The organism is Vibrio sp. ZF 223 (assembly GCF_003050585.1).
In the GTDB taxonomy this organism is placed as follows: domain Bacteria; phylum Pseudomonadota; class Gammaproteobacteria; order Enterobacterales; family Vibrionaceae; genus Vibrio; species Vibrio crassostreae.
Genome location: NZ_PIGB01000005.1, coordinates 114887 through 172557, shown reverse-complemented (window position 1 = coordinate 172557; position 57671 = coordinate 114887). Strand labels below are relative to the sequence as shown.

Genomic DNA, 57671 nt, shown 5'->3' with positions numbered 1-57671 from the left:
TCTAACTCCATGTTTTTCGCTAAGTTATTTTTGGTTATTTTTGTTAAAATCATGTTAAATGTACCATGATTTTTTCTTTTAGGGAGTAAAATTAGCGTTTTCTGTTATCTGTGCAGGCACGTCTGTAGCTTGCAGGGGTTACGCCCGTCCTTTTCTTAAAAATTCTTGAAAAATACGACACATCCTTGTAGCCACATTGATAAGAAATTACAGCTATTTTTGATTCGGTATCCGCCTCAATCAACTTTTTGGCTAACAGGATTCGTTTATCGCACACAAAGTCTCTAAAGCTTACTCCAAAGTGTAGATGAAACTTTTTAGAAAAGTAGGTTGCTGAACAGTGACATTTTTCAGCTATGTCCGTTTCTCTTATTTCCTTGTTAATGTTATCCATAACAAAGTTAACAACTTCAGAAGTAAACTGTTTGGTCGGCTCCTGGTTGTTGCTATTCATGTCTCTATCGAGATCGAAGTGTGCTTCAAAGATATGTTGGGTTTTATGCTTTAGTTCTTCGAATGAACTGGTCAGATGATTACTGCTTGTTTCAATAATGAAGAATACATTCTTATGATTTCGAACGTTATTAGGTATCTGACCTGTACAAATAATAACAATTCGCTTGTTCAAGTTTTCACAAATAGATAGTGCCATTGTAAGTAGTTGAAGTTCATCCGTTTTATTCAATATAAAAAATACTAACCTTACATCTAAGTGACTGATTATAGATATGTCCTGTTTATAGTTATTAATGACGAAGTAACGACTAATTTTATTGATAATAATTGAATTAAATTCGCTATCTATATCTGACAGTAAGGGGGTAATTATCTTCATTGGTATTAAACTAGTATCATAATTAAATAAAGTTCAAGGTGAACCTGTGATTGTTCGTTTATTTAATTAGATTAGAAGTACGACAAGAAAGTGCAAGTAAATGGCAAGAAAATCCTAACCTAATATATCTCTCACCTCTAGATTTAGTTTACAGGTAAACAAAGCCTGATACGTAAATCAAGGAGAGGTTCTCATGGATAAGTTTTTGAATAATTGTAAAGAATTCATGAAAGATGAAGAAGGGTTGACTGTAATCGAGTATGTAATCGGTGCAGCTTTATTGGTATTAGGTTTAACAACCGTATTTTCTGGTTTAGGGGCTACACTCGCAGCGAAACTGAACAGTATTGTTAATGATCTATGATCGGTTAGGAGTGAGACAGCAAAGAGGGCTTACTTCGGTTGCCTACATTGTCGCTGCTGCGTTACTTGTCATTGCTATAGGATTGGTTTTTTCTGGGATGGCAACAGCCTTACTTAGCAAAATCCAGAGCATTTTTTCGAGTGTATGAATTGAATATATGATTAATGAGCCTTCAGTTTTTTGGGCGTTGCTAATTGCAGTTTCGGTATACGATGTTGAGAAACATCGTATACCAAACAAAATATTGATACTGTTTTTGTTTGTGTACTTTTTATCAATGTTTAACCGCAATTACACCTTTGATGTTTTTTTAATGTCCTTAGTTGGATTCGTGGTGTTTTTTTGTTTTGGATTACTCTTATATTTTTTAAGAGCTATGTCTGCAGGAGATGTAAAGCTATTAGGTATTGTAGGGATGTATCTTGGGTGGGGACAATTACTTGATGCATCGTACTTTATCTTACTTTCTGCTGGAGTGATCGGGACTTTCTACTTGCTATATAACTTTTCCAACTCGAACAGTCTTAGTATCAAAGGCTATTTTGAAAATAAGCTAATTGTGCTTGGTGGAGTAGCACCAGTATTAAATGAAAGTACTAGTTTGCACGCTAGGTATTCAAATAAGGTGACGATGCCTTTTGCACCCTCTGTTGTCATGGGATTAGCGATGTATAGCTACTTTACTTAAACCTGTTGTTGGTTAGCTTTGTGGAGAGGAATAATATATGGATATTATAGGGCGTACTGCTCCAACAACTTTGAAGCCTCAAATTTCAGCCCCGGCCGTTCCTACATCTATTGATATGTTGGGTGTTCCTGAAGTCGTTATTGAAAACCTCGTACTCAAGCATTTGTCTGCTTACCCTAAGTCGGATGTGTTAGAACTCTCTAATTATATGTGTGTTGTCACTCATATTGTGGAAAGTGCTCTGGCCGTTTTAAGGAAGAAGTCGTTAATTGAGGTATTTCAGCCTACCTCAGATCTTTCTCTATCATCTGTATCCCATAGTCATGTCCGTTACTCCCTTTCTGAGAAAGGGCTGGAAGAAGCTGATCTTGCCTTTAAACGTGATGCTTATTTAGGCCCCGCACCTGTTTCACTTACCCAATATAGTGATGTAGTAAAGCAGCAAGACCTGAGAGCAGAGCTAGTGACTCGGCCACATGTCGAAGCAGCACTGGATGATGTATATGGTGTCGATAAAATGATTTCAGTGCTAGGGCCTGCAATCAATTCTGGACGTGCTTTGTTGTTATATGGGCACGCTGGTACTGGTAAAACATTTGTCGCGAGCCGTATTGTGAATGCTTTGCACACCTCTGTATTTATTCCTTATGCAGTCTATGCATTAGGTAACATTATCAAGGTGTTCTCGGCGCAACATCATAAACCGTTGGATAGTAACGGCAGCGATCAAAGCATTTCCCTCAAAGATCAGTACGACAAGCGTTGGCTTAATTGTGAAAGGCCAAATATCCAAGTTGGGGGTGAACTGACAATGGATATGCTTGAAGTTAATCATTCAGAAAATAGTCGAGTTTGGTTAGCACCAGTTCAAATGATGGCAAATAATGGGATTTTTGTCATTGATGATCTTGGTCGTCAGCCCATGCCGGTGGATGCGCTTCTTAACCGTTGGATTGTACCGATGGAGTACTCATTCGACTATTTGTCGCTGCCTAATGGTCAGCAGATAACGATGCCATTTGTATTAACCCTTGCCTTTTCTACCAATCTAAACCCCAAGAAAATAAGCGATCCTGCCTTTTTACGTCGTTTAGGTTACAAGATTGAATTCAAGCCACTTAATCAGCGAGATTATGAAGCTTTATGGATGAGCGTCGTTGCTGATAAAGAGGTCGAGCTTCAAGACGGATTTTTTGAGCGTTTGTCTCAAATGCACACGCTGCTTAAGGTGCCACTTTTCCCATGTTTACCGAAAGATCTCGTTGGTATAAGCAAAGATATTCTTTCGTTTGAGCAGCTACCACCTGTTATCACATTCGATATTCTTTCCATGGCATGGGAAGTTTATTTTACCTCTGATGGACACGAGGAAGAGAATAATGAATAAGAGTCAAGTTTTCCTACTGTTTTTACTGTCCGTAGTATTCGGCTTAGCGGCTGTATTTTTTGCTAAGCAGTGGATGGATGATCAAGTTCAGCCAACCGTTGAAGTTGAAACGGTCGAGCGTCACCCCGTTGTTGTCGCATCACAAGAAATTGAAGCCGGAACTATTATCGAGGAGCAGTTTTTAACCACCAGATTGATGGAGGTTGATTGGATTAATGAAAATAACTATTCGGATAAAGCAGAGCTGATTGGCAAGGTTGTTGCGAATACCGTCTATGCGGGAGAGGTGCTTCACAAGTTACGATTTACTGTACCAGGAGAAGGGTCAACGCTTGCAGCTCTTATCCCTGAAAATAAACGTGCGGTAACGATACGTGTTGATGATGTTATTGGTGTGGCGGGTTTCTTACTACCGGGTAACAAGGTTGATATTCTCAATACCGTTTCTTACGGAAAAAATTCTGCAGCGACTCAAACAGTATTAAAAGACATTAAGGTTTTGGCTGTCGACCAAACGGCTAAAACGAAAGAAAACAGTCCGATTATTGTACGAGCGGTAACACTTGAGATGACGCCGAAAGAGGCAGAGAAACTTCTCACGGCTAAAAGCAAAGGCGATATTCAGCTGACTTTGAGAAACCCACATGAAGTTGAGAAAAAAGTGGTTCGTCGATATGTGCCTAGACCAAGTGTCACCATTATCAAAGGTACAGAAACATCTAATGTGCGCGTCAAGGATTGAGGTGAAATATGAGAATATTAATTGCGTGTGTTTTGAGCCTGATTTGTATTTCGACGGCCAGTGTTGCGGCGTTACAAACGGGAAAAACAGTCACGGTTCCACATCATAAATCTACGCATGTCGTGCTGTCGGGAAAAGCGGCGAAGGTTTCTCTTGGTGATCCTGAAGTTTTAGATATTGTAATTTTAAAATCAAATGAAGTGTTTTTAATTGGTAAAAAATTAGGTGCGACAAACCTAATGGCTTGGGATTCTCGAGGTCGGTTGATTGAGTCTATTAACATTGAGGTTACTCATGATCTTAATAGCCTTAAAGCTAAATTATATGAGTTCCTTCCTGATGAAACTATCGAAGTGCACAGTGCGCAGAACCGTCTATTATTGAGCGGTCAGGTCAGCAACCAACAACAAATGAATGTGGCGATGCGAATCGCAGAAACCTATTCGTCAGGGCAGGCTGCTGACGCATCAAAAGAAAGCGGAAGTGAACAAGCTGCAGCGACAGGTGTTATTAATTTAATGTCGATCGGAGGGGCTCAGCAGGTCATGTTAGAGGTGACGGTTGCTGAGGTTCAAAGAAGCTTGGTAAGAAAGTTTGATGCGAACTTCCATTTCTTCCAAACCAGTGGGTCTGACTTTTCTTGGGGGGCGTCTTCAGTCCCTGCCGGAGTGTTAGGTGCAACCCCAATTTTCAATATTCCTACCTCTACCGATTACGGCATTTTAGGTTCTTTCATTGATAGCAATACATTGTTTACTTTCGCATTGGACGTAGCAAAACAAAATGGTGTGGCAAAAGTCTTGGCTGAACCGAACTTAACCGCGCTAAGCGGTTCAAAGGCTGAGTTTTTAGCGGGGGGAGAATTTCCCATTCCGGTGCCTGACGAAGATGGTATTACCATTGAATATAAAGAATATGGTGTGGGTTTAAAGTTCATCCCAACGGTACTGAGTGACAAAAAAATCAACCTAAACTTAGCGGTTGATGTGAGTGAGATTGCCAATAGTAGCTCGTTAACGATTGATCCTGGTACCACCAATGCGACTTACTTTATCCCTCCAATTACCCGAAGAAGTGCATCGTCGACGCTTGAGTTAGCCGACGGTCAAACCATCGGTATTGCGGGGTTGTTGAGTGAGAATGTTAGGGACATCAGTAACAAGATGCCAGGCTTTGGCGATGTGCCGATTTTAGGTCAGCTTTTCAATAGCCAAGAGTATGTATCTGGTGAAACAGAGCTCGTTATTCTTGTTACTCCTCGACTCGCTAAACCTATTGACCGAACGAAAGTAACGTTACCAACGGATGCCTTTGTTGATCCTAATGATTTGGAATATTACTTGTTAGGCCGAAGCGCTTACATCGCTGAACCGTCTGAATCTGATTCAGAACAATCTCAAGCTTCACAGGATATATCACCGACCGATGGTGGTAGCGAAGGCTCATTTGGCCATGATTTATAAGGGGATAGATATGACTAAAATAATGATGATCTTTCTCGCAATGTTATTGGTTGGCTGTGCGAACGATGCTCGTTTAGGGCATTCGGTAGCACTAGTGAAAACAGAGCAAACGTATAACCCTAATGCGACCCAAGAGAATTTACTCGAAGTACCTGATGGTACAGGGGAGCGGATGCAGACTGGTTACGACAGATATGTTGGCAGAGGTGAAAATGATCTGTCCGGAAGTAGTAGCCAGATCTTAGAAGATTTTAACTAAATCTGGAGGTACTCATATGTTGTATCGAGTATCACAAAGCCCTAAAAAACAACAAGGCTTAGTTGCGGTGATGATTACTGCTGCTTTGCTGGTTTTTCTAGCTGTCTCAGCGCTAGCTATAGACATAAATCATATGGTTGTAAATAAAACGCGCTTACAAAACGCAGTCGATTCTGCAGCGTTGGCTGCCGCAACCATATTAGACAATAGTAAAGATAAAGATGCTGTAGACGCAGAAGTGGGTACGGCACTCAATGCCATGGCGGCTTCAACTGGGAATCAAGAAATTGATTTCTCTACTGCTTCTATAAACATTGATTATTCTAATGATCCACAGGACTTTACTGGCAGTGCAACTTTTGGTGCAAATAATGATGTTTATGTGCGTGTTCGCGTAGATGCACTAGAGATGGATGAATTCTTTATTCAACTGTTTGGCCTTGAAAAAGTGGTATCGGCAAGTGCTGTTGCAGGGCCGAGTTCAGGCCTAGCTTATAATAATGTTGTACCCATTGGAGTGTGTATTGGTGATGGTACTTCTGATAATGATGTTAATGAAGATGGTTATCATGACGAAACCGGTGAAGAGATAACCAATGTGTTCGGTTATGAAGTTGGAACCGTTCACGCCTTGAAGGTTGGAGACAGTAGCCTATCTGAAATGGGTAATGGTAATTATCACCTGCTGGACTTTGGTTCTGGTGGTAACACAATCAAAGAAGGCTTAGGTGGTAGTTATGATCAGCCAGTTAAAATTGGTGAAGATATCACAACCAAACCTGGCGGCACGGTTGGTCCAACAGGCGATGGCTTAAATACTCGTTTTGGTGATTATGGCGGTGGATTATCGGCATCTGATTACCCTTCAGATTATGTGACCACAGAACCTACCAATGAAATAACGATTGATGCCAATACCGGAGAGATCACTTTCGATGATAGCTACGATTACGCTCAATATAAGTTAGATACCAATGCCTGTATAGCAAGTGGCGGTGCTGGGTGCGCATCTAATGGTGTTGCTTGGCGTCGTATTTTACCTATACCTATGGTGGACTGCTCGGGTAAAAGTGGCGGCTCTACCGACTTTACAGTGAATAAAATTGGCTGCTTTTTCTTGTTGCAAAAAGCACCAACGAACAACTCAGGTACACCCGCCGTTTTTGGTGAGTTTATACATTCTTGCAGTGTTACTGGTGGCTCTAGTAGTAATCAGTCGACAACCGAAGGGGCTTACAGGATTGTTTTGTATAAGGATCCTGATAGCGGGGAGTCGTAATTATGACACTATCTAATAAACATCAACGTGGTTTTGCTGCTGTAGAGATGGTTATTGCTACCCCTGTGCTACTGTTTTTTTTGGGGTTGGTGATTGAGCTTGGCAATATTCTGATTCACTACAATGTTATTTCTAAATCTGTACAAAATGGCGCACGATATGCTGTTAGTGAGGTTTACGATACCAAAGGTGGCACTATTGCACCAACTTTGGAGATTCAAAATGTGGTGGTTTACGGTCAGAGCAGCGTGGGGACGGCAGTACTATCTACATTGACGACATCGGATGTAACAGTAACACCACCCTCTATTGACAGCTATGTGCGAGTCAGCGTGACATATGACTATGTGCCGTTGTTTCTGTCTATTCCTTTATCCGCCACAAGTTTTTCTATTCCGTTAAGTGTCACTTCGGTGATGAGGGTATTGTGATGAAAAGGCTTAAAAGACGAATCAAAGGGCTGGCCATTATTGAGTTCACTTTAGTCTCATCGTTAATTTTTCTACTGCTCTTTCTCATTTTAGCGTTGGGTGCCTATATATTTTCGCTGCAAATGGTCAGTGAGGCGACGAGGAAAGCCGCTAGATTAGCGACGGTATGCTACGTCCTTGATAGAGATAATATTGCGGGAATGGTGGTGAATGATATTCCTCTTGTTGGGTTTACTAATGCGAATTTAGAAGTGGCTTACTTAGACGCGAGCGGGGGAGAGATTGCTTCTGATTTTGAAGCTAACTTTGGCAGCATTAAGTTTGTGCGTGCTAGGGCTACGGGCTATGGCATTCAGTTAATCAGTAACCTAAGCTTTCTAGGAAATAATGGATTTCTTGCAGCCCCTGCGTTTGAAACAATACTACCAGCAGAAAGTTTGGGAGTGGTGAGGCCTCAAACTGAAACCAGCCCTAACATATGGAATAGATGCCCATAAGCGGTTATTTAAAAGGAGATAAATGTATGGGGGAAGCGATCAAAATAACGCCAAATGAAAGCGATAAGGATATGACGCGCTTAAGAACGAATCTAAAGGTTTGGTTAGTCTACAGCACTGACGCCTTTCATTTGCATATGACTCAAGAGCTAAAAAAATGCCGAAATGTTCATGTGACGTCGTTTTCTCTTGCGGCAATGAGTGAGGAGTACTTAAAAAGTGCGGATGTTCCAGAGCTTATTTTCGTTGAAGCTCACGGGAATTGGGCGCAAAAAATGGTTGAGTTGCAAGGGTATGATTTGTCTTTAGAAGACAAGGACTTGTCTTTAGTTGTGCTCGGTGATGAAAGTGATAATGGGTCACTAAAAATCGCACTGCGTTTAGGAGCTTCAGATTTTTTGTCTCACAATGTGACCCTATCAGACCTACTGCCACTCTTGAAGAAAACGGCCTCTGAAAAGCTTGAGAACTCCAGTTACGGAGAGTTTATCTTGTTTTTGAACACCAAAGGAGGGATGGGTGCAACCACCTTAGCGTTAAATACTGCCATTGAGATGGCCACGCAACATCCTAACGAAGTACTTTTACTCGATATCGATCTTCAATTTGGCGTGATACCTGATTATTTGAACATAACCCCCACTTATAGTGTTTCGGATGCGATCAACAGTTCTAATGATTTGGATGAAATGTCTTTGGGGTCATTGGTAAATAAACACGAATCGGGTCTCCATGTTCTAAGCTTTAAGCATGAGAATAACGCAGATGATTTCGAACAGGCTCAGAAAATTGGCAGATTACTTCCAATTCTGCGTCGCTTTTACCCTTATGTGATCATTGATCTGTCTAGAGGCTTAGATCACGTGTTTGCATCAGCAATATCACCTGCGACGAAAGTACTTTTGGTTTTGCAACAGAGCTTAGTGTCAGTAAAAAACACAAGCCGACTAATTAAATCTCTGAAATTTGAGTACGGCTTACAAAGTGACTCAATAGAGGTCATTCTCAACCGTTATGAAAAGCGACATTCAATTAAGTTAAAAGATGTAGAGCAGGCGGTGGGTAATCATAATATACACCTTATGCCTAACGATTTTAAAGTTGCGCTGGAGAGTGCCAACTTGGGACAGCCCTTAGTTCAGTCGAGAAAGAAAAGCTCTATTACTCGCTCTATCATCGATTTGTCTCATGTTCTATCACCACCAGAACAAGAAGAGAAAGGGTGGCTGAAAAAGTTGTTTTCATAATGGGTTGATGAAAAGTAAACACGAGGGATTGTGATGTTCTTTAAACGAAAAAATGTAAATCCAGAGTTTGAAAAAAAAGTAGAACAGATTTCGCATGATTCAGAAGATGCCAATCCTGTTGACCGTTTATCCAATGTTGAGGCGTCTAGTCACTCTCGAAATACGGAAGCGAGCGTTGAAAAGGAGAAGGCGATTGATGAGGCTCGAAAGGTTTTAGAGCAGGAGCTCTCAATCAAACACTTCTTTCATAAGCAGCTGCTGGAGACCCTAGATTTAGGATTACTTTCTAGCTTGGAGAAAGAGCGCGCTAAGCTCGATTTACACGAAGCCATCGTACAGTTAATGGCTGAAGATGGTAGCCATGCATTGAGCGCGGAAGGGCGCAAGCGGGTTATCAAGCAGATAGAAGATGAGGTTTTTGGCCTTGGTCCGTTAGAGCCTTTATTAGCTGATCAAACCGTGTCAGATATATTGGTCAACGGCCCAAAAAGTGTTTACGTTGAGCGAAGAGGTAAACTCGAAAAAACGCCCTATACCTTTCTTGATGACCGCCATCTGAGAAACATTATCGACCGCATAGTAAGCCAAGTAGGGCGCCGCATAGATGAAGCGTCACCTATGGTAGATGCGCGCTTAGTTGATGGTTCACGTGTTAACGCAATTATCCCGCCTCTCGCACTTGATGGTCCTTCCGTTTCTATCCGTCGCTTTGCTGTTGACCGTTTGACTATGGATAACTTGATTGACTATGACTCAGTGTCTCCTCAGATGGCTAAGTTTGTCGAAGCTGCGGTTAAAGGTGAATTAAATATCTTAATCTCCGGAGGAACAGGGTCGGGGAAAACAACCACACTGAATATCTTTTCTGGCTTTATTCCTCGAGATCAACGAATTATTACCATAGAAGACTCGGCGGAATTACAACTTCAACAACCTCATGTCATTCGTTTAGAAACCCGCCCTGCCAACCTTGAAGGGAAAGGAGAAATCAGTCAGCGCGAATTGGTTAAAAATACCTTACGTATGCGACCTGATCGAATCGTGGTCGGGGAGGTACGTGGTAGCGAAGCCGTTGACATGCTAGCGGCGATGAACACGGGTCATGATGGTTCACTTGCCACCATTCACGCGAATACCCCTCGTGATGCCTTGAGTCGTGTCGAAAACATGTTCTCAATGGCTGGGTGGAACATATCAACCAAAAACTTACGAGCTCAAATAGCTTCGGCTATCCACCTTGTTGTTCAAATGGAACGCCAAGAAGATGGTAAGCGTCGCATGGTGAGTATCCAAGAGATCAACGGCATGGAAGGTGAGGTGATTACGATGTCTGAAATATTCCGTTTTCAGCGTAAAGGTATTGATGAAGATGGCAATATTATCGGTTATTTCACAGCAACGGGGGTTGTGCCTCAATACCATGATCAGTTAGTCAAACGTGGACTCGAACTGCCTTTCGAGCTCTTTAGTGAGACCAAAGGTTAAGGAGAGATTATGGACAATGTAAGCGTTTCATTAGGCCTATTGTTTATCGCAGTACTTTTTATTTCCCAAGCGTTGTTGTTACCTGCTGCAGGTAAGAAAGCGAAGCATAAAGAGCTGTCTCGTCGCTTGAAAGAGACGCAACGTAATATCGATGCAGAGAGTTTGTCATTACTCAAAGAGCACTATAACAAAGAACTCTCCCCGCTGGATCGTAAGCTCATCGTTATCTCTTTTTTCGCGGGCTTGAAAAAAATGTTGGAACTGGCAGGTATGAAAGTGGCATTAAGCCGATTCTTACTGATTATTTCTCTTTGCGCTGTATTGCTCTCATTGATATCGATAATGACCAACCAAGTGTGGTTCATAAGTGTCGCGGCATTCATTTTCGTTTGGGTTATTGCTTACTTGTTTGTGCAAAACCGAGTGACTTACCGAATGGCTCGATTTGAAGAACAACTTCCTGAGGCGTTGGATATTATTCGACGTGCCTTACAAGCAGGGCAACCGCTCGTTCAATCATTTAATGAGGTTGGCGAAGAGCTTCCTGACCCAATAGGTACCGAATTTAAGAACACCTATAACTTACTTAATTATGGTTATGATTTACGTCTAGCGATTTTACAGATGACAGAGCGAGTACCCACTGTATCAATGTTGGCTTTTTCTAGTGCCGTAATGTTGCAAAAAGAGACTGGGGGTAATTTATCTGAGAACCTGCAAAAGGTATCAGAAGTACTTAGAGCGCGTTTTAAACTGGAAAGGAAGGTAAAAACACTCTCTGCTGAAAGTCGCTTATCAGCATGGATTTTAACATTATCCCCTTTTGGTTTGTTTTTCGCATTACGGGTGGCTAGTCCCGAATATATCGAGCCACTTTATAAAGACCCACGCGGTTTATCGATGGTCAGTGTCGGTATTATTCTTTTGGCCATTGGGGCCTTGTGGATTAAAAAGATCATCAGCATAGAGATTTAACTTATGGAACTACTCAATATTGAAGTCTGGAAGCAGATGTTAGAAGAGTTTGGGATCAGCTCTCAGGTGGTTATTTATGCGATGATTTTGCTCACTACTGTCTTGTTTACATTGACTGTTGGGTTTCTGTTTTTAGGAGCTCGATCTCCTTTAGACAAGAAGCTAAGACAAATATCTGAAGAGGGAAGTGTTGGTGGCCGCAAACCCTATGATTTCTCAAATACGCTTGAATCATTAAGCCCTTTTATAAGTAAAGGTAACAAAAAGGATAATGAAACTTACTCAGAAAAGCTGATGCATGCTGGGTTCCATGAGAAGAGTTCATTATCAGTTTTCTATGCGTTGAAGGTTTTATCTAGCTTAATAGGTATCGTCGCTGCTTTTATGGTCTATTACATATCGTTGGGTGGAGACTACAATAACTTACTCATCATGACCTGTGTTTTTCTTGGAACGTTTACGCCAAATATTGTACTGAGTAAGTTACAAAAAGAGCGTCAGAAAAAAATTAGAAACGGTGTCCCTGATGCGCTTGATCTTCTTGTTGTGTGTACCGAGTCTGGGCTTGGTTTTAATGCTGCCCTTGGACGTGTCGCATCTGAGCTCTATGTCTCTCAGCCGGAGCTAGCGGATGAACTAGAGACTGTGTTTGCTAAAATCCAAGCGGGTGTCACCATGCCTGATGCGCTCAGGCAGCTTATCGAACGAACCGGTTTAGTCGAGTTGGAAGGTTTGGTTTCTTTGCTTTCTCATGCGTCGAGAATGGGGGGGAGTTTAGCGCAAACACTCCGTGATTATACAGAAGACTTTAGAGATAAACGTCAGCAAGCTGCTGAAGAAATTGCTGCAAAAATACCGACTAAGATGTTATTCCCCATGTTGATATTTATTTGGCCTTGCTTTTTCATTGTCGCACTTGGCCCAGGACTATTGATCGTAATGGACGCATTAACTGCGCCGGGAGCAAGTTTATGATGTTATACAATAAGTTTCTTCTACTACTGTTGCCTATTTTGTTACTTGGTTGTGCTTCTTCGGATGAGCCGACCAATCAATTTGATGCCGAATTGTATTCTGGTAAACCAATCGATTCTTTAACTAGTGATGATCCACCGCTAAATGAAAAAGAAGCAATTATGCGCGGTGACATTGCTCTGCGAGACAACAATATAGACTTGGCTTTATATGAATATATACGCTCTTTGTCCTTCCCTGAAAAAGAGTTTCACGATAAAACCTTGTTCACTATTGGCCAAATACATTCGTCTCGCGGTAACTATGCGTTGGCCGAGAAAGCTTACCTAGCAGCGCTAGATTTTAATCCTGCCCACACCGAAGTATTGGAGCAGTTAGGTGTTTTGTATACCAAGCAACGCCGTACCGATGAAGGTCGAAGCTATTTCTTTAAAGCGATTAATTCAGACCAGGTTCGTTTAAAAAGCAGCGAAACTATCCAAAATTACCAAGCGTTGAGTCAAAGTGAAGTGGCCAGTTTGAAGGTAGACAGCATGTCCCCAGCATTGGCTTATATGGGGATTGGTGTATTGGAAGATGTTGACGGAAAGCATCAGATCGCACAAGAGTACTTCAAAAAGTCACTGACGATAGATAAAAGCTCAGTCAAAGCTTTGTTGAATATGGGCTACTCCCACTACATGTATGGTAACTATAAGGAAGCGTATCAATACACGCGTTCAGCCTTAGAGTTAGAACCGAATAATGAAAAAGCTCAGAATAATCTAGCACTTATTTATTTAGCCTCTGGGGATATTAAAAAGGCAACCAACGTGTTCATGAGGCACATGGATGCCCCGGAAGCGTTGAATAATGTTGGCTACTTCCTCATCTTACAAGGAAAACCTGATCAGGCGGTTCCATATCTACAGCAAGCTATCGATAAAAAATCATCTTACTACAAAGTAGCAAATGAAAACTTAAACAGAGCACTAGCGGAAGTGAGAGAGATGGAACAATAGTGAATTGATTTTGGCTTAATGAAAAGGATATTCATATTGCCTAAAAGTGAGAGTTTTAACAAAGACATCATAGCTATTTCTGTAATTTGGCTCGTATGTGCCATTTTTATATTTATTTATAAGTGGGAGAGCATTTCAATACTCAACCTGAATGACAATGACGATTATATGCGTTTTGTTCAGTTTCAGGAGTGGATGAGGAATGGTCATTGGTACCTAGAGCCAATGAGTAACTTTAATGCCGATGACGGTATTATTATTCATTGGTCTCGATTTCCTGATCTAATGCTCTCTTCAGTCGCTTTCCCATTGATATTTATGGTTGATGATAGCCTTGCTTATACTATCTCGATTTCTATTGTCCCTTTGCTTTATTTATTGTTCTTCGCATTATCGTGCTTTTACCTATGCGAACGTTTCTTAGGCGCTAAGTACCGCTTTATCAGCACGATGTTTGCTATTTTTTCTCCTGCGATAATACACTTCTTACCTGGTTCTATTGACCATCATAATATTCAACTTATTTTGGCAACGCTCTTCTTATCAGTAACACCGACTTCTATCAACAACCTAAGGCAATCATGGCGAGTGTATGCTCAGGCCGTTTTCGTGTCTCTATCTCTATGGACTGGGATGGATAATGTTTTGTTGTTTATGATTTTCTTAATTATTTATACTGTGTATTACTGCTTCGTTCGTGACGAGTGGTTTAGTTATGTCTCTAAGTTATACGTAACTTGTTCGATTTTTGGAGCTTGTGCTGTTTTATTAAATAGGCCTTATGATGAGTTCTTTGCTTTTAAATATGATGAAATCTCATTTATTATCATCATTCTTTTTTTTAGTGGTTGGGTGTTTGTCAATGCTTACAACAGATTGAATAATAATAGAAAAAACTTAACTCAAAGATTTTTATTATTTGTTTTTCTTGGTTTGTTGTGTTTACTTCCGGTTGTTATTCTTTACCCCTCACTGACTAGTGCTTTGTTTATTGATTACCCACCGATACTAAAGCTGTATTGGCTTGATCAAGTTGCCGAAGCTAAATCTGTCGCAACATACATAGCAATGAATGGCTTTTTTTCAGTGGATAATTATTTGTTGCTATTAGTTCCCGCAATGTTGTATCCATTCTTTCGAAATAAAAACCCCCACTGTGCAATCTTGTATCTCATTTTTATGTTTAATTTAGCCCTTGCGATGTTTTGGCAGATTAGAGTGATGAGGTTGTGTTTTGTTTTGGCGGCACCTTTTCAAGCATATTTTGTAATTAAAGTGTCTGAATACGTTAGGTATTCACTACTGAAAGTGCTGATTATTTTCTCAGGTACTCCATTGGCGTTAGCGTTTGTCATTCTCGCTTTATCTCCAGCAGAGGAAGTGACTACCAAACTTGATAAGACCGATAAGTTACCAGTCATCTTTAAGGTGCTGAAAGATAACGGTATCAACTCTCATACAATTCTTTCAGGAATAGAAACAGGTGCACCTGTATTGGCCAAAACGAACAACACTATAATCGCCGCGCCTTATCATAGAAATATTGTGGGTAACCAATTTTTAATCGAAGTGATGTTAGAAGAGGACATGCTTCTAGCAAGAAACAAAATAGTCGAGAAAAAGGTTGATTATATATTGATCGGTAATGACCCTCATTTAACTCTCCTAAAGGACTCTGGAAGCGAGGACTCTTTAGTTAGGAGACTTCATGGGGATAATATTCCGGCTTGGTTAGACGTTACATATGATGGAATTGAGGATGGTTATCGAGTTTTTAAAGTAAGGAGTGAGCATGAATAAACAGAAAGTCGCAGTATTACTCCCATGTTATAACGAAGCCGGAGCCATTGGTGAAACGGTCACGTCTTTTCAACAAGCCTTACCTGATGCATCCATTTATGTTTATGACAATAATTCAACCGACAACACGGTCAACGAGGCGTTACAAGCAGGGGCGATTGTGCGACATGAGCCGCGCCAAGGTAAAGGGGAGGTTGTGAGGCGGATGTTTTCTGATATCGACGCCGATATCTATGTGATGGCTGATGGTGATGATACCTATGACGCCTCAATATGCCCCGAGCTGATCGACCAACTAAATAATGAAAAGCTCGATATGATCATTGGCAGTCGCGAGCGAACTTCAATGGCTTATCCCAAGGGACATATCCTTGGGAACAAGATGTTTTCATCTCTGATTAACTTAGCATTCAATGCGCAATTGAATGATGTGTTTTCTGGCTATCGAATTATGAGCCATAGATTTGTCAAAACCGCACCTATCTTCAGCGATGGTTTCCAGATAGAAACAGAACTTACCGTGCATGCGTTACACCATAATATGTCAATCAAAGAAGTCTCGACTCAATACCAATCTAGACCTGAAGGGACTACCAGCAAACTGAACACCTTGAGCGATGGTCTCAAGATTCTAAATTTTATCTTGTTCTTATTGAGAGATGTAAAGCCGATGTTTTTCTTTGGCTCTCTCTCGATATTGCTAGGTTTTATTTCATTGATCTTGGGTATCCCCGTCATTGTTGATTTTGTTGATACAGGATTGGTTGAGAGGCTACCTACAGCTGTTTTGTCTAGCTCAATAGCTTTGATCGCGGTGATGTCTTTTTTCTGCGGTTTGATACTCGATAACGTATCACGAGGTAGGCGAGAGATGAGAATTCTCTCTATTTTAAGATTTAAGGACGATGAATGACTTAGCTGAGATATTTGGCTAAGAGATCAATCCTCGAGAGCATGAGCTTTGAGATGGAATTACCCATTATATAGCGGGTGATAGGTAGATTAAATTATGAAAGACGAAAGTAAGAAGCAACCGGTTCGCTTACTTCTTACCTTAAACCTATTAGACCGCCAGTCCTGTCATTGCGCCAAAGACAATGAACAACCCTACTAACCCAACAATAGGTAACTTCACGGTTTTCAATAACCACACACCAACAATGATCAGAGCGAAGTCTATGCCGCTGCTTACTGCGCTTGTGAAGATCGGTTGATATAGCGCTGCCAACAATAAACCGACAACCGCCGCATTCACACCAGTAAGAGCGCCTGCCACTAAAGGTTTGCTTGCAATCGCCTGCCAGTTCTTCAGTACACCCAGTAGTAATAAGAAGCCCGGTAAGAACACAGCAATCGTTGCGAGTAGTGCGCCAGTGATCGGTGCCGATGGCATCAATACATAACCTAAGTAAGTAGCAAGTGTAAACATAGGCCCTGGTACTGCCTGTGCTGCTGCATAACCTGTTAGGAAGGCATCTTGAGACAGTTGATCACCAATACCATTTTGTAGCAACGGAAGTACCACGTGGCCGCCACCGAATACTAAGCTACCTGCTTGGTAAAACAGGCCAAACACTTCAATACCTTGAGAGTAAGCACTGAATAGAGGCAGACCAACCAGCAAAGCAACAAAAATCACCAGAGGCGTTACCGATATTTTTTGCGTTGAAGGTATCGTTTTGAGCTCTTGTGAGGTTAAGAACTTACTGCCAACGATCGCTGCAAATAGAAGCACTAAAACTTGAGGCCAAATCCCAGGAATCAGTAGCAGAACAATTGCGGTAATCACGCATAAGGCGGTCGCGATCTTCGATTGGCAAAAGTTTTTGTACATGCCGAAAGTGGCATCAGCCACAACCACAACGGCGAGTAACTTAAGCCCGTGGATGACAGAGATGAACAGCGGAGCTTCCAACAATTGGTTACTCACTAACGCCAAAATCAGCATCAGAATGACAGATGGAGAAGTGAAGCCGACAAATGCAGCAATCGCACCTGTTAAGCCTCCTTTCTTGTAGCCAACCGCAAAGCCAACCTGACTTGAACCTGGGCCCGGAAGAAATTGACTGAGGGCGACAATTTGCCCGTACTCTTCGTCGGACAACCAATTCAGTTTTTCAACAAAGGTTTTACGGAAGTAGCCAATGTGTGCTGCTGGTCCACCGAAGCTAATCCAGCCAAGCCAGAAAAAGGTTTTAAAAATTGAAAGCATGATCGATTCCAGATAAATGTTTAGCGTAATTTAGGTGGAGTTGAACTATGATTCAAATTAATTGTTTTAATTATAACTATGAATGAAATGGGTTGTTTGGCATGGCTGATTTTAATTGGAAAGGGATCGACCTTAACTTGTTGATTGCACTGCAGGCTTTGTATAAAACGAATAGCGTGAGTAAGGCTGCTGAGCGTTGTTATGTCAGCCAATCTGCGATGAGCCATAGCTTACAAAGGCTACGAAAGTTGTTTGATGACCCTTTGTTTGAGCGTGTAGGTAGCAAAATGGAGGCGACCGACCGAGCCATTGAACTATCAAGTACCGTGGATGCGCTACTGAATACCATCCAGTCTGAGGTGCTGTTGTCAAAATCGTTTGATGCAGAAACTTATAAAGGGACTTGGAAGATTGGTCTCACAGATTATGCCGAGCAGATGTTCGCTCCAATATTGTTTGACCTGATTAAGCAATCCTCTCCTTACTCCCAAGTAGCGTTGTTCAATGTAAACCGGAGTAACTACCAGCAAGTCTTTGAAGATGCCAAGCTTGATATGACGATAGGCAGCTTTGGTGAGGTACCAAAGCAATATCGAACAAAGCATTTGTACACGGAGCAACATGTTTGTTTACTTGACCAATCGGTTCTATCTATTGAGGAGCCGATATCGCTAGAACAATTTGTTGCTGTCGAGCACGCACTCGTTTCCCCGGCAGGGGCTTTAAAGACGGGAGTGGACACTCGTTTAGGTGAACTCGGTTTAAGCCGGAAAGTCGCGATATCTTCCAGTAACTTTTTAACTGTTAAACGACTCATTCGTGGCAGAGAACTATTGTGTATTGTCCCCAAGCTAGTCGCGCGCAAGGATATGGATAGTGAAGAAACCTTACTAGCTGTGAAACCACCAATTGATGTTCCAGATTTTGATATCCAGCTTGTTTATAGAAAGGCAAAGCATTTAGATGATAAAAATAAACGACTTAGAAAGCTGATTACTAATGCGATCTCATCTGTGATTTCCGAATAGTTTATTGTGTCGGTTAATCGTCAAATTCATATGAATTAATTTTAGAAAAATCCGGTTTATTATAAGAACCCGACTATACTTAATTTACGACTCAAAGCAGTCGTAAAGAATAGGCTTTTTGATTTACCTAAGTAAAAAAATTGGTTATATCTTCATGATATAGCTTAAAAATCTACCAGGCTAAACGGACTTAGTTGGTCTTAAAAGCGCTAGCTCCCCCTAGCGCTTTTTTCTTTTGGTCGAGATAAATTTAGACGTATCAACAACAACCTAAAAAGAGAATCGAGTCCATTTCTTCGCTCGCCAGCGATAGGCCATGATGATTCCACGGAACCACTCGTCCATCGCTATTGCCATCCAAGCCCCTAATACGCCATAACCCCACTGCACGCCAAGCAAGTAGCTCATGGCAACCCCAATGCCCCACATGCTGAGAATACCCATTTTGATCGGGAATTTAATGTCGCCAGCGGCCTTTAGACAAGAGATAAAGATCAGGTTAAATACTCGGCCAGCTTCAAGAATGATGGAACCTGCAATCAGCGCGGCAGTTAGCGCAACGATCTCTGGATCTTGCGTGAACAGATCGAGAATTTCGAAACGGAACACATAAACCATGCAGGTAATCGCAGTTGAGGCGATAAAACCAACCACAAAGTAACGTTGCACGCGCTTGGTGATCTCGTCGATCCAACCCTTGCCAATGTAATAGCCTGTTTGGATTTGGCTGCCTTGACCAATCGCCAGTGCAAACGCAAAAGAGAGGCGAGCGATGTTTTGTGCGTAAGTAAACGCAGCCAGTGAAGAGGTGCCCATCTGCACTACAAAGAAGGTAATGCTGATCTGAGCCATGTTATAAGAGAGCACTTCTCCTGCGTTCATCGAGCCGATCTTAATGATTTTTTGATAGATGGCTTTCGGCACAGATTTAAACTGCTTCACTGGTAGATCTATCCGTTTGCTTCTGACCACACCAATTAAGATCAACATCCCGATCACTTGGCTGATTACAGTCGCGGTCGCAACCCCTTGCACGCCGTATACAGGCAAACCAAAAGGTTGATATAAGGCACAATAGTTGCCGAATACGTTGATGACGCCAGCAATCATGTTGATCACCATTGGTGACTTTGAATAGCCATGACTGCGCAGAATAGTAGTGAGAACCACACCAATGGTTACATTGAAGGTGAGAGCACCACTGATGAATAGGTATTCTTGTGCGTATTGCTCGACTTGAGGTTCGAGTTGATAGAGCGGGATAAAATATTCAGCAACAAGAACAGCAATAACACTCAGTAGCACACCGGCAATAATGGCCAGAATGATGCTCGCTACGCCCACGTGAGCGCTATCTTGAGTGCGGGAGGCACCGTTGTACTGCGCGATTAAAATACCCGTACCACTGCTGACCATAGTCGAGACAATGATCAGGAAAAAGGATATCTGAGAAATAACACCAACGGCAGACACAGCTTTGTCCGAGTATCCCGATAACATGAATACATCACTGGTGTTGAGTGCGGTTCTTAAAAGAACTTCGATAAAAATTGGCCAGGTGAGCGCAACGATTCCCATACGTTTGTTTAGGGTGGAATCAGCATTAGGCATTTAGGTTTTCTCAAAAAAGGGGTAGGCGACACTATAGTTTAGCGATTATTTAGTAAACGACTATCAAATTAATGTCCGGAAGACTAATAAGGATAAATAAAATTCGAATAAGTCTTCAGAACCCAGTGTTTCAGTGAGAGTGATGAAACTTTTGAGCGGGATTTCATAGCATGAGCACTCTTTGTTTTTTGTGAGTAAAAGCTTGCGAGTGTTAGCGGACTACAGCAAAAGGATCATGGTAGGCCAAATAGTCTAAATGCTTGTTCGCTTATTTGGCTTCAGGTGTAAAAAAGGCACTCAGCGAGATACTGAGTGCCAAAGTCTGAAATTTATGAGTTTATCTTTTCATTGAATTCCAGAAGACAGGTATAGGTTTGACTTACTCTGCGTCAGTAAAGAAATCGTTGTAAAGCATGTACAGGTGAGCTGCACTCCAAGAGAAGTTTGGTGCGCCTTGCTGTTCACCGTTCAATGGGTTGTAGTTCTCACGGATAGGACCGTCTTGAACTAATCCATCGGCGTGGTCAAAGAACGCGCCTGCCATTTCAATTGCGTCATCACGGTAGCCGTAGCTGTCCATGCCTTTTAGACCGAAGTAGAATTGGTCTACCCAAACGCGTCCACGCCAGTAAATATCTGGGCCGAATGCTGGGCTAGAAAGCGCTGCTGTACCTAGTGGAACGTAGGTGTTGAACTCTTCAGTGTCTTTCATCACAGAGACAACCGCATCTGCGTGACCTTGCGTTGCTGCGCCATTGAACAGTGGTGACCACCCTTCAGGGCCTTTACCACGTTCTACAATCGGTTTACCTGCACAGCCATTGGCTAGTGGTTTGTCTTCAATGCGAATGTCGTAGAAGAAGTTAGTGCCTTCGTCGAACATACAAGTGTTGATGTAGTTCGATAGGTGTTCTGCTTTTTCACGGAACTCTTTTGCTTCTGCGTCTTTACCTAGAATGTCAGCCATTTCTGCTAGGTACTTGTTATCGCTGTACATGTAGCTTGCTTGGTCGACAGATTCTTGCAGTAGCGAGTAGCCTAGCAGTGTGCCGTCTTCAGCGCGGTTTTGAGCGAACTCAACATCCCAATCACTACGTTTACCGCCGTTGGCAACGTAGGCGTCTAGCTGGTCTTTATCGATGAAACCAAAGGCGGCCGCATCGTCACGACCTGACTCCCAAGATGCGGCAGTTTGTGCGGGGCTCTCGATGTAATCGTAGTTGCCTTCTGCTACCACTTTATCCAGTGCTGCTTGTCCTACGACTGTTTCGTGCTTATCGCCACGAACCACGGTGAAGTACATTTCACCTTCAGGTGTGTTGTGTGCTTTGTCGCGAGCAGCGCCATACTCTGGAACGCCATTGCCGTTGTTGTCACGGTTGCGTAGCCACCAGTCGTGGTATGCCACTAACTTTGGATACATCTCTTCTAGCCAAGCTTCATCGCTGGTGGTCTTATAAACTTCCATTACCGCCCATGCTGCTAAGCTCGGTTTGGTGTTACGCTCATTCCAGTTACCGCCGTCGCCGCCACGTTCTGGGCTTAGGTTGTAAGCGAGTAGATCTGGCACGTAGCCCTCATCCCAAGGGCGAACGGCATCGTCGGCTTGGATTTGGTAAGCGAACATTGCACGGATGTTATCTTTCGCTACGTCTGGGTTGAAGTGAGCCATTGCGTAGGCTTGTTTCCATGTGTCCCACGGCCAAGTTTGGTTGCCCGAGAACCAACGCGCCGTTACTGATGGTGTTACAGAGTCAAACTCCATCGCACCTGCAGCGCCGCGCCAGTTACCGTTTAGGGTTTCCATCGCCTTAACCGCAACACGCTCTTGTTCTGGTGTTGCGTTCGGGTTGGTTAAACCCATCTCAAGATAGCCTTCCCAACGCTCTGCTGATGCAGCTAAGAAATCGGTAGGGTTTACCATGATCTTTTTGATTTCTGGCTGTTCTGCTTGCGCTTCTTCTGCCGTTAGAACATGTGAGTATGTGGTGTAGATAGTTGTCGATACTTCAATGTTTGCCGTTGAAGTAAACGTTAGGCCATCCACTTTAGTTTGCGTTGGAATCGATTTGTGAACTTGGTATTCAGATTCACCAGAAGTCAGTAGATCCCATGTCGAGCGCACCTTGCCAAAGGTTACTTTTAGGCCATCGTCAGTTGCGACGATTTGACGGTCATACTCAGGGTAAGTATCAGCGATTGTTTTGTCGGTTTGTGCCACGCCTTCTTTGGCGTGCGTCTTTTCTAGTAGTTCACCATCCCACACCAATTCAACCGGTGAGTCGGTAGTGATTTTGGTTTCTAGCAGAGAGGTGCGGTTTGAAGCAAAACGCAGCGTCATTTCTACTGTCACATCGTCAGATTTTAGCGTCTGAACCAATGCGCCCGGTAGGCTGTATGCTTCCATCGTGAACGCGACTTTTTTGCAGTCTTTGAACACGCTTAGGCGATCAAAGTTATCCGCCATGAAGTTGATGTACTCTTCGGTAAGCAGCGCTGTACCCGGGAAGCCGCCCATGCCTTCAGCCGTGTCTGGCAACAAGTGACCGTGCCATGCACCTAGGTCGAAGAATGGGTTGAAACGCTGGTGGTCATCGAAGTCGTAGTCACGCATGTATTCTGGTGAACCAGTGCGGTCGATAACGTTCTTAAATTGGTTCGCTTGAAGCTCTTCAGAGCCTGTATTTGTAGCGCAACCAGTAACAACAAGTGCTGCACCGATAGCGAGAGCTGCGAATGATTTATTCAGTTTCATGATCAATTCCTGTCATTACCAGTAGAAGTATTGCATTGCGAACACCTGAGCGTCACCGATTTCAGTATCGCTGCCTACGCCAAAGCGGCTATCGAAAGCAGTCGCAAATGTGCCATTTCCGTATTCGTACCAAACGCCCGCGTTGATGTAAGAGGTGATTTCTTTGTCGCCGTTGTCACCATCAAAGTTTGCGTAGTTGTAGGCTGCCGAAAGGTAAACGCCCTGAGCCGCTTCGTACCAAGCACTGGTTTGAATACCGGATTCACTGCCAAATGATTCTTGGTTGCCTTTATCTGTGTCGTGCCAAATACGAGTCGCAAAGTTTTTGTATTCAGCACCCAATAGCAATAGTTCACCGCCATCGTTGTTACGAACTTCACCACCACCCATTAGAGTTAAGTCGTCAGTCAGATCGTATTGGAGGTAACCGTTGACCATGGCGTTCTTATCTTTCCATTGGTCTGCGAAGTTGTCGTATTTACCGAAATGAACCAGAGCATCGTCTTCAGAGAAGTCAGATTCTGGCGCGAAAGAAACGCTGTAGCGTAGCTTGCCTTCTAGGTTTTGGATCTTCACACCAACATGTACGTCACGCGTGTTTGAGATCGCGTAGCCGTACTCGACGGTAGGGTCACCCCACCACTGAACGTCATCCAGAGACGAGTCCATACGACCGACAATAAATTCTGTTTTAGCATTGGTGCGGTAGCCAGCGTAAAAGCGGTTAAAACCACCTTCAAAGCCGCCCCAGCCGTGGCCAGTTGCCCAAGCATTGCCTTCGTCGTCAGCTTGTACTGTCCAGCCTTCCATGTAAGCAAGACCGAACCAATTACCGTGCTCGATAGCCAAGCCTGCTTCGATGTAAGTACCGTCTGCATAACGGCCTTTGTCGTCGCCTTCTAGTGCAACGTGACCACCAAGGCCAAGCTCACCATAAAAGTTAAATAGGGTTTCTGTTTCTGTTTTCGGAGGCTGAGTATCACTGTGGTTTGCTGCGGATTCTTCCGCATGGGCCGTGGTACTTAGGGCAGCAAGAATACAGCTTGTAATAAGAGTGGTTTTAGTAAAACTACTATTCATTTTAATCACTTCTGTGTCGGGGTTATAAATGAAGGTTCGTAAGCAGTTCTGACTTCTAATATGGGGTGCTCTTCAAGGCGTATTGGTCAGGTTACTTACGATCGCAAAACCGATATTAATGATAATTTTGATGTTTAAAATTAATTCAGTTTAAAAGTGTGATCTATTTTTAGTAAATATTTACTATGCTTTTATTTTGACTTTAAGTTGAATGTGTAGAGGCATGGTTAGGGTGGTAGCTATTCAGTCAGCGAATCACTTTGTAGGCGGTTAGATTGTTGAATCGAATGTCTTATTTCTTGAATAGCTTTGATGAAATCTAGGTGTTGAGTAGAAGTGTTCCAACAAATAAAAAGGCACTCACCAAATGCGAGTGCCTGAAGTTTAAATGTGAGTGCCTTAAGTTTTCAATCAGAGTGTAGGGTAAAACTAAGCGTTCGCTGGTTCAGGTTTCGCTTCTAGTTTTTTCTCTTCTGGAGATAAGCTTTTCTCGTATTGACCGTACTTCCACCATGCGTAGCCAAGGAAGATCACAATACCACCCACGTTGTAGAAGATGATGGTCATGATGTCTGCGCCTGTTGGGAATGTAGAAGCGAAGAAACCAACGGTGAAGATAGCGATAAGGATCGATACTGCTGTAATACCGACCGTACGAGAACCCATGCGGAAATCACGTGGTAGGTGGTCCAGTTTCACGCGCAGGTGCAGGTAAGCAATCATGATGAACAGTGGCGGTAGCATAGAAGCTGCTGCGGTCATGTTGATGATGGTGCTCATCAAGTCTTGAACGGTGTCAGACGCCAACGTTGGGATGAACATCAGTGGAATCACGATGAAGAACTGAACCCAAGCTGCACGCTCTGGTACACCTTGTTTGTTAAGCGCGACAGTCTTCTCGCCAAAGATGCCTTTAGGGATTTCAGAGAAGAAGATCTTAACCGGTGTCGCCGTCCACATAAGTAGAGAGCCCAACATCGCAGTGAATGAAACCACACCAACGAAACGGTTCATCAGGATTTCCGACAGTCCAAAGTGTCTTGCTAGTCCTTCAAATACCTGAACTGAGCCGCCAGTGAATTTAAGTTCTTCACGAGCAACAAATACGTTCGCTAACACAGATCCTACCGAGTAAAGCGCACCGATGAAGATACCCGCGATGATGATCACTTTAACGAAAGACTTGTGACCGCCTTTGATGTCGTTAACGTAAACCGCGACCGATTCCGCACCGCCCGCCGCCATGAAAATCCAAGTGATTACGCCAAGGAATGCCCAGTTGAAGCTTGGTGTCATTGCTTCGATGGTGATTGGATCAGCTGGCTCGATACCGCCTACCAAAGCTCCGCCAGATAACAAGATGTAAGACATCGTTAGCAGCAGCATTAGCGATGATGTTAGTGAGGTAATAGGGCCCAGTAATTTCGCGCCGTTGTTAGAGATATGAGTCGCGACCGCAAATAAAATGGTACTCAGAATTGCGGTGGTCATTGGCGTGAAGATGTACTCGAAACCTAAGAACGCATAAGACGCGTAAGCGATGATTCTAGGCAGCAGAGAGGTGAAGAAGAACAGGTTAACAAACCAGTAGGTGTAAGCTGAAATAAACGCCCAGCGGCCGCCTAGAGAGCTTTTAACCCAAGAATAAACACCCGCTTCAGAGTCTTTATTCAGTGACACAAACTCTGCAACGATCAAACAAAATGGCACAAAGTAAAAGATGGTTGCTAGAAAGAACATCGGAGCCGAAGAAAGGCCGATCTCGATGTTGTTATTAATGATGTTATTGAAGCTGTATACCGCCGCGAAGGTCATAGACAGTAGGGCAAATTTGCCTATCGTACTGCGTTTATTTTCGGACATGATGTTCTCCGGTGAATCACGTTGATGATCGTTATAACTTGGTCCTAGAGAGGGAAGCTCTAGGCCGCACTTTTATTGTTATGTTGGTTTGGCAAACACCCGCTTTGTTTTGTCAGGGTTGGCTCATTGTTGTTTTTATAGATTTACGATCGGACTTCTTTGGGCTTTTTCTCTCTGGTATTTCAGTAAAGTTATTACCAAAACAAAGAGTTAAAGATTAAGAAGTTCATTGAAGAGATTGCTGGTTTCATGAGCGACGATTTATAAGGCTTGTAGGGGCTTTTTGTCGCTTTTTTTATATGAATCAGTTTGTCTCTTCAGCAAGAAGATTAAAGATTAAGCGGCGGGAAGTTAATCGAAATTGATCAAATATGTGACCTTGAGTAAATAAATTTAGTTAATGTTTTACCTTGGTTTTTATTCGAGTTTTATTACCTATTAATTGGTGTTTTTCGTGAACTGAAACCTTGACGGAACGCCGTTTTTATTTTTTTGATTTGTCGTTTAATTGTCTGATTTAAAAAAAAAAAAAGCGCCTTGGTAGGCGCTTTTAAAGTTGGGGGGTAATGCAGAGAGCTACGATTGCTTAGCTGTTTCTAGCTTTGCGTCTTTACCTGCCTGCTTTTTTTCAAAGCGAGAGATCCACCACCAAGCAAGACCAGAGAATACCGCTGTCATGAAGACGTTGATGAAGAAGGCTTGAACAAGGTCAACACCTGTCGGGAATGCCGATGCTGTCATGCTCACAACGAAGATACCAATCAGTACCGAAACCACTGCCATACCTTGAACTCGAGTACCCATGCGGAAATCACGTGGTGTGTCGTCATGCTTCAAACGGAATACAAAGTACGCCACCATGATGAAGATAGGCGGAAGCATTGCGGTACCAGCGGTTAGGTTGATTGCTGTGTTCATCATGTCTTGTACTGATTCAGAGCCGAAGCCGTTAACCACAAGCATCACGAATACAAACGCGAACTGCCACCAAGCTGCACGTACTGGCACGCCGTGTTCGTTAAGCTCTGTTGTTTTCTCGCCGTAAACACCTTTAGGAATTTCAGAGAAGTGAATTTTTACTGGAGCTGCTGTCCACATCATCATCGAACCGAACATGGCAACGAATAGGATAATACCGACGAAGCGACCCGTTAGAGATTGTGAGATGTCGAAGTAGTTTGCCATACCTGTGAAGATTTCAACCATGCCGCCAGCGTAGGTCAGTTCATCACGAGCAACGAATACGTTTACTAGAAGAGAGCCAACTGCGTACATTGCGCCGATTGCGATACCTGCACCAATGATAACCTTGATGAAAGACTTGTGACCGCCCTTAACATCGTTTAGGTAAGCGGCTGCGGTTTCAGCACCACCGGCTGCTTGGAAGATCCAACACATGATACCTAGCGTTGCCCAGTTGATGGTCGGTGTCATTGCTTCAAGCGTGATTGGTTCTACTGGTTCATGGTTGCCGCCCAGTGCCATTAGTGCGCCGATAACGTAGATTGCAAACAGAGCGAATACGCCGTAGGCCACGATCTCGGCAATCTTACCTAGCCAGCTCGCGCCTTTGGTTGAGATGTGTGTCGCTGCTGCAAACAGAGCAATCGAGATAGCCGATGTAACGACTGGCGAGAAGGCGTATTCATAGCCCAACATCGCGTAAGACGCATAAGCGATTACGTTTGGTAGCAGAGATACAAACCAGAAAAGGTTTACGAACCAGTATAGGAACGAACCTAGGTAGGCTGCTTTTGAGCCTAGCGGTTTTTTAAGCCAGTCGTACATGCCTGACTCAGAATTTTTATTTGCAGATACGAATTCAGCAATGATGAACACGAATGGAATGAAGTAAATAAGGGTAGCGAGCAAAAAGATAGGGGCTGAACTCAATCCCAATTCGATGTTGTTGTTTACGATGTTGCGAACGTTAAATACCGCTGCAAATGTCATGGAGAGTAGGGCAAATTTGCCTAACTTACCGCGTACAGATTCAGACATAGTGTCCTCCAGGGAATCACATAATTATAGTCGTTATTTCCCTATGCTTCTTTGTAGGGAAGAAGCACAGAGGTTTTGTTCAGTCTATTTGAGCCTTGAACGGCAAGGCTCAAACGCGCTGTGAGTTAATAGGGTTATTGCTTACTTATTAAGGAAGTAACCGTCTTCAATGGTCACTTTCAGCACCACCTTGCGAACTCGGTTATCACCGTGGAAGCGGTAAGCTTTGCTGTTATCAAAGATCGCCACTTGGCCTTCAGATAACTCACGAGTTTCACCGTTACCCAGTAGGTGTTCACGGTCGGTTTCATCGCTGTAAGCTTGGGTCTGTTCAAGTTGAGACTTATCAGCAAACTCAACCGTTTCACGACCTTCCAAGTAGTAGTGCACATCAAAGTAACGACGGTTGCCGGTGAAGTTTTCTGTGTTACGAGCCACACCGTCTTCAATCATGTAAGCCAGTGAGTCACCAATCGAATACATCACGCCATCTTTGATGTTGCCGATGTTTTCAATCGCTTCTACACAGCGTTGCCATTTACGACCGTCGCGGTAAACGACTTTAAATTGCTCTAGGTTGTCTAAAACGATCATCGCTTATGCCTCGTTCTGTTGTGGTTGAGTTGTTGGCGTATTCGCCGTGAAGAACTCATCACCAAAGTTGTGATTGATTAGGTGTTGTGCGTCGCAATCGCCTGCTTGGAATGGAATCAGAGTTAAGCCGTAGCGGAACTCATCCATGTACACGCGGTAAGAATCCAATACTTCGCTGCCCCAAGAGTTTGAACCTAGGCCCATCACTTGGTGGTCTAGATTTAGGGTGATGTAACCGCTCTTCTCTAGTTCAATCGTATGCTGTGCTTGATGCAGGTTTTGGTTGGTGTAGAACCATGCGCTGAAGTTGATTTCTTGCTGTGGTTTCACCGCAATACCATTGCCAGCACGGCTTGAAAGCGCAGCCCAACGAACGTGTTGGCGGTTGCCGTTGTTTTGTGGGAACGGGTAGTTCTCGAACATGTCAGCCACGGTTGATTGGTAAACATCAATCATGTTGGCTTGCTTGCTGTCTTGGTAGTTCTCTTCAGGGCCGCGGCCGTAGTATTGAACTTGGTCGAAATCGCCGTTGATGCCCATATCTAAACCAATGACTGGAATCACGTGAGGGTAATCACCGTAACGCTCGCCGCTCAGTTCAACGTTCAGTTGGCCTTCGGCACTGATTTGGTAGCGATATTCACAACGCATGCCGAAATCGAATACCGGTGGAGCAACGATACTGGTGGTGGTGATCTCAATCTTGCCGTTGTTCTCTTCCACGTTTAGCGTGCGGAAGTGCTCTTGCATGATCTGCAGGTGTGCAGGTTCCCAGTAACCATCGTGCTCTTGCTTATGGTTATCGATCATTGGCTTGAAGAAGTTCAGTTTAGGCTCCGACTTAATCAGTTCTTCGCCATTGACTAACCAGGACGTCAGCTTGCCGTTCACTTTTGAGAAATTCAGAGCAAAGTTGTGGCCTTTGATTAGGTAAGCTAAGCGAGACTCTTCAACATTCAGTGCAGTTGCATTGTTGTTCGTGAAGGCTTCAAGTTGTGCTGTGTTCTCTTTCACTTGGAACTGATAAACCGCGATGTCGTGGTTCGCCTCGCTGTATGAAGTACGAGAATCCTTACGAACCGTAAAGTTCACAAACACTTCGCGCGCATCAAGCTGTGGCAAGTTAAGCGTTAGTTCACGGCTAGAGTTCTCAGCCAGTTCTTCAACCTTGATGTGTTGTACGGCAATGGTTTCACCCTCAGCGCGGATTTCCGCAGTGATGGTGTAGTCATCGATGTTTGAGAACCAAAGCTTGTTGTCTACCGTAAAGGTGCCCGTTTGTGCATCGAAATCGCGAAGCTTCACAGGGGCAATCACTTGCTTGTACTCTTTCAAGCCTGGGCCTGGCGTTTGATCCGGGTAGATCAAACCGTCCATGCAGAAGTTGTAGTTGTTCGGGTAGTCACCGTAGTCACCGCCGTATTTGTAGAACTCTGTGCCTGCTTCATCACGCGCTAGAATGCCGTGGTCACACCATTCCCAAACATAGTGACCTTGAATGGCATCATGCTTGTAGAATACGTTCTGGTACTCGGTTAAACCGCCCGGGCCGTTACCCATTGCGTGTGCGTATTCACAGATGATGCGTGGCTTTTCGTGCGGGAATTCACCGAAGGCATTCATCAGTTGAGCTCGTGAGTACATGGTTGAAATGATGTCGACCACTTCAGCATCACGGTCTTCTTCGTAATGAACCAGACGCGTGTCATCAATGGCTTTTGCTGCATCGTACATAGAACGGATGTTGCAGCCGTAACCAGACTCGTTACCCAGTGACCACATGATGATAGAAGGGTGGTTCTTTTGAGCGTGAATATGACGCTCGATACGCTCAACAAACACCGCTTCCCATGCTGCATCGTTAGTGATGCGGCTTAAGTCGCCAACGTTAGCAAAACCGTGTGTTTCAACATCGGTTTCGCCCATCACGAACAGACCGTAGATATCACACAGTTCGTAGAAACGTGGGTCGTTCGGGTAGTGCGCTGTACGTACTGAGTTGATGTTGTGTTGCTTCATCAACACTAAGTCTTTCTCTACGCGATCCATCCCAACAGCACGACCTTTTAGGTGGTCGTTGTCGTGGCGGTTCACGCCGTGAAGCATCACGTATTTGTTGTTGATGTAGAACAGACCATCGCGAACTTTAATGTCGCGGAAACCAACGCGTTGTGGGATCACTTCTAACACTTTGCCGTCAGCGTCTTTCAGCGTCAGCAGCAGTTGGTAAAGGTATGGGTTTTCAGCGTTCCATTGAACAGGGTTCACTACATCGATAGAGAATTGAGTATCGGCATTGCCGCCAGTCTGTTGGTTAGGAACAGTTAGGTTATCTACTGAGCCTTGCGAGATAACTTGGCTGCCATCAAGCAATGCGTACTCAAGGGTTGCGTTTGCCGCTGCTGCTAGGTTTTCTAGTTCCACTTTGCACGACAGGGTAGCGCTTTGGTAAGCGTCGTCGAAATCAGTGCGAACGGTAACGTCTTGAATGTGCAGCTGTTCTTTACCTACGAGGTAAACGTCACGGAAGATACCGCCCGTCCACCACATGTCTTGGTCTTCAATGTAGGTTGAATCGGCCCACTGCATCACACGAATAGAAAGTAGGTTGTTGCCTGCTGTTACCTGGCTAGAGATATCGAACTCAGCGGTTAGGCGGCTACCTTTGCTGAAACCTACATATTCGCCGTTTACGTAAACTTCGAAGTAAGTTTCAACGCCATCAAATTTGATGATGGTTTGTTTTTCGTCCCAGCTTTCGCCAAGGAAGAAAGAGCGTTGGTATGCGCCGGTTGGGTTGTCTGATGGTACGAAAGGCACGTCAATTGGGAATGGGAAACCTTCATCTGTGTATTGAAGATCGCCGTGGCCTTCCATTTGCCACATGTTTGGAACCGTGATGTTGCCCCAGTCGCTCATTTCCTGAGAATAAAACTCTTCAGGAACCAATAGCGGATTGGTGAAGTAGCTGAAATTCCATTGGCCACTCAATAGTTGGAAGTGGCTGCTCAGTTCACGCTGAAACGTTTTTGCATTTGTTTCTGATGCGTATGAGAAGAAGTATGCACGCGGTGCCATACGGTTCTCATGTAAGTTCAGGAAGTTTTCCCAGTTGTTCACGTTGCCTCTCTCTCGGTCTAAATGCAGTTTGCTGACCGACGTTCTTATGCGTAATTGGGTCGTAGTGAATACGAGTATTTTTGGACTGAGGTAATTATTAGTAAAAGTTTTACTAAATGAAATTGGTGAAAACGTTTTACTTTAACTTCATCACGTTTTTTATGGTCTTTTTACGGTGCTGTGTGATCCACTTAAAAGAATGCTATTGGCTGTTTTATGCAGCAGGTTAAAGAGGGGGACATGTGTCGATTGATGTATGTGACGGGCACAAAAAAGGCCACCTTCAACAAAGGTAGCCTTAATTTATCTATTTGATATATTTAATTATTTTGTTGTATCGCGTAGCTTGAGTTTGCTTGGTACATAGACGCGTAATGGGATGGTTCGGCCGTCGCGTACTTTCTCAATCAGCAGGTTAACGCCTTGAATTCCCATCAGTTCAGAGTGAATACGAACAGTCGATAAAGATGGGAAGGTAAATTTAGCTGTTGGGATGTCGTTTACACTGATCAGCGCAATATCTTCAGGAATGTTTAATCCGTGCTCATGAACTGCTCGTAAAACGCCAATTGCGATGGAATCTGACGCAATAAACATGGCTTTAGGGTAGTCGCCCGTCGCGAGCATCTGTTTTGCAAGCTTGTAACCTGATGAGCTAGAGAAGTCACCACGGTAGATGTCTTGCTCACTGACAACATTTTTTAGGCCACCATATTCAGCAAAAGCGACTTCACGAATATCAGGGGTGTTGACGTCGTCTTGGCCACCAATAAAGCCGATGCGCTCATAGCCTTGGTTGATAAAGAAGTTGGTGATCTCTTTGCTGATCAAAGCCAGGTCGATATCGACAGAGTCATAAGGTTCTGAGTGATCGGTAAAATCGACATAACAAATATTATCGCTCAGCTTTTTAGCTTGCTCGATAACCTCTGGTGTCATTCGACCCACCAATAAAACACCTGTTATCGGCGCTGAGTTGATTTGTATTTTACTTTCATAACAGTTGGTTAGCTTGATTTCCATCTTTTCGCATTGGGTTTCAATCCCATGGCGAATCGATAGGTAGTAAGGGTCGTTAACCTCAGCTTCTTGCTTGTAGTTATACAGGGCTAGGAAGTGATGGTTTTGTTTTTTACTACTAACGGTTTTTCGTGAGCTGCTGGTTTTGTATTCCAACTTCTCTGCAATTTCAAAGATACGCCTTTTGGTCTCTTCCTTGACGCTTAATGTTGGATCTTCATTGAGAACCCTTGAAACTGTAGCCAATGATACATTCGCTTCAGTCGCGATATCTTTTAACGTTGCCATACTCACTTCCTGTTATTGGAACATTGCGCTGCTTTGAAATTGGTATTTAGTAAAAAAGCAATGCACCTCTTTATTCTACAGACCTATTGTAATCAAACTGGAAGTCATTGCATTAACTTTTAGTAAAATAAATGCTCAACTCATCTGTGATGTCTCAAATCTGACTATCTATAATTATCTTATTAAAATTCAATGAATTAGAAGTTAACAGCTATACGTTATCTCTATGCCATGTTCAGTACCAATGATGAAAGTTAGTGTAAACGTTTACACTTCGTGGTTTTGATCACAGAATTATAGTCAAAATGGCTGCTACTATTTCTGGTATACGGTGCTTCTGAGCTGAATGCCAGTTCGAGTTAGCCCATGAATGACGACAAAGAGAGGTTGATTGTGAAAGTACTGGTTACGGGCGGCATGGGTTACATCGGAAGTCATACATGCATTCAAATGATACAGGCAGGTATGGAGCCAATCATTGTTGATAACCTTTGCAACAGCAAAGAGCTAGTGCTGGAACGAATCGAATCGTTAACTGGCAAGCGACCAACGTTTTATCTTGGCGACATTCGTGACCAATCTTTTCTAGATAGCGTGTTTTCAGAAAACGATATCCAAGCCGTGATTCACTTTGCTGGCCTGAAAGCGGTAGGGGAGTCGGTGGCTAAGCCTTTGGAATACTACGATAACAACGTCAATGGTTCATTGGTGTTAGCTCGAAGTATGAAGAAAGCGGGCGTGAAAAGCATCGTATTTAGTTCTTCGGCTACCGTTTACGGTGACCCTGAAGTAGTGCCGATTACTGAAACTTCACCAACAGGCGCGACAACTAACCCTTATGGTCGCAGCAAATATATGGTTGAAGAGTGCTTAAGCGATCTGTTCAACGCGGAGAACGATTGGAGCGTGACTTTGCTACGTTACTTCAATCCAGTCGGCGCACATCCATCGGGCACTATGGGTGAAGACCCACAAGGTATCCCAAATAATTTAATGCCGTTCATAGCTCAAGTAGCCGTAGGTCGCCGTGAAAAACTGGCTGTTTTTGGAAACGATTACCCAACAGTCGATGGCACAGGCGTTCGTGACTATATTCATGTAATGGATTTAGCGGATGGCCATGTCGCCGCACTAAAAGTGGTTGGCGAGAAAGCGGGCTTACACATTTACAACCTAGGTACTGGCAAAGGCTCAAGTGTACTTGAGATGGTTGAAGCCTTCGCACAAGCATCAGGCAAACCGGTTCCTTATGAACTTTGCCCACGTCGCGCAGGTGACATTGCCGAATGTTGGGCAAGCACAGAAAAAGCGGAGCGCGAACTTGGTTGGAAGGCGACGCGTAGCGTGATGGAGATGACGGCGGATACATGGAATTGGCAGTCGAATAACCCGAACGGCTACTAGCCTGTGTAATTGAAGCTGCTTAGCTGCGACTCCAATTTCTTTGGGGAAGGCAAAGACAAGATATGGGAAAAGAGAGATTCCAGATATCTCGTACCTCGATTCTGGAATGACGAATTTTAAAACTACGATTTCTGAACGTCATTCCCTACAGCGAGGAACGAGCGTGATAGGGAATCTCCTTGTAGAAGAATTATTCATCTTGGTGAATTGACCAAGACACAAAATTTGAGAGCAATCTAAACATGTCAAAAGTTGAATTTAACCCAGTAGACCATCCGCATCGTCGTTATAACCCATTAACGGGTCAGTGGATCTTAGTATCACCGCACCGCGCAAAGCGTCCTTGGAGTGGCCAAGATGAAAAGCCATCGACCGAGCAACTTCCTGAATACGAGAAAGAGTGTTTCTTGTGCCCAACCAATACGCGTATCTCGGGCGATGAAAACCCAAATTACGACGACACTTATGTATTCAGTAATGATTTCGCTGCCTTGATGCCTGATTCGCCTGACGCTCCAGAGTCTGATAACCCTCTATTCAAGACTCAAGGTGTACGTGGGTTGAGCCGCGTGATCTGTTTCTCTCCTGACCACAGCAAAACGCTGCCAGAGTTACCAGTAAACAAGATTCGCGGTGTGATTGATACATGGAATGAACAGATTGAAGAGCTAGGTAAAGACTACCTATGGGTTCAAGCGTTTGAAAACAAAGGCGAGACCATGGGTTGTTCTCAGCCTCACCCACACGGTCAAATTTGGGCGAACAGCTTTCTGCCAAACGAGATTGAACGTAAAGAAAAGCTTCTAAAAGAATACTTTGAGCAACAAGGTTCAAACCTATTAGTGGATTACGTTGAAGCTGAAATGAAAGACGGCTCTCGCACTGTGGTTGAAACCGAACATTGGATTGCTGTGGTTCCTTACTGGGCGGCGTGGCCATTTGAAACCATGTTGCTACCAAAAACACACATTCGCCGTATGAGTGAACTGACTGACGAGCAACGTGATGACTTAGCACTTGCGATAAAGAAGCTGACGAGTCGCTACGACAACTTGTTCCAGTGTTCATTCCCATACTCGATGGGTTGGCACTATGCGCCATTCTTCGAAGAAGGTACGGACATCGATCATTGGCAGTTGCATGCCTTGTTCTACCCGCCACTGTTACGCAGTGCTTCGGTTCGTAAGTTCATGGTTGGCTATGAAATGCTGGCAGAATCTCAGCGTGATTTAACCGCAGAACAAGCAGCGCAACGTCTTCGTGATTTGAGTGACGTTCACTATAAAGAGCAGTAATACGTTGCTTCGTAGATAACGAGCGAGATTCCTGATATCTCGTCCCTCGATTCTGGAATGACGGCAGGTGAGAAGCTGATGTTGTCATTCCCTACCGTGAGAGACGAACGAGGTAGGGAATCTAAAAGAATTAAAGTGGTGCCGTGAAGGGGCCATAACCAATTGAACAAAGAGTTTAACCAGAGAGTTTACTTATGTCTGACCTAATCCAAAACGTGAAAGCATCTTTTGAGCAAGTCCTTGGTTACCAAGCGACTCATATTATCCAAGCACCAGGTCGTGTGAACCTGATCGGCGAGCACACTGACTACAACGATGGTTTTGTTCTACCGTGTGCCATTAACTACCAGACGGTAGTCGCAGCGGCTAAACGTGACGACAACATCGTGCGCGTAGTATCAGTGGACTACGGCAATGCAGTGGATAAATTCGACCTAACTCAAGAGATCACATTTCAACAAGACAAGATGTGGGCTAATTACATTCGTGGTGTGGTGAAGTGCTTAAAAGGTCGCGGTTTTGAATTTACAGGTGCAGATATATCTGTAACGGGCAACGTGCCTCAAGGTGCTGGCTTAAGTTCTTCTGCGGCACTGGAAGTGGTGATTGGTCAAACATTCAAGGTGCTTTACAACCTAGAGATCAGCCAAGCCGAAGTGGCGCTTAATGGTCAGCAAGCTGAAAACGAATTTGTAGGCTGTAACTGCGGCATTATGGATCAAATGATCTCTGCAGAAGGTCGAGCAAACCACGCGATGCTTTTGGATTGTCGTAGCCTAGAAACAACGGCAGTTTCAATGCCAGAAGATATGGCTGTGGTTATCATCAACTCAAACAAGAAACGCGGCTTAGTCGACAGCGAATACAACACGCGTCGTGAACAATGTGAAGAAGCGGCGCGCATCTTTGGTGTTCCGGCACTTCGTGATGTGACCATTGAACAGTTCAAAGCGAAAGAATCTGAGTTGGACGAGATGGTTGCTAAGCGTGCTCGTCACGTGATTACTGAAAATGACCGTACCGTTGAAGCGGCTCAAGCTCTGCGTACTCACGACATGAAGCGTATGGGTGAACTGATGGCAGAATCGCATGCATCAATGCGTGATGACTTTGAAATCACAGTGAAAGAGATTGATACGCTGGTAGATATGGTCAAAGAAGTGATCGGTGAGCAAGGCGGTGTGCGTATGACGGGCGGTGGTTTCGGTGGTTGTATTGTGGCTTTGGTTCCACCTGCATTGGTTGATGAAATTAAAACAACTGTGGAGCAGAAATATCAAGCGGCGACGGGTCTAAAAGAATCTATTTATGTGTGCCAAGCGAAAGACGGCGCCAGCCTAATTGAAGTAATCTAACTGCTTCGAGACTTAATATAGAGCTTACCAAGTAAAAAGATCATGGTAGGCCAAATACTAAAGCCTTTACCTCAAACGTAGAGGCTTTTTACTGGCAGTAGAAGGAATTTAGAATGACACAAGCGCAGAACCTGCATCAATCCATGACAGAAACTGCAGCCTATGATGGCCAACCTGCTCAGCTTGTCACGCTGTCGAATGTACACGGCATGGAAGTGACATTCATGGATATTGGCGCAACGTGGTTGAGCTGTATCTTGCCAGTAAAAGGAAATAGAAGAGAAGTGCTATTGGGTGTTAACTCAATGGATAATTTCGAGAAGCAAGCCAGCTATATGGGCACAACCGTTGGCCGTTATGCTAACCGCATTGCCAATGGTCGCTTTAAAATTGATGGTCAGAACTACAAGCTGGAAACCAACCAAGCGGGCAATACCTTGCATGGTGGTCCGAACGGTTTTGATAAACGTCGTTGGAATATTACCGAGAAAACCGAAACGTCAGTGGTGTTTACTCTTGAGTCTGCTGATGGCGACCAAGGATTTCCGGGGAATTTGAATGTGTCGGTGCGTTATGACATCACCGAAGACAATCGAGTTTCCATTAATTACTCTGCAACCACCGATAAGCCAACCGTGGTTAATCTAACGAATCATGCTTACTTCAATCTACTTGGCGCAGAAGCCGGACACGATTGTTTGTCACACATTGTCAGCATCAACGCCAATCAATTCTTACCGACCAATTCGGTGGGTATTCCATTAGGTAACCTTAAATCGGTGAAATCGACCAGCTTCGACTTCAATCAGCCTATGATGATCTCAGAGCGTTTGTTGGGTGATGAACAGCAGAAAGCAGCAAAGGGTTACGACCACTCTTTCTTATTGGCTGACGGCTGCAAGCGCACTCAATGTGCCGCTACCGTAACCTCACCAGATGCGCTCGTCACACTAAAAGTATTTTCAACCAAACCTGCGATGCAGCTATACACCGGAAACTGGCTTGGTGGCACACCAAACCGAAGTGGTGGTAGCTATGAAGACTACGCTGGTTTGGCGCTAGAAACTCAGTTCTTACCTGACTCTCCTAACCACCCAGAGTGGAAGCAGGACAGTTGTATTCTCAAGCCTGAACAAGAATATAACTACAGTACCTGTTACCAGTTTGAATTTTCGGGGGATTCTTCAAACTAGTACGCTCTAGCTCAAAACGGTTACGCCAATGTCTTTTGCTTGTGAATAGGACGATGTGAATTATCGCGTTGTTCTTGGGGGATGAGCAAAAGTGGCGCTCAACAAGAGTGCGGTTTATTAAGCGCGATTGTTGAGTATCCGAGTAAGGTAGGAAAGCCCTAACAGAAGCGATTCTGTTAGGGCTTTTTTTTGTTTATTGCTTGGTGAGTAGACTAGAGCTTAGACTTTCTCTACCGAATTACGGCGTACCAAAGTCGGAGAGAACATCATTGGCTCAGTTGAGGTGTTTTCACCTTTGGCTAGGTGCAACGCGAGTCGTGTCGCTTTCTCTGCCATCATCTGAATTGGGTAGCGAATGGTGGTTAGCTTTGGATGAACATAGCGGGCAATCAAGCCATCATCGAAGCCGATGATCGACATTTCGTCCGGCGCTTGAATACCGTTTTCATCAAGGACAGATAAAGCACCTGCTGCCATGTAATCGTTGTATGCCACAATACCGGTGATTGGCAGTGATTTAGTCAAAAGGTTAGTCATGGCGTATTCGCCACCGTCACTGGTGGGTGCTGAGTATTCAATATAGCTGTCAGAGAGCGCAATTTTGTAATCTGAGAGTGCCGCTAAGTAACCTTGGATACGTTCATCGGCATCTTCAATGCTATGCGATGAGGCGATACAGGCAATATTCTGATGACCATGGCGGATCAGATATTCAGTCGCAAGATACGCGCCTTTTTTGTTGTCCAAGAAAATACAACGGTTGGCAATCTCTGCAATATAACGGTTGATCAGCACTAAGCCTTTGACTTCTTTTGCATAGGCAATCAGTTCTTCGTCTGTCAGGCCTTTTGAGTGGATCACCAAAGCATCGCAACGGCTGTTAATCAGTAACTCAATCGCTTGTCTCTCTTCTTCACGATCGTGTGAGCCATTACCGACAAGGATATGTTTTCCGTTCTCACGAGCGACATTATCGACAGCCTTAACTAGCGTGCCAAAAAAGGGATCGGAGATGTCACCGACCAATACACCAACAGTGTTTGTGCTTTGGCTTACCAGAGCGCGAGCATTGGCATTCGGGCGATAGCCGAGTTTAGACATCGCTTTAGTTACAGACTCTACCGAGCTTGCACTCGCCTTGGGAGACTTGTTGATCACTCGAGATACGGTTGCAACAGAAACACCAGCTTCCTTTGCTACATCTTTAATTGTTGCCATTTTTAACCTCTATACATTGCTGCATCTATTTAACACCGACAATGATAGTAAGGCAACGAAACTCTCATTTTACTTCCAGTAATGAGATCTTTACCGCTTGTAATTATTAGGCTTAATGCTAGTGTAAACATTTACATTTTACTTAATTTTAGTAAATGATTTAATGGGTGAAAATAAATCAATATAGGAAGTGAGAAATGGATACTGTCTCTTATGGTGACTTTGCTAAGTTAGAAATGCGTGTCGGTAAGATCATCGAGGTTGTGCGTCATGAAAATGCGGACAAGCTTTACATCGTGCAAGTGGATGTGGGTGACAAAACGCTACAAACGGTGACCAGTTTAGTACCTTATTACACAGAAGAAGAGTTAATGGGCAAGCAGGTTGTTGTTTTGTGCAATCTAGCGAAGGCGAAGATGAGAGGCCACACTTCTGAGTGCATGTTGTTATGTGCCGAAACGGAAGATGAATCTGAAAGTGTATTACTGACACCTGAACGTGCGATGCCAGCAGGTATTCGTGTCGTTTAAGCTCTCTCTAGGTTGGTGATCTAATGTGTTCACCAACCTAAATTAACTCGCTATGTATATTCATTAACAAGGTACATAAGCTAGCTTCGTACAGTCAGTATCAAGCCATCAATTACACTGTGGTGGTGATCGGAAACCCCAGCAAGATTGCCGTATTTAGGCTGGTGGCGATCATTTTCTAATGGGTGATGCCAACCTTGTGTGTGTTTAACAAAGTGCGCCGCAAAGCTTTCAGACACCTCTAAACATCCTGCCAATACCGTGTCGACATAGGTTTGAACGATAGGGCTGTTTTCGCAAGGAGCCTCAATCTCGTCTTTGATGTAAACCCAGATCGATTGATCCTGTTTGAACTCATTTTGGCTTTCTATCTGAGAGGCCTTTAATTCGATTCGATGATAACCTCGCTCACGGCGATCAAACTCAGCCAGTGCAATATCATCCACCTCAAGCAACACACCATTCACCTGTCCCTTGCCGAGATTGACGATCAAAGGTGATAAAACATAACTGTCATCGATCTTGCTCCAATGGCGAATTAAGCCATGAACAATCGCAGGGATCGCTTGCCCAGTCTGACCGGTAAGCTGGCGTGAAGATGAGTTGATTAAGCTACCATAACCAAAAATATACATCGCATTCCTTGTCTGAGTTGTTCCATTTAAGTCTAGTCTTACTATATGTGTCGTTTCATCAAAAGTCAGCCGTTTATATTTTTATACACTTGCGAGTTAAATTGACTCTTTTGATTGTGTTTAATTGACTCGTTTTTGACTTGAAAAAGTGCGTTGATTGTTGTTTTTAAAAGGTTTCTCTGTTTGGCGCGTTTCGTGCATTGTTGAAAGTAATATGGCAGTAGAAATTACTGCATCACGAATTTGACTATTAAATAGCAATTCCCAGAAGCCACACTTGGCTTGTTATCTGAAATGAGGAACGAGTTTGTTAAATATCACAGATAAAAGTGTAGAAGATGCAATTCCTGCTTATCTTCGTTTGGGGTTTAGACCTTTCTTCTTTTTAGGCAGTCTCTATGCTGTGATCGCGATTGTGGCTTGGGTCATCATGTTCCAAAACGGTCAGCCAGAAATGCTAAAAGTACCGGCGCTTTGGTGGCACGTACACGAAATGCTGTTTGGTTTCTCAATGGCGATAGTGGTCGGTTTTGTGTTAACGGCGGTACAAACGTGGACGGGTGTCAACGGAACCAAGCACTATCGGTTAGCTGCCCTTGTTGGCTTATGGATCGCACCTCGCATTCTGTTTTGGACACCTGCTCCGTTATGGTTGATCTCGTCGGTTGAGGCGTTGTTCTTAATCTTCGCCGCCTACGAAATTGGTTTTCGTGTCGTGAAGTCGAAAGGCTGGAAGAACCTGTTCTTTGTACCACTGTTTATATTGGCTATCGTGGCGAACTTTGCTAGTTACGCGACCATTAAGGGGATGCCTCCATTTCCTTCATCAGCGGTATGGCAAGCGATGTTGTGGTGGTTTACGTTGTTGCTGTCTGTAATGGGTGGGCGAGTTATTCCATTCTTCACGGCGCGTCGTTTTGATTTTGAAAAAGCTCAACCCTTAGTTTGGTTGGAATGGCTAGCGAATCTACCTTTGGTTGGTTTATTTGTGTTGAGTTTCTTCCCATTGACCTTTGCTCAAGTCGGCAATGAGTTGATGGTATTTGCAGGTGTAACCCAATTGGTACGCTTTATCCGCTGGAAGCCTTGGACAACTTTGTCTGAGCCTTTGGTGTGGTCGCTGCATGCGGCTTACCTATGTATCCCTCTAAGCTTGCTGCTACGTGGTCTGTTAGACAACCCGTTCGCGAGCCACAATATGCTGCACTTGTTTGCGATTGGTGGTCTGAGTGGGTTAATTCTTGCGATGATTACACGCGTGACGATGGGGCACACCGGTCGTGCTATCTATAAAGGGCCAAGTATGGCTTTGGCGTTCTCGGCTATTTTTATCGCGGCGCTAGTACGTAGTCTAGGTGTGACCTTTTTCCCGGCGTACTTATTTGAGATGGTCAACATCAGTGCGGGTTTATGGACGTTAGCATTTGGGCTATTTATCTGGAAGTTCGGCATGATGCTATTAACACCAAGAGTGGATGGTCACCCGGGCTAAGCTAATTGGTTATCTACCCATGCTGAAAGGGAAGCTCTGAGCTTCCCTTTTTGATCTTCATAACTCATTAAGTATTTGCAACAAGGTATTGGCGTACCTGTGTAATGAGATCTTCTTTGGCGTGAGGCGAGATGAAACTGGCTTCGATGGCATTAATACTGAATTGCGCTAATTCGTTTTTCGTCACTGGGTGAGCATTGGCGACGGCGAGGAAGTTATCATTCATATAGCCGCCGAAGTAAGCGGGATCATCGGAATTGATGGTGACGCACAGCCCTTTTCTCAACAGCTCGACGATGTTGTGCTCTTGCATGGTGTCGAAGACCTTGAGCTTAGTATTCGAGAGTGGGCAGACCGTCAGCGGTGTGCGTTTGGCTATTAGCTGCTCCATCAGCTCTTCATCTTCTATACAGCGAACGCCATGATCAATTCGGGTAATGCTTAGCAAGCTCAGAGCGTCGATAATATTTTGCGCAGGGCCTTCTTCTCCGGCGTGCGCGACGGTTAGAAAACCTTGATTGATGGCTTCTTGGAAGACATGTTTAAACTTCTCTGGCGGGTTGCCTTGTTCTGATGAATCTAGCCCAACCGCAATGATTTTGTCTTTGTAAGGTAAGACCTGTTTGAGTGTCTCGAACGCGCTGCCTTCATCGAGATGACGCAGAAAACACATGATAAGTTGGCTGCTGATCCCGAGTTCCTGTGTGGCTTGCTCTAGTGCTTGGGTAATGCCGCCTACAATCGTGTCAAAGGAGATGCCACGTTCAGTGTGGGTTTGAGGGTCGAAGAATATCTCAGTGTGAACCACATTATCTTGCTGGCACTTCAACAGATAAGCCCACGTCAGATCGTAGAAGTCTTGCTCATGAATCAGTACGTTAGCACCTTGATAGTAGATATCGAGAAAGGATTGAAGATTGTGGAACTGGTACGCCTCTCGTATTTGGTCAGGGGTCTCAAAGGGAATCGACACGTTATTACGCTTGGCGAGCTCGAACATTAGCTCTGGTTCTAATGTACCTTCTATGTGTAAGTGCAGCTCAACCTTCGGTAAATGTTTGATGAAGCTATCCATAGCAACTCCTTAGCTATTTTAATTATGGGCGGAGTAGGTGAGGCAGTAGAGTCTATAAACCTGAGCAAGCAGGTATCTCTTTCATTTATCTCTGTTTGAGCATAGTTCATTTCATTGTTGTCGATAAAACAGGGCAGAAATTGATGATGAATTGGAAGTTATGAACTAACAGAAATCAAGCGCAAACGATTTGCAGCATTGGAGTGTGATCCGCTGCAAATATTTGCAGCAATATTCATTGATTTGTGCTCTAATACCGCGCTTACCAAGGGATGGTGTTAAAAGATGCTCACTTAGATGGAGTTATCAAAGTTGACCGATCCCTTAATGATCTCCCTTAGGAAAAAATAGAACATGTCTAAGAACAAAAAATTTGATATCCGCCTTACAGAAAAACGCAACGGTTGGTGTGCAGAGATTACTCGTCAAGTAACGTCTCGCAGCACTACAGTATCTAAGCGTGAGTCTGGTTTCGAAACTGAAGCTCTAGCACAAGAGTGGGCAGAGAAAGAGCTAGCATCTTTCATCGCTAACCAAGCTGAACGTAACGAGCGTAAATCAGAGCAGCGTAAAGAGCGTGACGAACTACGTCACACTAAAGAGCTTAAAGCTGAGCAAGCACGTGAAGCGCGCGCTAAAGCTCGTGCAGAAGAGCAAGAAGACGCTGAGTAATTCAGTGCATGATTAATTTATAGATCCCTTAATTTTAAGATAAGGGATTTGTAAAAAAAGCCCCGATATAACTTTTCTCTTTCTAGTTAAAAGTATATTGGGGCTTTTTAGTTTGTGGAGTTCTGTTTTATTGTGTTTAAGAGCACGGTTTGGCTTCTCGCTTTTAACGTCGAGCTCTTAAACTTTTAAGCATTGCCTGATTAGTTATTCAGCGCAGTTAGCCAATCGTCTTCTGCTACTTCTTCAATGTAGCTTTCTACTGATTGTCCTACTTCTTCATCGTCTTGCTTAAAGTAAGCAATATGGAACACAGCATCACCTTCGTTTACCAAAGGTAGAGTTTGTTGACCAATCACGATACCGCCTTTGGTTGTGATCACTTGGCCCTCTTGGTGACCTAATGGAGAACTGATGTAAGCAAGGGTTTGTCCTGCTTCAACTTGTTCGCCAAGTCTTACCATGTTACGCAAAATACCGTCTGATTCCGCGCGGATCCAGCTGGTGGATTTACTCAACACAGGCTCTGGCAACTTTTTGCGGTTAGGGCGCAGCATGCCGATTTCTTTCATCACTTGATGCACACCAAGATAACCCGCACGAATCGCTAGATGATCAAAACGCAGCGCTTCACCACCTTCGTAAGTTAATACAGGAATCCCCAGTTTTTCTGCTTCGCTACGCAGTGAACCGTCACGCAGTGGTGAATCGATGATCACTGGTGTTGCGAATGCTTTCGCGATGCGCATTGTTTCTGGATTTGATAGGTTTGCACGAATCTGAGGCAGGTTGGTGCGGTGAATCGCGCCCGTGTGTAGATCCAAGATGTAATCACAGTGCTTTGCCACGTTCTCGAAGAAAGTGTAAGCGATACGTGATGTTAGCGATCCTTTCTCACTACCTGGGAAGCAACGGTTTAGGTCGCGACGGTCTGGTAGGTAACGAGACTTATGGATAAAGCCGAACACGTTAACGATAGGCACAACAATCAAGGTACCTTTCAGTTTTTTTGGATCGATAGCATTCGTCAGTTGTCGAGCAATCTCAACACCGTTTAGCTCATCGCCGTGGATCGCCGCATTTACCATCAGTGTTGGGCCTGCTTGGCGACCGTGAATAATTTCAATCGGGATCGAAAGTGGAGAGTGCGTGTAAAGCTGAGCCGCTTGCAGTTCAATCTCCATTCGTTGTCCTGGCTGAACAGTATAACCAAGTAATTCGAATGGTTGATTAGGTTTTAGTCTTGCCATTTAGGTTGTTCTCAACATGGTGATAATTCGTTAACACGGAATGTATCAATCGTTGATTTTTAGTACGAATCAATCGCTTTACGGTGACGACAAAAGTTTTTTATGAAGGGGCTTATGAATTGGTTTCAGTTTTTTATTTGGTTAATTGAAGGGTGTTTCAAATTGTGAATTTTCTGACAATACATTGATTTAGCGCTGATATTTGTCATTTGGTTCGTTGGTATTATCCACCGCCATTTTTTGGCGGCCAAATTCAAATATCGAGATCAAAATGAAAAAAACAATTTCAAAAGTTGTAGCACTAGCAGTGGTATCTGTTGCTTTGTCTGGCTGTGTTGGTAGCAACGCAGTAACGGGTTACCTAATGAAGTTCAACCTTAAAGCGGTTGATAACCGTTACGCACGTGGCGGTTTGAACTTACTGTTGGCACCTGCGTACGGTCTAACGGTTGCAGCGGATTACCTAGTATTCAACTCACTAGAGTTCTGGACAGGTAGCAACCCACTAACGGGTGCTCCGCACATCTTTGATACTAAGGTTGATACTTACCTTGATATTAACCATCAGCTAGATCCGTCTCTAACAGAAGCACCGGTAGGCCCAATCACTAATGTAAATATGATCGAAAAAGGTCAGATGCAGCAGATTGATGAAAATACAATCCAAATGGATATCACTTACCAATCTGGTGAGCGAGCGACACTAATCGGTGTTCGTGATGGTGAGATGGTAACGTACTTCATCGATGGCGAAGTGGTTGCACAAACTTCAATTGATGAGCTAGAGAACTACGCAGCTTCACGCGCTTAATTTTTTTGCTTATTACAAAAATTAGATACAAAAACAGGTACTCAATGAGTACCTGTTTTATTTTGTCTCGAATAAACGGCATTTACTGAAAAGTACTATTTATTGAAAAGCACGGTTCATTGAACAAACATAGCTTATCGAATTATGCTTTTTCTGGGATTGCTTCAAGCAGTGCAACCATTTGGTTCCAGAATAGCTCAACGGTGTCGATCTTCACTTTCTCATCAGGAGAGTGCGGGAACTTGATCGTTGGGCCGAAAGAAACCATATCCATATTCGGGTAAGGTTCTTTGAATAGACCACACTCAAGACCAGCATGGATAACCATGATGTTTGGCTTGTGACCGTAGATACCTTCGTACATGTCGCGGAAGATGTGCATGATTTCTGAATCTGCGTCTGGCTTCCAACCTGGGTAAGCGCCAGAAAACTCGATGCTCGCGCCTGCTAGTTCAGCAACAGAATTCAGCATGCTTTCAACTTGGCTACGGCCAGAATCGATCAAAGAGCGAATCAGGCAAAGTACAGTGATTGAGTTCTCTTCTGTTGTGATAACGCCAACGTTTAGAGATGTTTCAACAACACCTTCAATCTCGTCGCTCATACGAATCACGCCGTTTGGCGCAGCGTTTAGTGCAGCGATAAAGCGAGCTTGGTCAGCTGCTGCAAGAGCGCCCATTTCAACCGAAGCTTCTTCGTTGAAAGTAACAATGCTGTCTTCTACTTTACCTAGCTCAGTTGAAAGAAGCTCTGTGTAGTAGTTGTATAGAGAAGCCAGTTTCTCTTGGTTTGCAGCAGGTACTGCAACCGTTACGAAACCTTCACGAGGGATCGCATTACGTAGGCTACCGCCTTTGAATTCGACGATGCGTAGGTCTAGCTCTTTCGCGTGACCCGCTAGGAAGCGAGCGAGCAGTTTGTTTGCGTTTGCACGGCCTGTGTGGATATCACAACCAGAGTGACCGCCTTTAAGGCCTTTCAACGTTAGCTTGCGTGTTACGAAATCAGCAGGAATTGCATTACGTGCAACTTCAAATGTCATTGCGCCGTCGATACCGCCAGCACAACCCATGTACACTTCGCCTTCTTGCTCTGAATCGGTGTTAAGAAGGATATCGCCTTCTAACCAACCCGCTTCAAGACCGAAAGCACCAGTCATGCCTGCTTCTTCATCTACTGTTAGTAGAACTTCGATAGGGCCGTGCTGGATTTCGTTTGAAGCAAGAACCGCTAGGCAAGAAGCCATGCCCATGCCGTTATCAGCGCCAAGCGTTGTCCCTTTTGCTGTAACCCACTCACCATCGATGTATGGTTGGATTGGATCTTTAGCGAAGTCATGAACGGTGTCTTCGTTCTTTTGTGGAACCATATCGATGTGAGCTTGTAGCACCACACCTTTTTTGTTTTCCATACCCGGCGTTGCTGGCTTCTTGATGAATACGTTGCCCGTTGGGTCACGACGTACATCTAGGCCTTGCTCTGTTGCCCAAGCAATAATGTATTGAGCAAGCTCTTCTTCATGCTTTGAAGGGTGTGGGATTGAGCAAATCTTATCGAAGAACTGCCAAATAGGGGCAGGGGATAATTTACTGATCTCAGAATGGAATTCAGACACGGATGACTCCTTTTTTATTTGATAACCATATATTTAGGGTTTTTATAGGTGAAAACTTAGAACAAAAATCTAAAATATGGGTCTGTTTTGATGGCAACAGCATACCACTAGAGTGTTTTGACGAGTAGCGGTTCTAAACCTCAAATAGCTCAAATTTTGAAAGCGATCTTGTCCATCTGATCATGATTAAGCGCTTTGATGCTTATAAATGACATGGGCAAACGTTTGTTTAATTCTTTTTTGTAATTTAATTACGAAAATAAGTTTTCAAAATAACCATAAGTAGCCAAAAGTGTGATGTATAGCAAAAAATACTTGTAATCTTTTTTCTTTGGGGTATATTAATAACCAACTTCTGAGACGAAGAGTAAATGCTCAAAGGATGAGTCCGTTTTATCGCCTCCAAGGAACCGAGAAATCAAATTTGTTTTTTATTGATTTATTAAGGTGATAGTTATGAAAGGTTTACCATCTGCAATGTTCTGGCTTAACAGCTCTGTTTACACTAGCAACTTTGCATACCCTACAAGCTTTGGTTACTAATACCGTAAGCATGTAACTCGAACAGTTTTGTTCACCCCTATATATTGGAATTCTTTTACAGCCCTTTTGGTTGACAGATTCTACCGCCACTCAGTTTTGAGTGGCGTTTTTTTTGCCTGCTACTTTTCCAAACCGCTTTATCTCGTCTCTTTTCCTGCTGCTCTGCGTGGTTGTTTTTTAAACGCCAAAATATCAATTTGCGCCTTATTACTGATCCTGTTGAAAAATACACAACTCTTGTGGGTTTGAATTCAGAATTTAATGGTTAGATTCTTTATCAAAATAACAGATGGTCGAAAAAGTAACCAAGATTTTTCATTGTGCTTAATGGGCTTAATTAACTGTTTATTATGATTATTTCTTGGTGATTACTGCGTTTTTAATCGCTTTGTTTCATACGGCATTCTGATAAATATCGATTAGAGCCTTAATTCTATCTGGAATTTGTTATTTGATAACTTTATAATCCACAGCCAATCGATTACGCAACCGTTTACTTTTTACCCTTATAGGATTCGATAATGTTCGAAAAGCTATTCAAACTCAGTGAAAATGGCACCAATGTGCGCACTGAAATCATCGCAGGTCTAACAACCTTCCTAACAATGGCTTACATCATTTTTGTAAACCCAATGATTCTAGCTGATGCTGGTATGGACCATGGCGCTGTATTTGTAGCAACCTGTTTAGCGGCTGCTATTGGCTGTTTCATCATGGGCTTTGTTGCTAACTACCCAATCGCTCAAGCACCAGGTATGGGTTTGAACGCCTTCTTTACCTACGCAGTTGTTATGGGTATGGGTTATACGTGGCAAGTTGCTCTGGCAGCGGTTTTCGTATCAGGTGTAATCTTCATTTTCTTAAGTATCTTTAAGATCCGTGAATGGATTATCAACTCGATCCCTATGTCTCTGCGTGTTGGTATCTCTGCAGGTATCGGTCTTTTCCTAGCGTTTATTGCTCTTAGCAATGCAGGCATCGTTGTTTCTAACCCAGCAACTAAAGTTTCACTGGGCGACATTACTGCGATTGCTCCTATCCTTGGTTCATTAGGCTTCTTCCTTACGATTGCTCTTGTTCACCGTGGTGTGAAAGGCGCAGTAATGATTGCAATCCTAGCAATCACGGCTCTTGGTATTATTATTGGTGACGTTCAATACGGCGGCATCATGTCTACACCACCAAGCCTTGCTCCTACATTCATGCAGCTTGATTTCTCTGCTGTATTTGAAATCGGTATGATTTCAGTGGTATTCGCATTCTTGTTCGTCGATTTGTTCGATACAGCTGGTACTCTGGTTGGTGTTGCAACGAAAGCAAACCTAATCAAAGAAGACGGCAAACTACCTCGCTTGAACAAAGCACTGCTTGCTGACTCTACAGCAACATCTATTGGTGCACTGCTAGGTACATCAAATACTACTTCTTATGTTGAGAGTGTTGCGGGTGTCGCTGAAGGCGGCCGTACAGGTCTAACAGCGGTTGTTGTTGGTATCTTATTCCTACTGGCTCTTTTCTTCTCGCCACTTGCAGGTATGATTCCGGCTTACGCAACATCAGGTGCACTTTTCTATGTAGCAATTCTGATGATGTCTGGCCTAGTTGGCATTGATTGGCGTGATCTTACGGAAGCAGCACCAGTCGTGGTAACATGTCTGCTTATGCCGCTGACGTACTCTATCGCTGAGGGTATCTCACTAGGTTTCATCGCTTACGCTGCAATTAAGCTGCTAAGTGGTAAAGGTCGCGACGTTTCACCTGCTGTGTGGGTAATGTCGGCTATCTTTATTCTTAAATACATTTTCGCTTAATCGTCTAGATTTCTGCTTAATCGCTGAAGAGGCTATGTTTGAGATAGCCTCTAATAACATGACAAAATTATTAGGTTTTATACTATGAGCAACAAATTCGTTATCACTTGGGACAACATGCAGACTTACTGCCGTCAACTTGCTGAAAAGCAAATGCCAGCAGAGCAGTGGAAAGGCATCTGGGCAGTAAGCCGTGGTGGTTTGGTTCCTGGTGCAATCTTGGCTCGTGAACTAGGTATTCGTCACGTAGATACGATTTGTATTTCTAGCTACGACCACGATCACCAACGTGATATGACAGTAGTTAAAGCACCTGAAGGTGACGGCGAAGGCTTCCTAATCGTTGAAGACTTGGTTGATAGTGGTGACACTGCACGTAAGCTTCGCGAAATGTACCCTAAAGCGAAACTGATCGCTGTATGTGCAAAACCATCTGGCGCTGATTTGCTAGACGAGTACATTGTTGATATCGCTCAAGACACATGGATTGAGCAACCTTGGGATACTAGCCTAAGCTACGTTGAGCCAGTAAATCGCAAGTCAAAATAAGCGTAAACTTAGTTTTTTGAGAAATGACCCTTTATAGGGTCATTTTTTTTTATATGATTAGTGACAACCATTTCTTATTAAGTATCCCAATGTCTGAACCAGAAGAAACGAGCTCGAACCTTTCGGAAACTTTGTTTGTAAAGCACAAGCAGGCGAAAGAGACCTCAATGTTGACACAATACATGCCAAGCTCTGAAGAGTTATTGGATGAGAAGCGTGAACAGCAAAACTCATCATGGTACCGAAACCTAAGACGTCTTCAGTGGGTATGGCAAGGCGTTAATCCAATAGAGCAAGAAGCGGTATTGGCTCGCATCGCGTCATCAGATAACTCTCGTACAACCGATGAGTGGCTTGATACGGTTATGGGTTACCGAAGTGGTAATTGGGCATACGAATGGACCAAGCTGGGTATGCAACATCAGAATCGTTCTAATGAAAAGAACGGTGAAGAGATGGCTGAAGAGCTGTTTTCAGCATCGTTGTGTTTCAGTATTGCGGGTTACCCACATCTCAAGAACGACAATTTGGCAGCTCAGGCTCAAGTGTTGGCCAACGCAGCCTATTCTGAAGCGATTAAGCACACCAAGTTGATCGTCAAGCAGATTGATATTCCGTACCAAAACAAGAAGATCAAAGCGAACTTGCATCTAACTAAAACAGACAAACCACAACCAGTTGTGATTGTCAGCGCGGGTCTCGATAGCTTACAAACTGATATGTGGCGCTTGTTTAGGGATTATTTAGCACCTAAGAACATTGCTATGTTAACGGTAGACATGCCATCGATAGGGCACAGTGCGCATTGGCCTTTGACAGAAGACTCGTCTTGTCTTCACCAAGCTGTGCTGAATGAGCTACCTAACATTCCATGGGTGGATCACCACAAAGTGGGTTTATTTGGCTTCCGCTTTGGCGGCAATGCGATGGTCAGATTATCTTTCCTTGAGCAACATAAGATAAAAGCATGTATCTCTTTAGGCGCGCCAATTCACGATATCTTTGTTCATGCCGACAAACTTAAGCAGATGCCTAAGATGCATTTGGATGTGTTGGCTTCGCGTCTTGGTAAAGGGGCGGTCGATATCAATAGTCTTTCTGGGCAATTGATGGCGTGGTCACTGAAGGTGCAAGGTTTGCTGTCAAACAGTAAAACCAGTGTTCCTATCTTGGCATTGGCCTTAGAGGGTGATCCTGTATCACCACCGATGGATAATCAACTGGTTGCTATTTACAGTGATTACGGAAAAGCGAAGAAAATCAAAGCTAAGTCAATTACACAAGGTTATGAGCAATCCCTCGAATTGGCGATAAAGTGGCTTGAGGATGAATTATTTAGATGACATTTCTCCTAAATTAGTTAAGCATGAAAAGTGTACAAACTAAGTACCTGATACTCAGTAATAATTTATAAAATCCAATTGCGTAGTTTCTACGTATAACAGTCTGAGTAACGTCATTCTTAACATTGAAAATGGAGATTCAATATGTCAGAAGTGACACAACAACCTACGCATTACCGCTTGTTGAATGTTTTAAAGGCGATCGGGCCTTACTTGAGGGAACCGCAATCAGAAGAAGGTCACTATATCTTTGATTGCTTGTCTGTATGTGTGAACGATAAAAAATCACCAGAAGAACGCGAGTTTTGGGGCTGGTGGCTGGAATTAGATAAGTCGGAAGAGGGATATTCGGCGAAGTACAATATCGGTAAATACAACATCGATGGTAACTGGGATTCTTTGCCGTTACCTAAAAAGGCGGTCGCTGAGGTCTCTCGAACTCAAGAAGCCTTCCACAAAAAACTGGTTGATGAACTTCAAAGTAAGTTTGAAATCAGTATCCAATTAGACGAAGAGTCTGTCGAATTCGTCTAATTTTAAAGGTTACTCTTCTATATAAAGCAAAAAGGTGCGATTTCGCACCTTTTCTGCTTGTGAATTCCCCTTTTGATTGCTAAAACATCACCTCTTATTTGTTTTATCCATAAAAGACTTCATGACAACAAATCATCAAAGCGGGACAACAACACAGCGTAAAACTGTCGTTGTTAAACTGGGTACCAGTGTCTTAACTGGTGGAACATTGGCATTAGATCGTGCTCACATGGTTGAGCTAGTTCGTCAATGTGCAGAATTAAAAAAACAAGGCCACTCTGTGGTTATGGTTTCGTCTGGCGCAATTGCAGCAGGACGTGAGCACCTTGGTTACCCCGCACTTCCCAACTCAATGGCGAGCAAACAGTTGCTTGCGGCAGTTGGGCAAAGCCAGTTGATTCAAGTTTGGGAGTCTTTGTTTGCTATCTATGGCCTTAAGATTGGTCAGATGCTACTGACTCGTGCTGATCTCGATGATCGCGAGCGTTTTCTGAATGCACGTGACACGATCAACGCACTTGTTGAACACGATATTATTCCGGTAGTAAACGAAAACGATGCAGTAGCAACCAACGAAATTAAAGTGGGCGACAATGATAACTTGTCGGCATTAGTGGGTATTTTGTGCGGTGCTGATAAGCTTTTGCTACTAACAGACCAAAAAGGCTTGTTTACGGCTGACCCTCGTAAAGATCCAAATGCTGAGCTCATCAAAGAAGTGAAAACCATTGATGACACACTGCGTAAGATCGCAGGCGGCAGCGGTACGACGTTAGGTACTGGCGGCATGGCGACAAAACTGCAGGCTGCGGATATTGCTCGTCGCGCTGGCATCGAAGTGATTATTGCTGCGGGCAGTGCTGAAAATGTGGTGTTTGACTCACTGAGTGACAACCCACAAGGCACACGTTTCTTGCCGTTAGCCGAAGCGCTTGAAAACCGTAAACGCTGGATTTTAGCGGGTCCTGCTTCAGCTGGTGACATTGTGGTCGACGACGGTGCAGTAAACGCAGTCAACACCAAAGGCAGTAGCTTGTTGGCTAAAGGGGTTGTTCGAGTTAAAGGCGAGTTCTCTCGTGGTGAAGTTACCCAAGTCACAGACAGCAAAGGCAAAGTAGTAGCGCGTGGTATCGCTAGCTACTCAAGCCAAGACCTAGCAAAAATAGCAGGCAAGCACAGTAAAGATATTGGCGACATCCTTGGTTACGATTACGGGTCAGAAGTCATTCACCGTGACGACCTAGTCGTGATTCAAGAGTAGCTCGTGATGATAAGGCGATGAGCCGCGAGTTTAGACATCGCGAATCGCCTTTTTACATCCAAAGACAGACAGAATTTAGGGAGAGTTAAACGTGGATTTAACTAACATGGGTATCGCAGCAAAAGACGCTGCTTTCCACCTAGCGACCGCATCTACGGCGCAAAAGAATAAAGCATTGGCGATCATCGCTGATGAGCTAGAAGCAAACGCAGCAACGATTTTAGAAGCGAATGCGAAAGATATCGAACTAGGTCGCGAAGCCGGTTTAACTGATGCACTGCTTGACCGTCTACTTCTTAACGAAGAGCGCTTAACAGGCATTGCTAACGATGTTCGTAACGTGATTAGCCTGAATGACCCAGTAGGCAGCGAAATTGACAGCAAGGTACTGGAAAACGGCATGTCATTGTCTCGCCGTCGCGTACCGCTTGGTGTGGTTGGCGTTATCTATGAAGCGCGTCCGAACGTAACGATTGATATTGCGGCATTGTGTCTGAAGACTGGTAACGCAAGTATCCTACGTGGCGGTAAAGAGACGTTTTTCTCGAACATGGAACTGGTTAAAGTTATCCAGTCTGCATTAGAGAAAGCGGAACTTCCTGCGGCTTCTGTTCAGTACATCGAAAAACCGGATCGTGAACTCGTATCTCAACTGCTTAAGCTAGATGACTATGTTGACATGATCATTCCTCGTGGTGGCGCTGGCTTGCACAAGATGTGTAAAGAGAAGAGCACCATTCCAGTGATCATCGGTGGTTTCGGTATCAGCCATATCTTTGTTGATGAAAGCGCTGATCTTGAGAAGTCTGTCGATGTGGTTGAAAACTCGAAAGTTCAACGTCCATCTGCATGTAACTCATTGGATACACTGCTAGTGCATGAAGCCGTTGCTGAAGCTTTCCTTACTAAGCTGAAACAGCGTTTAGCGGGCAAGGTAACCTTGGTTGCTGATGCGAGTGCAAAATCACTGCTAACTGGCTTTGAAGACCAACGTGATGCGGTTGAAGGTGACTTTGACACTGAATGGCTAAGCTACACGTTAGGCGTAAAAGTGGTTGCTGACGTTGCAGAAGCGATTGACCACATGCGCGTACACAACGCGAGTCACTCTGATGCGATCATGACTAACAGCCTAGAAAGCTCAGAGCGCTTTATTAACTCGGTAGGTTCTGCGGCGGTATATGTAAATGCATCAACTCGCTTCACTGATGGTGCGCAGTTTGGTTTGGGCGCTGAAGTAGCAGTCTCTACCCAGAAATTACATGCTCGCGGCCCTATGGGCTTAGAAGAGCTAACAAGTTACAAATGGGTAGGTAAAGCGAACTATTTAGTTCGCGGTTAACGCTGGTCGTTAATTTTACTCCTCAGCTCATTTTTGAAATGGCGATCGAGTAGCAATAATCAATGAATCACCACACAAAAGGGCCTTAATTGGCCCTTTTTCTTTCCTAACGTTTGGCAATTCCGTTACACTGATATTCAATTATTTGGAGGTGATATGCATTGTCCTTTTTGTTCAGAGAACGACACTAAAGTAATCGATTCAAGACTGGTTGCCGATGGACATCAGGTTCGTCGTCGCCGTCAATGCCTTGCATGTAGCGAGCGTTTTACTACGTTCGAATCGGCAGAACTTGTGATGCCTAAAGTAATTAAGTCGAATGGAAACCGCGAACCATTTAACGAAGATAAAATGGTCGGTGGTGTTCAGCGCGCCCTCGAAAAACGCCCAGTGAGTGCTGATGCAATTGAACTTGCGATCAGTACGATTAAGTCACAACTCCGTGCAACTGGTGAGCGTGAAGTACCAAGCGAGATGATTGGTAACCTTGTGATGGGCCAATTGAAAGAATTGGACAAAGTGGCGTACATCCGTTTTGCCTCTGTTTACCGTAGTTTTGAAGACATCCGAGAGTTTGGCGAAGAAATCGCTAAATTAGAGGATTAACTCCTCAATCATGTCAAACTTTACTCCCCTAGATTTTCAAATGATGTCGCGTGCTATTCAGTTAGCAAAACGCGGCATTTACACTACTGCACCAAACCCGAATGTGGGCTGTGTCATCGTACAAACCGATGGTCAGATCGTCGGTGAAGGTTTTCATGCTAAAGCGGGCGAACCTCATGCCGAAGTGCATGCCATGAGAATGGCAGGCGATAAGGCCAAAGGCGCGACAGCTTATGTCACACTTGAACCTTGTTCGCATTATGGTCGAACGCCGCCTTGTGCCGAAGGTTTGATTAAGGCTCAAGTTGCAAAAGTAATTTGCGCTATGCAGGACCCAAACCCAAAAGTCGCAGGTCGTGGTATAAAAATGCTACGCGACGCGGGTATTGAGGTTGAAATTGGTTTGTTAGAGCAAGATGCTCTTGATTTGAACCCTGCATTTATCAAGCGTATGCAAACTGGCATGCCATTTGTTCAGTTGAAGATGGCGGCTAGCCTTGATGGTCAAACTGCATTGGAAAATGGCCAAAGCCAGTGGATCACATCGCCAGAAGCGCGTCGTGATGTTCAGAATTACCGAGCAAAAGCGGGCGCAGTGTTATCCACAAGCCAAACGGTGATTGAAGATAACGCCTCGTTGAATGTTCGCTGGGCAGAGTTGCCAAGCAGTATTAAAGCTCATTACGCTGAATATGAACTTCGTCAGCCAATTCGCGTGATTCTTGATCGTCAAAATCAACTGCGTCCTGAGCTCAAGTTATATCAGTCGCCAACACCAGTGTTAAGAGTGGCTGAAGCGTCTGCGGATATTGAAGTAGGAACCACAGATGCAGGTCAGCTCGATTTGCACGATCTGATGCGTCAATTACCTGCCAATCATATCGACCATATTTGGGTCGAAGCGGGCGCAACATTGGCAAAAAGCTTGATTGAAGAACAGCTGGTGGATGAGCTAATCCTCTATTTAGCACCTAAACTTATGGGCAGTGACGGACGAGGTTTGATGGGCGCATTAGGGCTCACTTCAATGTCTGACGTTATTGACCTAGAAATTAAAGATGTTCGACAGGTTGGTGTGGATATTCGCATTGTGGCGAAACCAATTGTGGCTAAACCAATAGCAGCGAAACCACTCTCGAAATAGTTACTCCAACTGCATACGTGTCGTTGACAACAAAAAGAGTTTTAAAATGTTTACAGGAATTGTAGAAGCCGTAGGTACATTGAGTGCAATCACTCCCCGCGGAGAAGACATCACCGTAACGGTCAACGTTGGCAAGCTTGATATGGCTGACGTTCAGTTAGGCGACAGTATCGCAACCAATGGTGTGTGTTTGACAGTCGTTGAATTCAACGACCACAGCTACAGTGCAGACCTTTCGCTTGAGACCCTGAAAAAAACGGGTTTTGTCGATTACCAAGCGGGCGATAAAGTTAACCTTGAGAAAGCAATGTTACCAACCACGCGTTTCGGTGGACACATTGTGTCTGGTCACGTTGATGGCGTGGGTGAGATTGTTGAACGCAACCAAGTTGGCCGTGCAATTGAGTTTTGGGTAGAAATGCCAGCAGAGATCTCAAAATACGTCGCTCAAAAAGGCTCAATAACGGTCGATGGCATCAGTCTGACTGTGAACGATTTACGCAAGAACGCATTCAAGCTGACTATCGTTCCTCACACCTCTTCAGAAACCACCATCGACCAATTTAATGTAGGTCGTAAAGTCAATTTAGAAGTCGATGTATTAGCGCGTTACATGGAGCGTTTACTGCAAGGTCAGCAACAAGAATCTGAGCCTGAATCTCGATTAACGATGGAATTCTTACAGCAGAATGGTTTTGCCTAACTTTTGATACAAAGTAATTAAGCGAGACTTTGTAAAGCGAAGCAATATCATCAGGTTTAAATAGTGTCGGTTCTAGGAAGCAGAACCATTTCAAAGGATATAGAACAATGCCAATTAGTACTCCTCAAGAAATTATTGAAGACATTCGCCTAGGAAAAATGGTTATCCTGATGGATGATGAAGATCGCGAGAATGAAGGCGATCTGATCATGGCAGCAGAACATGTTACGCCAGAAGCAATTAACTTCATGGCAATGTACGGCCGCGGTTTGATCTGTCTAACGCTGACTAAA

Annotated in this window: 50 protein-coding genes (1 of these 50 cut by a window edge); 35 read left to right on the top strand and 15 right to left on the bottom strand. The window is 43.9% G+C overall.

Translation table 11 applies throughout. The annotated features are described in order from the left end of the window. Positions 1-91: 91 nt before the first annotated feature. A complete protein-coding gene (locus CWO13_RS12375; protein WP_102432819.1) occupies positions 92-835 on the bottom strand; it encodes a helix-turn-helix domain-containing protein in 744 nt (247 codons plus the stop codon). A 193-nt stretch (positions 836-1028) separates the two neighbouring features. Between CWO13_RS12375 and CWO13_RS12370 the strand changes: the two genes are divergently transcribed. From CWO13_RS12370 to CWO13_RS12295, 16 genes are all read left to right on the top strand, one after another. After that, on the top strand, positions 1029-1199 hold the full coding sequence (locus tag CWO13_RS12370; protein ID WP_108083032.1) for a Flp family type IVb pilin: 171 nt from the start codon (positions 1029-1031) through the stop codon (positions 1197-1199). A gap of 157 nt (positions 1200-1356) precedes the next feature. Then, positions 1357-1887: an A24 family peptidase gene (locus CWO13_RS12365; RefSeq protein ID WP_107898699.1), complete on the top strand. Its 531-nt coding sequence runs from the start codon at positions 1357-1359 to the stop codon at positions 1885-1887. Between the two features lie 37 nt (positions 1888-1924). Continuing rightward, the gene (locus CWO13_RS12360; RefSeq protein WP_048658135.1) at positions 1925-3274 is read left to right on the top strand and encodes an ATPase AAA; all 1350 of its coding nucleotides are present in this window, start codon (positions 1925-1927) and stop codon (positions 3272-3274) included. Continuing rightward, positions 3267-4016: a Flp pilus assembly protein CpaB gene (cpaB, locus tag CWO13_RS12355; RefSeq protein WP_048658134.1), complete on the top strand. Its 750-nt coding sequence runs from the start codon at positions 3267-3269 to the stop codon at positions 4014-4016. The genes CWO13_RS12360 and cpaB overlap by 8 nt, the downstream gene beginning before the upstream one ends. An 8-nt stretch (positions 4017-4024) precedes the next feature. Continuing rightward, positions 4025-5479 carry a type II and III secretion system protein family protein gene (locus CWO13_RS12350; RefSeq protein WP_048605622.1) on the top strand — a complete coding sequence of 485 codons (1455 nt, stop codon included), beginning with the start codon at positions 4025-4027 and terminating at the stop codon, positions 5477-5479. Then, on the top strand, positions 5442-5738 hold the full coding sequence (locus CWO13_RS12345; RefSeq protein ID WP_170960817.1) for a hypothetical protein: 297 nt from the start codon (positions 5442-5444) through the stop codon (positions 5736-5738). Before CWO13_RS12350 ends, CWO13_RS12345 begins: the two co-directional genes overlap by 38 nt. A 16-nt stretch (positions 5739-5754) precedes the next feature. Then, positions 5755-7017, top strand: a complete 1263-nt coding sequence (locus CWO13_RS12340) for a pilus assembly protein TadG-related protein (RefSeq protein WP_107898698.1) — start codon at positions 5755-5757, stop codon at positions 7015-7017. Between the two features lie 2 nt (positions 7018-7019). Then, complete coding sequence (locus tag CWO13_RS12335; RefSeq protein WP_019824856.1) at positions 7020-7448, top strand: TadE/TadG family type IV pilus assembly protein; 429 nt, start codon at positions 7020-7022, stop codon at positions 7446-7448. Next, positions 7448-7945: a TadE/TadG family type IV pilus assembly protein gene (locus CWO13_RS12330; RefSeq protein ID WP_170960818.1), complete on the top strand. Its 498-nt coding sequence runs from the start codon at positions 7448-7450 to the stop codon at positions 7943-7945. Before CWO13_RS12335 ends, CWO13_RS12330 begins: the two co-directional genes overlap by 1 nt. Before the next feature lie 26 nt (positions 7946-7971). Continuing rightward, positions 7972-9192: an AAA family ATPase gene (locus tag CWO13_RS12325; protein ID WP_102432814.1), complete on the top strand. Its 1221-nt coding sequence runs from the start codon at positions 7972-7974 to the stop codon at positions 9190-9192. Between the two features lie 33 nt (positions 9193-9225). Further along, complete coding sequence (locus CWO13_RS12320) at positions 9226-10677, top strand: CpaF family protein (RefSeq protein WP_048658130.1); 1452 nt, start codon at positions 9226-9228, stop codon at positions 10675-10677. 9 nt (positions 10678-10686) lie between these two features. Beyond that, the gene (locus tag CWO13_RS12315) at positions 10687-11652 is read left to right on the top strand and encodes a type II secretion system F family protein (protein ID WP_019824860.1); all 966 of its coding nucleotides are present in this window, start codon (positions 10687-10689) and stop codon (positions 11650-11652) included. Between the two features lie 3 nt (positions 11653-11655). Next, positions 11656-12627: a type II secretion system F family protein gene (locus CWO13_RS12310; protein WP_019824861.1), complete on the top strand. Its 972-nt coding sequence runs from the start codon at positions 11656-11658 to the stop codon at positions 12625-12627. Further along, positions 12624-13628, top strand: coding sequence for a tetratricopeptide repeat protein (locus CWO13_RS12305; protein WP_019824863.1), 1005 nt, complete (start codon positions 12624-12626; stop codon positions 13626-13628). The genes CWO13_RS12310 and CWO13_RS12305 overlap by 4 nt, the downstream gene beginning before the upstream one ends. Positions 13629-13646: 18 nt before the next feature. Continuing rightward, entirely contained in the window at positions 13647-15428 is a 1782-nt protein-coding gene (locus CWO13_RS12300) for a hypothetical protein (RefSeq protein WP_108083031.1), read from the top strand. Then, the gene (locus tag CWO13_RS12295; protein WP_048658128.1) at positions 15421-16341 is read left to right on the top strand and encodes a glycosyltransferase family 2 protein; all 921 of its coding nucleotides are present in this window, start codon (positions 15421-15423) and stop codon (positions 16339-16341) included. The genes CWO13_RS12300 and CWO13_RS12295 overlap by 8 nt, the downstream gene beginning before the upstream one ends. Positions 16342-16491: 150 nt before the next feature. Here CWO13_RS12295 and chrA read toward each other — a convergent pair whose 3' ends face one another. Continuing rightward, positions 16492-17640, bottom strand: coding sequence for a chromate efflux transporter (gene chrA / locus CWO13_RS12290; RefSeq protein WP_108083030.1), 1149 nt, complete (start codon positions 17638-17640; stop codon positions 16492-16494). 101 nt (positions 17641-17741) lie between these two features. Here chrA and CWO13_RS12285 point away from each other — a divergent pair, with 101 nt between their 5' ends. After that, on the top strand, positions 17742-18668 hold the full coding sequence (locus CWO13_RS12285; protein WP_108083029.1) for a LysR family transcriptional regulator: 927 nt from the start codon (positions 17742-17744) through the stop codon (positions 18666-18668). Positions 18669-18938: 270 nt separating this feature from the next. Here the strand turns inward: CWO13_RS12285 and CWO13_RS12280 are convergent, their stop codons facing one another. The 8 genes from CWO13_RS12280 to ebgR all read right to left on the bottom strand — a co-directional run bounded on the left by CWO13_RS12280 (position 18939) and on the right by ebgR (position 33000). Next, positions 18939-20279: an MATE family efflux transporter gene (locus CWO13_RS12280; protein WP_108083028.1), complete on the bottom strand. Its 1341-nt coding sequence runs from the start codon at positions 20277-20279 to the stop codon at positions 18939-18941. A gap of 379 nt (positions 20280-20658) precedes the next feature. After that, positions 20659-23034: an alpha-glucosidase gene (gene ygjK / locus CWO13_RS12275; RefSeq protein WP_108083027.1), complete on the bottom strand. Its 2376-nt coding sequence runs from the start codon at positions 23032-23034 to the stop codon at positions 20659-20661. Positions 23035-23049: 15 nt separating this feature from the next. After that, positions 23050-24114 carry a protein YgjJ gene (ygjJ, locus tag CWO13_RS12270; RefSeq protein ID WP_108083026.1) on the bottom strand — a complete coding sequence of 355 codons (1065 nt, stop codon included), beginning with the start codon at positions 24112-24114 and terminating at the stop codon, positions 23050-23052. A 429-nt stretch (positions 24115-24543) separates the two neighbouring features. Continuing rightward, on the bottom strand, positions 24544-25977 hold the full coding sequence (locus CWO13_RS12265; RefSeq protein ID WP_048668902.1) for an amino acid permease: 1434 nt from the start codon (positions 25975-25977) through the stop codon (positions 24544-24546). A 576-nt stretch (positions 25978-26553) separates the two neighbouring features. Further along, positions 26554-27978, bottom strand: a complete 1425-nt coding sequence (locus CWO13_RS12260; RefSeq protein WP_048605567.1) for an amino acid permease — start codon at positions 27976-27978, stop codon at positions 26554-26556. Positions 27979-28119: 141 nt separating this feature from the next. Beyond that, positions 28120-28572: a beta-galactosidase subunit beta gene (locus CWO13_RS12255; RefSeq protein ID WP_065677566.1), complete on the bottom strand. Its 453-nt coding sequence runs from the start codon at positions 28570-28572 to the stop codon at positions 28120-28122. A gap of 3 nt (positions 28573-28575) precedes the next feature. Next, entirely contained in the window at positions 28576-31692 is a 3117-nt protein-coding gene (ebgA, locus tag CWO13_RS12250) for a beta-galactosidase subunit alpha (protein ID WP_108083025.1), read from the bottom strand. A 324-nt stretch (positions 31693-32016) separates the two neighbouring features. Next, entirely contained in the window at positions 32017-33000 is a 984-nt protein-coding gene (gene ebgR, locus CWO13_RS12245) for a transcriptional regulator EbgR (protein WP_017066024.1), read from the bottom strand. A gap of 393 nt (positions 33001-33393) precedes the next feature. On the opposite strand from ebgR, the gene galE reads away from it, so the two are divergent. The 4 genes from galE to galM all read left to right on the top strand — a co-directional run bounded on the left by galE (position 33394) and on the right by galM (position 38247). Then, the gene (gene galE / locus CWO13_RS12240) at positions 33394-34404 is read left to right on the top strand and encodes a UDP-glucose 4-epimerase GalE (protein WP_050645766.1); all 1011 of its coding nucleotides are present in this window, start codon (positions 33394-33396) and stop codon (positions 34402-34404) included. A 242-nt stretch (positions 34405-34646) separates the two neighbouring features. Further along, complete coding sequence (locus CWO13_RS12235) at positions 34647-35699, top strand: UDP-glucose--hexose-1-phosphate uridylyltransferase (protein ID WP_108083024.1); 1053 nt, start codon at positions 34647-34649, stop codon at positions 35697-35699. 194 nt (positions 35700-35893) lie between these two features. After that, positions 35894-37054 (top strand): galactokinase, encoded by a 1161-nt coding sequence (galK, locus tag CWO13_RS12230; protein WP_108083023.1) that lies wholly within the window; start codon positions 35894-35896, stop codon positions 37052-37054. Between the two features lie 113 nt (positions 37055-37167). Then, on the top strand, positions 37168-38247 hold the full coding sequence (gene galM, locus CWO13_RS12225; protein WP_048658115.1) for a galactose-1-epimerase: 1080 nt from the start codon (positions 37168-37170) through the stop codon (positions 38245-38247). 219 nt (positions 38248-38466) lie between these two features. Here galM and CWO13_RS12220 read toward each other — a convergent pair whose 3' ends face one another. Continuing rightward, positions 38467-39465: a substrate-binding domain-containing protein gene (locus tag CWO13_RS12220; RefSeq protein WP_048658114.1), complete on the bottom strand. Its 999-nt coding sequence runs from the start codon at positions 39463-39465 to the stop codon at positions 38467-38469. A 197-nt stretch (positions 39466-39662) separates the two neighbouring features. Here CWO13_RS12220 and CWO13_RS12215 point away from each other — a divergent pair, with 197 nt between their 5' ends. Beyond that, positions 39663-39995 carry a tRNA-binding protein gene (locus tag CWO13_RS12215; protein WP_017060796.1) on the top strand — a complete coding sequence of 111 codons (333 nt, stop codon included), beginning with the start codon at positions 39663-39665 and terminating at the stop codon, positions 39993-39995. An 80-nt stretch (positions 39996-40075) separates the two neighbouring features. On the opposite strand, the gene CWO13_RS12210 is transcribed toward CWO13_RS12215, so the two are convergent. Beyond that, positions 40076-40630, bottom strand: a complete 555-nt coding sequence (locus CWO13_RS12210) for a gamma-glutamylcyclotransferase family protein (protein ID WP_048668908.1) — start codon at positions 40628-40630, stop codon at positions 40076-40078. A 307-nt stretch (positions 40631-40937) separates the two neighbouring features. On the opposite strand from CWO13_RS12210, the gene CWO13_RS12205 reads away from it, so the two are divergent. Next, positions 40938-42122, top strand: a complete 1185-nt coding sequence (locus CWO13_RS12205; protein ID WP_017063328.1) for an NnrS family protein — start codon at positions 40938-40940, stop codon at positions 42120-42122. 67 nt (positions 42123-42189) lie between these two features. Here the strand turns inward: CWO13_RS12205 and CWO13_RS12200 are convergent, their stop codons facing one another. Further along, a complete protein-coding gene (locus tag CWO13_RS12200) occupies positions 42190-43197 on the bottom strand; it encodes an adenosine deaminase (protein WP_048658112.1) in 1008 nt (335 codons plus the stop codon). A gap of 354 nt (positions 43198-43551) precedes the next feature. Between CWO13_RS12200 and CWO13_RS12195 the strand changes: the two genes are divergently transcribed. Beyond that, positions 43552-43869, top strand: coding sequence for a DUF3622 domain-containing protein (locus CWO13_RS12195; RefSeq protein ID WP_017056240.1), 318 nt, complete (start codon positions 43552-43554; stop codon positions 43867-43869). Between the two features lie 200 nt (positions 43870-44069). On the opposite strand, the gene CWO13_RS12190 is transcribed toward CWO13_RS12195, so the two are convergent. Beyond that, positions 44070-45116 (bottom strand): succinylglutamate desuccinylase/aspartoacylase family protein, encoded by a 1047-nt coding sequence (locus CWO13_RS12190; protein ID WP_048658111.1) that lies wholly within the window; start codon positions 45114-45116, stop codon positions 44070-44072. Between the two features lie 271 nt (positions 45117-45387). Between CWO13_RS12190 and CWO13_RS12185 the strand changes: the two genes are divergently transcribed. Beyond that, complete coding sequence (locus tag CWO13_RS12185; protein WP_048664552.1) at positions 45388-45927, top strand: DUF3332 family protein; 540 nt, start codon at positions 45388-45390, stop codon at positions 45925-45927. Between the two features lie 142 nt (positions 45928-46069). On the opposite strand, the gene CWO13_RS12180 is transcribed toward CWO13_RS12185, so the two are convergent. After that, the gene (locus CWO13_RS12180) at positions 46070-47542 is read right to left on the bottom strand and encodes an aminoacyl-histidine dipeptidase (RefSeq protein ID WP_107898686.1); all 1473 of its coding nucleotides are present in this window, start codon (positions 47540-47542) and stop codon (positions 46070-46072) included. A gap of 1064 nt (positions 47543-48606) precedes the next feature. Here CWO13_RS12180 and CWO13_RS12175 point away from each other — a divergent pair. The 10 genes from CWO13_RS12175 to ribBA all read left to right on the top strand — a co-directional run. Continuing rightward, positions 48607-49896, top strand: a complete 1290-nt coding sequence (locus CWO13_RS12175; protein ID WP_017633422.1) for an NCS2 family permease — start codon at positions 48607-48609, stop codon at positions 49894-49896. 84 nt (positions 49897-49980) lie between these two features. Then, positions 49981-50445, top strand: coding sequence for an oxytetracycline resistance phosphoribosyltransferase domain-containing protein Tet(34) (gene tet(34), locus CWO13_RS12170; protein ID WP_009847475.1), 465 nt, complete (start codon positions 49981-49983; stop codon positions 50443-50445). Between the two features lie 89 nt (positions 50446-50534). Continuing rightward, positions 50535-51788: an esterase FrsA gene (gene frsA / locus CWO13_RS12165; RefSeq protein ID WP_102432647.1), complete on the top strand. Its 1254-nt coding sequence runs from the start codon at positions 50535-50537 to the stop codon at positions 51786-51788. A gap of 144 nt (positions 51789-51932) precedes the next feature. Beyond that, positions 51933-52322 carry a sigma factor-binding protein Crl gene (crl, locus tag CWO13_RS12160; RefSeq protein ID WP_017060787.1) on the top strand — a complete coding sequence of 130 codons (390 nt, stop codon included), beginning with the start codon at positions 51933-51935 and terminating at the stop codon, positions 52320-52322. A gap of 76 nt (positions 52323-52398) precedes the next feature. Continuing rightward, positions 52399-53583, top strand: a complete 1185-nt coding sequence (gene proB / locus CWO13_RS12155; RefSeq protein WP_170960819.1) for a glutamate 5-kinase — start codon at positions 52399-52401, stop codon at positions 53581-53583. A gap of 91 nt (positions 53584-53674) precedes the next feature. Further along, complete coding sequence (locus tag CWO13_RS12150) at positions 53675-54925, top strand: glutamate-5-semialdehyde dehydrogenase (protein ID WP_108083022.1); 1251 nt, start codon at positions 53675-53677, stop codon at positions 54923-54925. Positions 54926-55081: 156 nt separating this feature from the next. Beyond that, complete coding sequence (nrdR, locus tag CWO13_RS12145) at positions 55082-55531, top strand: transcriptional regulator NrdR (RefSeq protein ID WP_004734394.1); 450 nt, start codon at positions 55082-55084, stop codon at positions 55529-55531. 40 nt (positions 55532-55571) lie between these two features. Further along, the gene (ribD, locus tag CWO13_RS12140) at positions 55572-56675 is read left to right on the top strand and encodes a bifunctional diaminohydroxyphosphoribosylaminopyrimidine deaminase/5-amino-6-(5-phosphoribosylamino)uracil reductase RibD (RefSeq protein ID WP_108083021.1); all 1104 of its coding nucleotides are present in this window, start codon (positions 55572-55574) and stop codon (positions 56673-56675) included. Positions 56676-56721: 46 nt separating this feature from the next. Further along, positions 56722-57378 (top strand): riboflavin synthase, encoded by a 657-nt coding sequence (locus tag CWO13_RS12135; protein ID WP_048658105.1) that lies wholly within the window; start codon positions 56722-56724, stop codon positions 57376-57378. Between the two features lie 107 nt (positions 57379-57485). Then, positions 57486-57671, top strand: partial view of a bifunctional 3,4-dihydroxy-2-butanone-4-phosphate synthase/GTP cyclohydrolase II gene (gene ribBA, locus CWO13_RS12130; protein WP_004734397.1) — the beginning only. The gene runs 924 nt beyond the window's last position; only the first 186 of its 1110 coding nucleotides appear in the window; it begins with the start codon at positions 57486-57488; its stop codon lies beyond the right edge, outside the window.

Excerpts from the sequence above, each read along its gene's own strand:
- CWO13_RS12185 (WP_048664552.1), top strand. The coding sequence starts at position 45,388 with ATGAAAAAAACAATTTCAAAAGTTGTAGCACTAGCAGTGGTATCTGTT.
- CWO13_RS12200 (WP_048658112.1), bottom strand. The coding sequence starts at position 43,197 with ATGGATAGCTTCATCAAACATTTACCGAAGGTTGAGCTGCACTTACAC.
- CWO13_RS12330 (WP_170960818.1), top strand. The coding sequence starts at position 7,448 with ATGAAAAGGCTTAAAAGACGAATCAAAGGGCTGGCCATTATTGAGTTC.
- CWO13_RS12305 (WP_019824863.1), top strand. The coding sequence starts at position 12,624 with ATGATGTTATACAATAAGTTTCTTCTACTACTGTTGCCTATTTTGTTA.
- CWO13_RS12375 (WP_102432819.1), bottom strand. The coding sequence starts at position 835 with ATGAAGATAATTACCCCCTTACTGTCAGATATAGATAGCGAATTTAAT.
- CWO13_RS12235 (WP_108083024.1), top strand. The coding sequence starts at position 34,647 with ATGTCAAAAGTTGAATTTAACCCAGTAGACCATCCGCATCGTCGTTAT.
- CWO13_RS12350 (WP_048605622.1), top strand. The coding sequence starts at position 4,025 with ATGAGAATATTAATTGCGTGTGTTTTGAGCCTGATTTGTATTTCGACG.
- CWO13_RS12220 (WP_048658114.1), bottom strand. The coding sequence starts at position 39,465 with ATGGCAACAATTAAAGATGTAGCAAAGGAAGCTGGTGTTTCTGTTGCA.
- CWO13_RS12210 (WP_048668908.1), bottom strand. The coding sequence starts at position 40,630 with ATGTATATTTTTGGTTATGGTAGCTTAATCAACTCATCTTCACGCCAG.
- CWO13_RS12175 (WP_017633422.1), top strand. The coding sequence starts at position 48,607 with ATGTTCGAAAAGCTATTCAAACTCAGTGAAAATGGCACCAATGTGCGC.
- CWO13_RS12310 (WP_019824861.1), top strand. The coding sequence starts at position 11,656 with ATGGAACTACTCAATATTGAAGTCTGGAAGCAGATGTTAGAAGAGTTT.
- chrA (WP_108083030.1), bottom strand. The coding sequence starts at position 17,640 with ATGCTTTCAATTTTTAAAACCTTTTTCTGGCTTGGCTGGATTAGCTTC.
- CWO13_RS12315 (WP_019824860.1), top strand. The coding sequence starts at position 10,687 with ATGGACAATGTAAGCGTTTCATTAGGCCTATTGTTTATCGCAGTACTT.
- CWO13_RS12260 (WP_048605567.1), bottom strand. The coding sequence starts at position 27,978 with ATGTCTGAATCTGTACGCGGTAAGTTAGGCAAATTTGCCCTACTCTCC.
- CWO13_RS12320 (WP_048658130.1), top strand. The coding sequence starts at position 9,226 with ATGTTCTTTAAACGAAAAAATGTAAATCCAGAGTTTGAAAAAAAAGTA.
- CWO13_RS12195 (WP_017056240.1), top strand. The coding sequence starts at position 43,552 with ATGTCTAAGAACAAAAAATTTGATATCCGCCTTACAGAAAAACGCAAC.
- CWO13_RS12370 (WP_108083032.1), top strand. The coding sequence starts at position 1,029 with ATGGATAAGTTTTTGAATAATTGTAAAGAATTCATGAAAGATGAAGAA.
- CWO13_RS12255 (WP_065677566.1), bottom strand. The coding sequence starts at position 28,572 with ATGATCGTTTTAGACAACCTAGAGCAATTTAAAGTCGTTTACCGCGAC.
- ygjK (WP_108083027.1), bottom strand. The coding sequence starts at position 23,034 with ATGAAACTGAATAAATCATTCGCAGCTCTCGCTATCGGTGCAGCACTT.
- CWO13_RS12300 (WP_108083031.1), top strand. The coding sequence starts at position 13,647 with ATGAAAAGGATATTCATATTGCCTAAAAGTGAGAGTTTTAACAAAGAC.
- CWO13_RS12340 (WP_107898698.1), top strand. The coding sequence starts at position 5,755 with ATGTTGTATCGAGTATCACAAAGCCCTAAAAAACAACAAGGCTTAGTT.
- CWO13_RS12345 (WP_170960817.1), top strand. The coding sequence starts at position 5,442 with ATGGTGGTAGCGAAGGCTCATTTGGCCATGATTTATAAGGGGATAGAT.
- CWO13_RS12285 (WP_108083029.1), top strand. The coding sequence starts at position 17,742 with ATGGCTGATTTTAATTGGAAAGGGATCGACCTTAACTTGTTGATTGCA.
- galM (WP_048658115.1), top strand. The coding sequence starts at position 37,168 with ATGACACAAGCGCAGAACCTGCATCAATCCATGACAGAAACTGCAGCC.
- CWO13_RS12365 (WP_107898699.1), top strand. The coding sequence starts at position 1,357 with ATGATTAATGAGCCTTCAGTTTTTTGGGCGTTGCTAATTGCAGTTTCG.
- ygjJ (WP_108083026.1), bottom strand. The coding sequence starts at position 24,114 with ATGAATAGTAGTTTTACTAAAACCACTCTTATTACAAGCTGTATTCTT.
- galK (WP_108083023.1), top strand. The coding sequence starts at position 35,894 with ATGTCTGACCTAATCCAAAACGTGAAAGCATCTTTTGAGCAAGTCCTT.
- frsA (WP_102432647.1), top strand. The coding sequence starts at position 50,535 with ATGTCTGAACCAGAAGAAACGAGCTCGAACCTTTCGGAAACTTTGTTT.
- CWO13_RS12190 (WP_048658111.1), bottom strand. The coding sequence starts at position 45,116 with ATGGCAAGACTAAAACCTAATCAACCATTCGAATTACTTGGTTATACT.
- CWO13_RS12280 (WP_108083028.1), bottom strand. The coding sequence starts at position 20,279 with ATGCCTAATGCTGATTCCACCCTAAACAAACGTATGGGAATCGTTGCG.
- CWO13_RS12265 (WP_048668902.1), bottom strand. The coding sequence starts at position 25,977 with ATGTCCGAAAATAAACGCAGTACGATAGGCAAATTTGCCCTACTGTCT.
- CWO13_RS12360 (WP_048658135.1), top strand. The coding sequence starts at position 1,925 with ATGGATATTATAGGGCGTACTGCTCCAACAACTTTGAAGCCTCAAATT.
- CWO13_RS12135 (WP_048658105.1), top strand. The coding sequence starts at position 56,722 with ATGTTTACAGGAATTGTAGAAGCCGTAGGTACATTGAGTGCAATCACT.
- cpaB (WP_048658134.1), top strand. The coding sequence starts at position 3,267 with ATGAATAAGAGTCAAGTTTTCCTACTGTTTTTACTGTCCGTAGTATTC.
- crl (WP_017060787.1), top strand. The coding sequence starts at position 51,933 with ATGTCAGAAGTGACACAACAACCTACGCATTACCGCTTGTTGAATGTT.
- CWO13_RS12325 (WP_102432814.1), top strand. The coding sequence starts at position 7,972 with ATGGGGGAAGCGATCAAAATAACGCCAAATGAAAGCGATAAGGATATG.
- ribD (WP_108083021.1), top strand. The coding sequence starts at position 55,572 with ATGATGTCGCGTGCTATTCAGTTAGCAAAACGCGGCATTTACACTACT.
- nrdR (WP_004734394.1), top strand. The coding sequence starts at position 55,082 with ATGCATTGTCCTTTTTGTTCAGAGAACGACACTAAAGTAATCGATTCA.
- CWO13_RS12215 (WP_017060796.1), top strand. The coding sequence starts at position 39,663 with ATGGATACTGTCTCTTATGGTGACTTTGCTAAGTTAGAAATGCGTGTC.
- ebgR (WP_017066024.1), bottom strand. The coding sequence starts at position 33,000 with ATGGCAACGTTAAAAGATATCGCGACTGAAGCGAATGTATCATTGGCT.
- CWO13_RS12335 (WP_019824856.1), top strand. The coding sequence starts at position 7,020 with ATGACACTATCTAATAAACATCAACGTGGTTTTGCTGCTGTAGAGATG.
- CWO13_RS12295 (WP_048658128.1), top strand. The coding sequence starts at position 15,421 with ATGAATAAACAGAAAGTCGCAGTATTACTCCCATGTTATAACGAAGCC.